This window comes from Paracoccus sp. (in: a-proteobacteria) (genome assembly GCF_035556475.1).
GTDB lineage: Bacteria > Pseudomonadota > Alphaproteobacteria > Rhodobacterales > Rhodobacteraceae > Paracoccus.
Window position 1 is genome coordinate 1 of the sequence record NZ_DATMFA010000122.1, and the last position, 55,577, is coordinate 55,577.

The 55,577-nt window shown below is 64.5% G+C and carries 55 protein-coding genes and 1 pseudogene (1 of these 56 running past the window's edge); 19 read left to right on the forward strand and 37 right to left on the reverse strand.

The window, feature by feature from the left end:
* Positions 1-27 precede the first annotated feature (27 nt).
* Positions 28-1,011: a D-erythronate dehydrogenase gene (gene denD, locus VNQ78_RS17655; RefSeq protein WP_325692232.1), complete on the reverse strand. Its 984-nt coding sequence runs from the start codon at positions 1,009-1,011 to the stop codon at positions 28-30.
* A gap of 139 nt (positions 1,012-1,150) precedes the next feature.
* On the opposite strand from denD, the gene VNQ78_RS17660 reads away from it, so the two are divergent.
* The 8 genes from VNQ78_RS17660 to VNQ78_RS17695 all read left to right on the forward strand — a co-directional run bounded on the left by VNQ78_RS17660 (position 1,151) and on the right by VNQ78_RS17695 (position 8,543).
* Positions 1,151-2,584, forward strand: coding sequence for an FAD-binding oxidoreductase (locus VNQ78_RS17660; protein WP_325692234.1), 1,434 nt, complete (start codon positions 1,151-1,153; stop codon positions 2,582-2,584).
* Positions 2,585-2,608: 24 nt separating this feature from the next.
* Positions 2,609-3,325 (forward strand): FadR/GntR family transcriptional regulator, encoded by a 717-nt coding sequence (locus VNQ78_RS17665; protein ID WP_325692236.1) that lies wholly within the window; start codon positions 2,609-2,611, stop codon positions 3,323-3,325.
* 148 nt (positions 3,326-3,473) lie between these two features.
* The gene (locus tag VNQ78_RS17670; protein WP_325692238.1) at positions 3,474-4,640 is read left to right on the forward strand and encodes a fumarylacetoacetate hydrolase family protein; all 1,167 of its coding nucleotides are present in this window, start codon (positions 3,474-3,476) and stop codon (positions 4,638-4,640) included.
* A gap of 1 nt (position 4,641) precedes the next feature.
* On the forward strand, positions 4,642-5,181 hold the full coding sequence (locus VNQ78_RS17675; RefSeq protein ID WP_325692240.1) for a TRAP transporter small permease: 540 nt from the start codon (positions 4,642-4,644) through the stop codon (positions 5,179-5,181).
* On the forward strand, positions 5,178-6,455 hold the full coding sequence (locus tag VNQ78_RS17680; protein ID WP_325692242.1) for a TRAP transporter large permease subunit: 1,278 nt from the start codon (positions 5,178-5,180) through the stop codon (positions 6,453-6,455). The genes VNQ78_RS17675 and VNQ78_RS17680 overlap by 4 nt, the downstream gene beginning before the upstream one ends.
* Before the next feature lie 40 nt (positions 6,456-6,495).
* Positions 6,496-7,509, forward strand: coding sequence for a TRAP transporter substrate-binding protein (locus tag VNQ78_RS17685; RefSeq protein WP_325692244.1), 1,014 nt, complete (start codon positions 6,496-6,498; stop codon positions 7,507-7,509).
* Positions 7,510-7,779: 270 nt separating this feature from the next.
* Positions 7,780-8,100: a helix-turn-helix domain-containing protein gene (locus VNQ78_RS17690; RefSeq protein ID WP_325692246.1), complete on the forward strand. Its 321-nt coding sequence runs from the start codon at positions 7,780-7,782 to the stop codon at positions 8,098-8,100.
* Positions 8,097-8,543: an SRPBCC family protein gene (locus VNQ78_RS17695; RefSeq protein ID WP_325692248.1), complete on the forward strand. Its 447-nt coding sequence runs from the start codon at positions 8,097-8,099 to the stop codon at positions 8,541-8,543. Before VNQ78_RS17690 ends, VNQ78_RS17695 begins: the two co-directional genes overlap by 4 nt.
* Positions 8,544-8,554: 11 nt before the next feature.
* Here VNQ78_RS17695 and VNQ78_RS17700 read toward each other — a convergent pair whose 3' ends face one another.
* The 11 genes from VNQ78_RS17700 to VNQ78_RS17750 all read right to left on the reverse strand — a co-directional run bounded on the left by VNQ78_RS17700 (position 8,555) and on the right by VNQ78_RS17750 (position 19,653).
* The gene (locus VNQ78_RS17700) at positions 8,555-8,734 is read right to left on the reverse strand and encodes a hypothetical protein (RefSeq protein ID WP_325692249.1); all 180 of its coding nucleotides are present in this window, start codon (positions 8,732-8,734) and stop codon (positions 8,555-8,557) included.
* A gap of 134 nt (positions 8,735-8,868) precedes the next feature.
* A complete protein-coding gene (nadC, locus tag VNQ78_RS17705; RefSeq protein WP_325692251.1) occupies positions 8,869-9,720 on the reverse strand; it encodes a carboxylating nicotinate-nucleotide diphosphorylase in 852 nt (283 codons plus the stop codon).
* Complete coding sequence (locus VNQ78_RS17710) at positions 9,717-11,270, reverse strand: L-aspartate oxidase (RefSeq protein WP_325692253.1); 1,554 nt, start codon at positions 11,268-11,270, stop codon at positions 9,717-9,719. Before VNQ78_RS17710 ends, nadC begins: the two co-directional genes overlap by 4 nt.
* A complete protein-coding gene (gene nadA / locus VNQ78_RS17715) occupies positions 11,267-12,319 on the reverse strand; it encodes a quinolinate synthase NadA (protein ID WP_325692255.1) in 1,053 nt (350 codons plus the stop codon). Before nadA ends, VNQ78_RS17710 begins: the two co-directional genes overlap by 4 nt.
* Positions 12,320-12,530: 211 nt before the next feature.
* Entirely contained in the window at positions 12,531-13,694 is a 1,164-nt protein-coding gene (gene repC / locus VNQ78_RS17720; RefSeq protein ID WP_325692257.1) for a plasmid replication protein RepC, read from the reverse strand.
* A 177-nt stretch (positions 13,695-13,871) separates the two neighbouring features.
* Positions 13,872-14,837: a plasmid partitioning protein RepB gene (gene repB, locus VNQ78_RS17725; RefSeq protein WP_325692259.1), complete on the reverse strand. Its 966-nt coding sequence runs from the start codon at positions 14,835-14,837 to the stop codon at positions 13,872-13,874.
* Complete coding sequence (repA, locus tag VNQ78_RS17730; RefSeq protein ID WP_325692261.1) at positions 14,834-16,021, reverse strand: plasmid partitioning protein RepA; 1,188 nt, start codon at positions 16,019-16,021, stop codon at positions 14,834-14,836. Before repA ends, repB begins: the two co-directional genes overlap by 4 nt.
* Before the next feature lie 330 nt (positions 16,022-16,351).
* Entirely contained in the window at positions 16,352-16,999 is a 648-nt protein-coding gene (locus VNQ78_RS17735; protein ID WP_325692263.1) for an aminotransferase class IV family protein, read from the reverse strand.
* On the reverse strand, positions 16,957-18,099 hold the full coding sequence (locus VNQ78_RS17740) for an aminodeoxychorismate synthase component I (RefSeq protein WP_325692265.1): 1,143 nt from the start codon (positions 18,097-18,099) through the stop codon (positions 16,957-16,959). Before VNQ78_RS17740 ends, VNQ78_RS17735 begins: the two co-directional genes overlap by 43 nt.
* A 111-nt stretch (positions 18,100-18,210) precedes the next feature.
* On the reverse strand, positions 18,211-19,233 hold the full coding sequence (locus VNQ78_RS17745; protein WP_325692267.1) for a zinc-dependent alcohol dehydrogenase family protein: 1,023 nt from the start codon (positions 19,231-19,233) through the stop codon (positions 18,211-18,213).
* A gap of 24 nt (positions 19,234-19,257) precedes the next feature.
* On the reverse strand, positions 19,258-19,653 hold the full coding sequence (locus tag VNQ78_RS17750) for a (R)-mandelonitrile lyase (protein WP_325692269.1): 396 nt from the start codon (positions 19,651-19,653) through the stop codon (positions 19,258-19,260).
* A gap of 227 nt (positions 19,654-19,880) precedes the next feature.
* On the opposite strand from VNQ78_RS17750, the gene VNQ78_RS17755 reads away from it, so the two are divergent.
* Complete coding sequence (locus tag VNQ78_RS17755; RefSeq protein WP_325692271.1) at positions 19,881-20,918, forward strand: zinc-dependent alcohol dehydrogenase family protein; 1,038 nt, start codon at positions 19,881-19,883, stop codon at positions 20,916-20,918.
* Positions 20,919-20,981: 63 nt separating this feature from the next.
* On the opposite strand, the gene VNQ78_RS17760 is transcribed toward VNQ78_RS17755, so the two are convergent.
* From VNQ78_RS17760 to VNQ78_RS17810, 11 genes are all read right to left on the reverse strand, one after another.
* Complete coding sequence (locus tag VNQ78_RS17760; RefSeq protein ID WP_325692273.1) at positions 20,982-21,752, reverse strand: ABC transporter ATP-binding protein; 771 nt, start codon at positions 21,750-21,752, stop codon at positions 20,982-20,984.
* Positions 21,749-22,588, reverse strand: coding sequence for an ABC transporter ATP-binding protein (locus tag VNQ78_RS17765; protein WP_325692275.1), 840 nt, complete (start codon positions 22,586-22,588; stop codon positions 21,749-21,751). Before VNQ78_RS17765 ends, VNQ78_RS17760 begins: the two co-directional genes overlap by 4 nt.
* 3 nt (positions 22,589-22,591) lie before the next feature.
* On the reverse strand, positions 22,592-23,449 hold the full coding sequence (locus VNQ78_RS17770; protein ID WP_414694104.1) for an ABC transporter permease: 858 nt from the start codon (positions 23,447-23,449) through the stop codon (positions 22,592-22,594).
* 38 nt (positions 23,450-23,487) lie between these two features.
* Positions 23,488-24,510 (reverse strand): ABC transporter permease, encoded by a 1,023-nt coding sequence (locus VNQ78_RS17775; RefSeq protein WP_325692277.1) that lies wholly within the window; start codon positions 24,508-24,510, stop codon positions 23,488-23,490.
* A gap of 90 nt (positions 24,511-24,600) precedes the next feature.
* The gene (locus VNQ78_RS17780; RefSeq protein WP_325692279.1) at positions 24,601-24,915 is read right to left on the reverse strand and encodes a cupin domain-containing protein; all 315 of its coding nucleotides are present in this window, start codon (positions 24,913-24,915) and stop codon (positions 24,601-24,603) included.
* Positions 24,916-24,974: 59 nt separating this feature from the next.
* A complete protein-coding gene (locus VNQ78_RS17785; RefSeq protein ID WP_325692281.1) occupies positions 24,975-25,715 on the reverse strand; it encodes a FadR/GntR family transcriptional regulator in 741 nt (246 codons plus the stop codon).
* Positions 25,716-25,744: 29 nt separating this feature from the next.
* Complete coding sequence (locus VNQ78_RS17790) at positions 25,745-26,845, reverse strand: dienelactone hydrolase family protein (protein WP_325692283.1); 1,101 nt, start codon at positions 26,843-26,845, stop codon at positions 25,745-25,747.
* An 8-nt stretch (positions 26,846-26,853) separates the two neighbouring features.
* The gene (locus VNQ78_RS17795; RefSeq protein ID WP_325692284.1) at positions 26,854-28,449 is read right to left on the reverse strand and encodes an ABC transporter substrate-binding protein; all 1,596 of its coding nucleotides are present in this window, start codon (positions 28,447-28,449) and stop codon (positions 26,854-26,856) included.
* A 74-nt stretch (positions 28,450-28,523) separates the two neighbouring features.
* On the reverse strand, positions 28,524-29,150 hold the full coding sequence (locus tag VNQ78_RS17800; protein WP_325692286.1) for an SGNH/GDSL hydrolase family protein: 627 nt from the start codon (positions 29,148-29,150) through the stop codon (positions 28,524-28,526).
* Between the two features lie 9 nt (positions 29,151-29,159).
* Complete coding sequence (locus tag VNQ78_RS17805; RefSeq protein WP_325692288.1) at positions 29,160-30,308, reverse strand: mandelate racemase family protein; 1,149 nt, start codon at positions 30,306-30,308, stop codon at positions 29,160-29,162.
* A gap of 136 nt (positions 30,309-30,444) precedes the next feature.
* Positions 30,445-31,377 (reverse strand): VOC family protein, encoded by a 933-nt coding sequence (locus VNQ78_RS17810; RefSeq protein WP_325692290.1) that lies wholly within the window; start codon positions 31,375-31,377, stop codon positions 30,445-30,447.
* Between the two features lie 114 nt (positions 31,378-31,491).
* Between VNQ78_RS17810 and VNQ78_RS17815 the strand changes: the two genes are divergently transcribed.
* The 3 genes from VNQ78_RS17815 to VNQ78_RS17825 all read left to right on the forward strand — a co-directional run bounded on the left by VNQ78_RS17815 (position 31,492) and on the right by VNQ78_RS17825 (position 34,700).
* The gene (locus VNQ78_RS17815; protein WP_325692292.1) at positions 31,492-32,391 is read left to right on the forward strand and encodes a LysR family transcriptional regulator; all 900 of its coding nucleotides are present in this window, start codon (positions 31,492-31,494) and stop codon (positions 32,389-32,391) included.
* A 254-nt stretch (positions 32,392-32,645) separates the two neighbouring features.
* Positions 32,646-33,395 carry an alpha/beta hydrolase gene (locus VNQ78_RS17820; protein ID WP_325692294.1) on the forward strand — a complete coding sequence of 250 codons (750 nt, stop codon included), beginning with the start codon at positions 32,646-32,648 and terminating at the stop codon, positions 33,393-33,395.
* The gene (locus VNQ78_RS17825) at positions 33,396-34,700 is read left to right on the forward strand and encodes a glycoside hydrolase family 15 protein (RefSeq protein ID WP_325692296.1); all 1,305 of its coding nucleotides are present in this window, start codon (positions 33,396-33,398) and stop codon (positions 34,698-34,700) included.
* 55 nt (positions 34,701-34,755) lie between these two features.
* Here the strand turns inward: VNQ78_RS17825 and VNQ78_RS17830 are convergent.
* From VNQ78_RS17830 to VNQ78_RS17840, 3 genes and pseudogenes are all read right to left on the reverse strand, one after another.
* Positions 34,756-35,997, reverse strand: a pseudogene (locus VNQ78_RS17830) (glucoamylase family protein); the annotation flags it as partial.
* A complete protein-coding gene (locus VNQ78_RS17835; protein ID WP_325692298.1) occupies positions 35,910-38,150 on the reverse strand; it encodes a glycoside hydrolase family 3 N-terminal domain-containing protein in 2,241 nt (746 codons plus the stop codon). The pseudogene VNQ78_RS17830 and the gene VNQ78_RS17835, both read right to left, overlap by 88 nt.
* Positions 38,151-38,174: 24 nt before the next feature.
* Positions 38,175-40,070, reverse strand: coding sequence for an ATP-binding cassette domain-containing protein (locus VNQ78_RS17840; protein ID WP_325692300.1), 1,896 nt, complete (start codon positions 40,068-40,070; stop codon positions 38,175-38,177).
* 625 nt (positions 40,071-40,695) lie between these two features.
* On the opposite strand from VNQ78_RS17840, the gene VNQ78_RS17845 reads away from it, so the two are divergent.
* Positions 40,696-41,802: a Fic family protein gene (locus tag VNQ78_RS17845; RefSeq protein ID WP_325692302.1), complete on the forward strand. Its 1,107-nt coding sequence runs from the start codon at positions 40,696-40,698 to the stop codon at positions 41,800-41,802.
* 13 nt (positions 41,803-41,815) lie between these two features.
* Here VNQ78_RS17845 and VNQ78_RS17850 read toward each other — a convergent pair whose 3' ends face one another.
* From VNQ78_RS17850 to VNQ78_RS17880, 7 genes are all read right to left on the reverse strand, one after another.
* On the reverse strand, positions 41,816-43,153 hold the full coding sequence (locus tag VNQ78_RS17850; protein ID WP_325692304.1) for an LLM class flavin-dependent oxidoreductase: 1,338 nt from the start codon (positions 43,151-43,153) through the stop codon (positions 41,816-41,818).
* Between the two features lie 8 nt (positions 43,154-43,161).
* Positions 43,162-43,887, reverse strand: a complete 726-nt coding sequence (locus VNQ78_RS17855) for an ABC transporter ATP-binding protein (RefSeq protein WP_325692307.1) — start codon at positions 43,885-43,887, stop codon at positions 43,162-43,164.
* Entirely contained in the window at positions 43,887-44,729 is an 843-nt protein-coding gene (locus tag VNQ78_RS17860; RefSeq protein WP_325692309.1) for an ABC transporter permease, read from the reverse strand. Before VNQ78_RS17860 ends, VNQ78_RS17855 begins: the two co-directional genes overlap by 1 nt.
* A gap of 16 nt (positions 44,730-44,745) precedes the next feature.
* The gene (locus tag VNQ78_RS17865) at positions 44,746-45,720 is read right to left on the reverse strand and encodes an ABC transporter substrate-binding protein (RefSeq protein ID WP_325692311.1); all 975 of its coding nucleotides are present in this window, start codon (positions 45,718-45,720) and stop codon (positions 44,746-44,748) included.
* 315 nt (positions 45,721-46,035) lie between these two features.
* A complete protein-coding gene (locus tag VNQ78_RS17870) occupies positions 46,036-46,644 on the reverse strand; it encodes an NAD(P)-dependent oxidoreductase (protein WP_325692313.1) in 609 nt (202 codons plus the stop codon).
* Positions 46,645-46,705: 61 nt separating this feature from the next.
* Entirely contained in the window at positions 46,706-46,876 is a 171-nt protein-coding gene (locus VNQ78_RS17875; RefSeq protein ID WP_325692315.1) for a hypothetical protein, read from the reverse strand.
* Positions 46,873-47,538 carry a DsbA family oxidoreductase gene (locus VNQ78_RS17880; protein WP_325692317.1) on the reverse strand — a complete coding sequence of 222 codons (666 nt, stop codon included), beginning with the start codon at positions 47,536-47,538 and terminating at the stop codon, positions 46,873-46,875. Before VNQ78_RS17880 ends, VNQ78_RS17875 begins: the two co-directional genes overlap by 4 nt.
* 172 nt (positions 47,539-47,710) lie before the next feature.
* Here VNQ78_RS17880 and VNQ78_RS17885 point away from each other — a divergent pair, with 172 nt between their 5' ends.
* Positions 47,711-48,088 (forward strand): helix-turn-helix domain-containing protein, encoded by a 378-nt coding sequence (locus tag VNQ78_RS17885; protein WP_325692319.1) that lies wholly within the window; start codon positions 47,711-47,713, stop codon positions 48,086-48,088.
* Positions 48,089-48,151: 63 nt separating this feature from the next.
* Here the strand turns inward: VNQ78_RS17885 and VNQ78_RS17890 are convergent, their stop codons facing one another.
* Together VNQ78_RS17890 and VNQ78_RS17895 are read right to left on the reverse strand one after the other, a co-directional pair.
* Positions 48,152-49,951, reverse strand: a complete 1,800-nt coding sequence (locus VNQ78_RS17890) for an NAD(P)/FAD-dependent oxidoreductase (protein WP_325692321.1) — start codon at positions 49,949-49,951, stop codon at positions 48,152-48,154.
* A 140-nt stretch (positions 49,952-50,091) separates the two neighbouring features.
* A complete protein-coding gene (locus tag VNQ78_RS17895) occupies positions 50,092-51,822 on the reverse strand; it encodes a sigma-54-dependent Fis family transcriptional regulator (protein ID WP_325692323.1) in 1,731 nt (576 codons plus the stop codon).
* Between the two features lie 143 nt (positions 51,823-51,965).
* On the opposite strand from VNQ78_RS17895, the gene VNQ78_RS17900 reads away from it, so the two are divergent.
* Positions 51,966-53,123 carry an HPP family protein gene (locus VNQ78_RS17900; RefSeq protein WP_325692325.1) on the forward strand — a complete coding sequence of 386 codons (1,158 nt, stop codon included), beginning with the start codon at positions 51,966-51,968 and terminating at the stop codon, positions 53,121-53,123.
* Here the strand turns inward: VNQ78_RS17900 and VNQ78_RS17905 are convergent.
* Entirely contained in the window at positions 53,120-53,416 is a 297-nt protein-coding gene (locus tag VNQ78_RS17905; RefSeq protein ID WP_325692327.1) for a DUF6522 family protein, read from the reverse strand. The genes VNQ78_RS17900 and VNQ78_RS17905 overlap by 4 nt on opposite strands.
* Positions 53,413-53,832 (reverse strand): Rrf2 family transcriptional regulator, encoded by a 420-nt coding sequence (locus tag VNQ78_RS17910; RefSeq protein WP_325692329.1) that lies wholly within the window; start codon positions 53,830-53,832, stop codon positions 53,413-53,415. Before VNQ78_RS17910 ends, VNQ78_RS17905 begins: the two co-directional genes overlap by 4 nt.
* Before the next feature lie 87 nt (positions 53,833-53,919).
* Here VNQ78_RS17910 and VNQ78_RS17915 point away from each other — a divergent pair, with 87 nt between their 5' ends.
* The 4 genes in view from VNQ78_RS17915 to VNQ78_RS17930 are tightly spaced (each overlapping or abutting the next) and all read left to right on the forward strand, a layout consistent with a single transcriptional unit that may run on beyond the window.
* The gene (locus VNQ78_RS17915) at positions 53,920-54,330 is read left to right on the forward strand and encodes a DUF488 domain-containing protein (protein ID WP_325692331.1); all 411 of its coding nucleotides are present in this window, start codon (positions 53,920-53,922) and stop codon (positions 54,328-54,330) included.
* Positions 54,327-55,070: a 5-formyltetrahydrofolate cyclo-ligase gene (locus VNQ78_RS17920; RefSeq protein ID WP_325692333.1), complete on the forward strand. Its 744-nt coding sequence runs from the start codon at positions 54,327-54,329 to the stop codon at positions 55,068-55,070. The genes VNQ78_RS17915 and VNQ78_RS17920 overlap by 4 nt, the downstream gene beginning before the upstream one ends.
* Positions 55,067-55,525: an NnrS family protein gene (locus VNQ78_RS17925; RefSeq protein ID WP_325692335.1), complete on the forward strand. Its 459-nt coding sequence runs from the start codon at positions 55,067-55,069 to the stop codon at positions 55,523-55,525. Before VNQ78_RS17920 ends, VNQ78_RS17925 begins: the two co-directional genes overlap by 4 nt.
* Positions 55,519-55,577: the 5' portion of an NnrS family protein gene (locus VNQ78_RS17930; protein WP_325692337.1), read on the forward strand. Its footprint extends 688 nt past the window's final position; only the first 59 of its 747 coding nucleotides appear in the window; it begins with the start codon at positions 55,519-55,521; the stop codon falls past the right edge of the window. The genes VNQ78_RS17925 and VNQ78_RS17930 overlap by 7 nt, the downstream gene beginning before the upstream one ends.

Sequence of the window (55,577 nt, forward strand, 5' to 3'; positions counted from 1 at the left end):
GGGCAGCATTCGCTGGTTCAGCGACCATCAGAGCTTGCCTCCAAGTTCGTCGTCGATGTGGACCTTGATGATCTCGTCGAAGGACTTCTCGGCGGTGAAACCGAGTTCGGTGGCGCGCTTGGCCTCGAAGCCCGGCGCCCAGCCGGCGCACATGCGCATGATCATCTCGTCGGGCTCGCGGCGAATGAGGGCCACGGCCTTTTCGCCAGCAACGCGGCGCAGCGCCTCGATCTGCTCGCCCACCGTGGCGCTGAGGCCCGGCATCGAGAGGTTGCGGCGCGGGCCGACCAGATCGACGTCGATGGTCGCGGCGTGCAGCATGAAGCCGACAGCCGAACGGGGCGAGGTGTGCCAGTGGCGGATGCTTTCGGGAACCGGCAGCACGGCCTCCTGCCCGACCAGCGGCTCGCGCAGGATGTTCGAGAAGAAGCCCGAAGCCGCCGCGTTCGGCTTGCCGGGACGAATGCAGATCGTGGGCAGGCGGATGCCGATGCCGTCGAAGAAGCCGCGGCGGGAATAGTCGGCCAGCAGCAGCTCGCTCATCGCCTTTTGCGTGCCATAGCTGGTCAGCGGCGTGGTGTGGAAATCGTCCGGGATCGGGAAGGGCAGCGGCGCGCCGACCACGGCGATGGAGGACGCGAAGACGACGCGCGGGCGATAGCCGTCCTCTTTCTGCGCCAGCCGGATCGCCTCGAAAAGCGCGCGGGTGCCGTCGAGGTTGATGCGGTAGCCCTTCTCAAAATCAAGCTCGGCCTCGCCCGACACGATGGCGGCGAGATGATAGATCACGTCGGGGCGCGTGGCGATCAGACGCTCGGCCGTGCCTGCGTCAGAGAGGTCGGCGGTCAGGCAGGTGACCTTGCCAGCGAATCCGGCGGGCTTCTCGGGCTCAACCACGTCAACCAAGGTCAGCGCGTCGATCTCGCGCCCGTCCAGCGCCCCGTCTGCGACCAGACGCTGCGTGAGCTTGCGCCCCACCATGCCTGCCGCGCCAATGATCAGGATATGCATCGGTTCTCCTCCCGAAAAATGGGTTCGCGCAGCGCTCTGCCGCGCGATCAGATTTATATGGTTGTCTGATAACCTGATCTTTGTATGATGCAAGACGTTTTCACGCCACAGGGGCGACGGGGGAGGGTCAGGCCAGATGATGCCAATGCTAGATGAGGTCGCCAACGACGATTTGGCCGCGGGGCTGCGCGACGCGCTGGGTTCCGATATCGTGCTGACCGGAAATGACGTCGCCCGCTATTGCACCGATTGGCACGGCGACGTGACGACCGGGGCCGTGGCGGTGCTGAGACCGCGCAGCACTGACGAGGTTGCAAGCTGCGTCCGCACGGCAGCGAGGCTGGGGCTGGCCCTTGTCCCGCAGGGCGGCAATACCGGCCTCGTCCTTGGCGCGACGCCAGACGCCCCCTCGCGTCAGGTGGTCCTGAGCCTTGAGCGGATGACCCGCATCCGCCGAATCGACCCCGAGGATTTTTCGGCAACCGTCGAAGCGGGCTGCGTTCTGGAGGCCTTCAAGGAGGAGATTTCCAAGGCCGGACTGTTCTTCCCACTGGCCCTCGGCTCGCAAGGGAGCTGCCAGATCGGCGGCAATGTCTCGACCAATGCGGGGGGCGTGAACGTCCTGCGCTATGGCATGACGCGCGAACTGGTTCTGGGGATTGAGGTCGTGCTGCCCGACGGCACGGTTTTCGACGGGCTGTCGCAGCTGCGCAAGGACAATCGCGGCATCGACCTGAAGCAATTGTTCATCGGAGCCGAGGGGACGCTGGGGATCATCACTGCCGTATCGGTAAAGCTGCTGCCGCGCCCCGAGAACGTTGCGACGGCGCTTCTGGCACTCGAATCGCTGGACGGGGTGATGGCGCTTTATCGGCGTGCGCGCACCCAATGCTGCGATCTGATGTCCGCCTTCGAATTCATGCCCCCGCTGGCGATGACACTGGCGCAGGAGGCGATTCCCGATCTGCAAATCCCGATCGCGGCGGATCATCCCGCCTATGTGCTGATGGAGATCTCGGGCTCGGGCCTCGTCGATATCGACGATCTCGTCTCGCGCTTTCTGGAAGGCGCGATGGAGGAAGGCCTTGTCGTCGATGGCGTGGTGGCGCAGTCGCAGACGCAGGCCCAGAACCTGTGGCTGATCCGCGAGGGTATGAACGAGGGGCAGGCCAAGCGCGGCAAGCATTTGCGCACCGATGTCTCGGTCCCGCTTTCGAAGCTAGCGGATTTCGTGGCCGATGCCGAGGCTGCGATTGCAGAGGCGATGCCGGGAAGCACCAGTGTGTCCTATGGCCATGTCGGCGATGGGAATGTGCATCTGAACGTGCTGCCAGATTTCAGCCAGAGCCCCGAGCAGATCGACGCCCAGATCCTTGCCGCGAAGAAGATCGTGAATGCGGTCCTCGACCGCTACGATGGCTCGATCAGCGCCGAGCATGGCATCGGCCGGCTGAAAAAGCCGGATTTCCACGCGCGGCTGCCGGAAACCCGGCGCAAGCTGCTGCTGGCGATCAAGACCGCGATCGACCCCGACTGGGTGATGAACCCCGGTTCACATTTCGACCGAACCTGATGAGCGGAAGAGGAGAGGTTTGAGATGGCCCAGGAATTCAAGCAGATCGCCCGAAACGAGCATCTTCCGGCGCGGATTGCATCGCAATTCGCCGAGCATATCCACAACGGAACGATCAAGCCCGGCGACAAGCTGCCCACGGAACATTCGATGGCGCAGACCTTTGGTGTCAGCCGGACGGTCATCCGCGAGGCGATTGCCCAACTCCGCAACGAAGGGCTGGTCGAAACCCGTCAGGGCGTCGGAGCATTCGTCGTCGAGCGCCCTGCCCGTCCGATCCGGCTGGGCGACGGCGGGCAGATGGACAAGCACGCCTTCTCGGATCTGTTCCAGTTGCGCGTTCCCCTTGAAATCGAGGCCGCGGGGCTTGCCGCGGTCCATCGCACCGACGAGCAGATGAGGGTTCTTGATGCCGCGCTGCATCGGATGGCCGTGTCGCAGGACTGGAACACCGAAGGGGTCGCCGCCGATCTGGAATTCCATCGGATCATCGCGGTGGCGACCGGCAATGAATATTTCGACCAGTTCATCGGCGCGATTGCCGACCGCGTGGGCCATGTGATCATCGCCGCGCGGGAACAGCTCCTGCCCGAACGCATCAAGGAAATCACCATCGCCGAGCATGGCGCCATCCGTGATGCAATCTTCGCGCGCGAGCCGTTGGCGGCACGCAGCGCCATGCGGCAGCACCTGACCGGATCCGCCAAGAGAGTCGGCCTGGAGTTGGAATTCTTCAATTGAGTCAATTGTCTGAATGAATCCACAGCGAGTGGGTTTTGACGGTGGACAGAATCTCCGGGTCGATATAATGATCAGGTCATAATGTTGTCTGACACCATTATGACAACATCGACGCGTGGAGGCGTCACAGAAAAATTGGGAGGTTGTGTTGAAATCAACTCAAGCGTTGAAGGCAGAGGGCATTCTGCCTGCGGATGCTGACCGCGCCATCCTCGTCGGCAGGGTCTGGTCCGATGCGGCAGGCGGACCCTGCCCCGTGGTCATCCGCAACTCGCGGGTTTTCGATCTTACCGGGATTTCGGCGACCGTATCGGGTCTGCTGGAACAGGATGACGTGGTTGCCCGCGTGGCGTCCGCTGAACTGCCCGATCTGGGGCATCTGGACGATTTCCTGAATGGCAGCGCCGGGCGGCTGCTGGCGCCGGTCGATCTGCAGGCCATCAAGGCCGCGGGCGTGACCTTCGCCGACAGCATGCTGGAACGGGTAATCGAAGAGCAGGCCCGTGGCGATGCCGGCCGGGCTCAGGACATTCGGGCGCGCCTTGCGCCGGTCATCGGCGAGAACCTGCGCGGCGTCGCTGCAGGTTCGAAAAAGGCCCGTCAGGTCAAGGAACTGCTGCAGGAGATGAACCTCTGGTCGCAGTATCTGGAGGTAGGTATCGGCCCCGATGCCGAGATCTTCACCAAGGCTCAGCCCATGTCCTCGGTCGGCTGCGGCGACAAGGTCGGGCTTCACCCGATCTCGGAATGGAACAACCCCGAGCCGGAGGTGGTTCTTGTCACCCGCTCGGACGGCAGGATCCTTGGCGCGACGCTGGGCAATGACGTGAACCTGCGCGATGTCGAGGGACGTTCGGCCCTGCTGCTGGGCAAGGCCAAGGACAACAACGCTTCCTGCTCGATCGGGCCGTTCGTCCGGCTTTTCGATGAGAGCTTCACCCTGGAAGTGCTGGAGCAGGTCGTCGTCTCGCTGCATGTCGAGGGCACCGATGGGTTCGACATGGCGGGCGAAAGCCCCATGCAGGCGATCAGCCGCAAGCCCGCCGACCTCGTCTCGCAGATGCGCAACCGCTCGCACCAGTATCCTGACGGCGCGGTGCTGTTCCTCGGCACCATGTTCGCCCCGGTCAAGGACCGCCGCGGCAAGGGTCAGGGCTTCACCCATGAAATCGGCGATCGCGTCGAAATCTCGACGCCGAGCCTTGGCAGGCTGACCAACTGGGTCGACCGCTCCGACCGCTGCCCCGAATGGGATTTCGGGACGCGGGAACTGCTGCGCAACCTGGTGCAGCGTGGATTGGGGGAAAGGATCTGAGATGATCAGAACTGCAATCAACCTGTTCTATCGCCTGCTCGACATCGTTCTTTGCCTGCTGATCGGTGGCATGGCGTTGATGGTCTTCGTCAACGTCGTCATGCGCTATTCGATGAACTCGGGCATTCCGGTCACCGAGGAGCTGTCGCGCTTCTTCTTCGTCTGGCTGACCTTTATCGGCGCGGTCGTGGCCCATCGCCACAACCTGCATATGGGGATGGAGACCTTCGTCGCCATGCTCGGCCGCAAGGGACGGGTTCTGATGATGGTGCTGTCCGATATCCTGATCATCGCCTGTTCGGGCGTCCTGCTGGTCGGAACCTGGAAACAGCTTCCGATCAACAACAGCATGCTCGCGCCGGTCTCGGGCATTCCGATGTCCTGGGTTTACGGCACGGGCATCTTCACCGCCACCTGCATCATCCTGATCACGCTTGAGCGCCTTCTGCGGCTGCTGACCGGCAGGATCACCGATGCCGAAATCTCGGCCTTCGCGGGCGAGCATCACAGTGTCGAAGAACTCTCGGAGCGGGCACTATGACCCTTATCGTCTTTATCGTCTCGCTCCTCGGCGCCATGGTCATCGGCGCGCCGGTCGCCTTCGCGCTGATCTTCTGCGGCGTCATGCTCATGACCTATATGGGCATGTTCAACACGCAGATCATCGCGCAGAACATGATGATCGGCGCCGATACGTTCACGCTGCTGGCCATTCCCTTCTTCGTCCTCGCGGGCGAGCTGATGAACGCGGGCGGCCTATCGAAGCGCATCATCGACTTCTCGATCGCCTGCGTCGGGCATATCCGGGGCGGCCTTGGGATCGTTGCGATCTTTGCCGCGATCATCATGGCCTCGATCTCGGGCTCGGCGGCCGCCGATACCGCGGCGCTGGCCGCAATCCTGATCCCGATGATGGCGAAGGCCGGCTATAACGTGCCGCGTTCGGCCGGCCTGATCGCCGCGGGCGGCGTCATCGCGCCGGTCATCCCGCCCTCGATGGCCTTCATCGTCTTTGGCGTCGCCGCCAACGTCTCGATCTCGAAACTGTTCATGGCGGGGATCGTTCCGGGCATACTGATGGGCCTGTCGCTTATCGTCACCTGGCTGCTCGTGGTGCGCAAGGACAAGATCGAGAGCCTGCCGAAGGCAAGCTGGTCCGAACGTGGCCGGCAGGCCGCGCGTGCGGTCTGGGCGCTTGGGATGCCGGTCATCATCCTCGGCGGCATCAAGATGGGCATCGTGACGCCAACCGAAGCCGCCGTCGTCGCCGCCTTCTACGCGCTTTTCGTCGGCATGTTCGTCTATGGCGAACTGAATCTTTCCGAACTGCCCAAGGTCCTGCTCTCGGCGGCCAAGACCACCTCGGCGATCATGTTCCTTGTCTGCGCGGCGCTGGTTTCGGCCTGGCTGATCACGGCGGCGAACATCCCGAACGAGATCACCGGCTTCATCGAACCGTTGATCGACCATCCGAAACTGCTGATGTTCGTGATCATGGTCCTGATCCTGATCGTGGGCACGGCACTCGACCTGACGCCGACCATCCTGATCCTGACGCCCGTGCTGCTGCCAATCGTCGTCAAGGCAGGGATCGACCCGATCTATTTCGGCGTAATGTTCATCATGAACTGCTGCATCGGCCTTCTGACCCCGCCCGTCGGTGTGGTGCTGAACGTGGTCAGCGGGGTCGGCAAGATCCCCCTCGGCCGCGTCATCACCGGGGTCTGGCCCTTCCTGATCGCCGAAACCATCGTCCTGTTCCTGTTGGTCCTGTTCCCGCAGATCGTGACCATCCCGGCGAACTGGCTCTACTGACACTCCTTCACCGCTTTTCCATCAATTGGGAGGAAACCAAATGAAAAGCCCCGCAATCAAGGCTGCCCTGCTTGTCTCGACGCTGCTTGGTGCCGCGACCCCGGCCATGGCCGAGTTCCAGGACCGCAACTTCCGCGTCTCGAACGGCATCAACGAAGACCACCCGGTCAACAACGGCATGAAGGCCATGCAGGTCTGCCTGGACGACAAGACCGGCGGCAAGATGAAGATGACCGGCTTCTGGGGCGGCGCGCTTGGCGGCGACCTGCAGGCCACGCAGGCCCTGCGTTCGGGCGTGCAGGAGGCGGTCGTGACCTCCTCCTCGCCGCTGGTCGGGATCGTTCCGGCGCTTGGCGTCTTCGACCTGCCGTTCCTGTTCCGCAGCAACGAGGAAGCCTATGCCGTCATGGATGGCGAGTTCGGCGACTTCCTGAACGAAAAGCTGGACGCGGCGGGCCTCGTCAACCTCGCCTATTGGGAGAACGGCTTCCGCAACGTCTCGAACTCGAAGCAGCCGATCACCAAATGGGAAGACTTCGAGGGGCTGAAGCTGCGCGTGATGCAGAACAACATCTTCCTCGACACCTTCTCGAACTTCGGCGCGAACGCGACCCCGATGGCCTTCGGCGAGGTGTTCTCGGCGCTGGAAACCAAGGCTATCGACGCGCAGGAAAACCCCTATGTCACGCTCGACACCTCGAAGTTCTACGAGGTGCAGTCCTATGTCAGCGAGACCAAGCACGCCTACACGCCGTTCCTGTTCCTCTTCTCGAAGGCGATCTTCAACACCTACTCGCCCGAAGAGCAGCAGGCTCTGCGCGATTGCGCGGCCGTCGGTCGTGACGAGGAGCGCAAGGTCATCCAGGAGCTGAACAAGGCTTCGCTGGCCAAGGTCGAGGAAGCCGGCCTCAAGTTCAACACGGTCGCCCCGGAAGAGGCGGAGCGGATGCTGGAGAAATCCCAGGTGGTCTATGAGAAGCACAAGGCGGATATCGGCGAAGACGTCGTCGATCGCGTCCAGAAGGTGCTTGCGGACCTGCGCGCCCAGAACTGACCTCCCTGCCCCGCGTCCCTGACGACGCGGGGTTTATCGCCGGCGCTCTCCTTCCCTGGCGCCGGCTTCCCCCGGTTGCGCCTCCTTGCAGAACCGCGCAACCGGGCCGGATATTCTCTCATCCATTCGATGATGCTATCGGATCGCGACGATCCGCACCTGATCGCCACTGGCGATTTCTCTGCATTTTAAACGCAGGTGATTGCCTGCTAATCTTGACATGCAGGTAATTACCTGCTTTATTTGATCCTGCCGCGAGCGGAGAGCCCGATGGACGACAACAGGGTCTTCAAGGCGCTTGCCGATCCGGGTCGCAGGAAGCTGCTGGATGCGCTTTGCGACAGGAACGGCCAGACGCTTGGCCAGCTCTGCGAAACGCTGGACATGAAACGCCAGTCCGTGACCCAGCATCTCGGGCTGCTGGAAGATGCGAACCTGATCAGCACCATCCGTCGCGGGCGGGAAAAGCTGCATTTCATCAACCCGGTCCCGCTCCACGACGTCTATGAGCGCTGGGTCCGCAAGTTCGAGAAAAGCCGCCTAAGTCTTCTCCACGACCTCAAGCACGAACTCGAAGGGAGACAGAAATGACCGACAGATCCGCAAGTTTCGTCTATGTCACCTATATCCTGACCACGCCCGAGAAAGTATTCGAGGCCATCACGAGGCCCGACGTGACCAGCCGCTACTGGGGCCACGAGAATGTCAGCACGGACTGGAAACCCGGCTCAGCCTGGCAGCACGTCAGGACCGACGCTGCAAGGTCTGTTGATCTGGTCGGCGAGGTTATCAGCAGCAACCCACCCAGGCAGCTCGTCATCAGCTGGGCCAATGAAAGCCAGAAGGACGACCTCGCAGAATACAGCCGCGTGACCTTCGATATCGAGCCTCAGGGCGGCATGGTGAAACTGACCGTCACCCATGAAGATCTTCAGCCCGATAGCGGCATGTTCAACGGCATCAGCAAGGGCTGGCCGCTGGTTTTGTCCAGTATGAAGTCCTTGCTTGAAACCGGTCACGGCTTCGATCTTTGACCCAGTCCCGGTCAATCTTCGGATGAGGCATAGTCGCCCGCAGGCTCTTGGGAAGGCCTGCGCCAGAACAGAAGAGGCCGGATGATCCTGAGATCGAAAAGCGTCGCCATCGTTGCCGCCAGCACGACCATGCAAAGCAGCGACTGCGACCGTGCGCCCATGGCACCCTCGATCTGGAGGGCATGGATCACGGTCGCCCCCTACCCGCCTATGGTTAACTCACAATGGATGGTTCCGAGGACAAGATCCTGTTCGATACACAGAACCCGCTGTTGTGGGAGATCAGCGGCGCATAGCTGAGGATCAGACGTCAGCCCGTTTGACCTCAGAAATCGAGGCCAAGGTCCAATGTGCGGGAAGAATGGGTCAGCGCCCCGACGGATATGTAGTCAACTCCGGTCGCCGCAACCTCCGCCACGCGGGAGAGCCGCATGTTGCCCGAAGCCTCGAGCACGAGCCGCCCGGCATTCATCGCCACCGCCTGCGTCAATGTGGGCGTGTCCATATTGTCGAGGAGGACGATATCGGCACCGCCTTCGTCCAGCACCTCGTCCAGTTGATCGAGGCGGTCGACCTCGATCTCGACCCGGATCATGTGCGAGGCGCGCGCCTTGACCGCCTGAAGCACTGCGCGGATGCCCCCCGCCGCCGCAATGTGGTTGTCTTTGATCAGGATGGCATCGGAGAGCGAGAAGCGGTGGTTGAAGCCGCCGCCGTGCAAGACCGCCTGCTTCTCGACAAGGCGCAGCCCCGGCGTCGTCTTGCGTGTGCAGGTGATGCGTGCGGGAGTCCCCCGCACCTCCTCGACGAAAGCCGCCGTCTGGGTCGCAATGCCCGAGAGCCGCCCGGCAAAATTCAGCGCCACACGCTCGGCCGAGAGGATCGAGGACGCCTCGCCCTCCACCTCGGCCAGCGCCTGTCCTTGTTCGAAACGGCCGCCATCTGCAACCAGAGCGCGAAATTTCAACCCTGGGTTGATAAGTCGAAAGGCGATCTCGGCAATCTGCATCCCTGATGCCACGCCCGCCTCGCGCGCGACGATCCGCGCGGAATAGCGCGTCTCTGCCGGGATCACGGTCCGCGTGGTCAGGTCGCCATAAGTGCCAAGATCCTCGATCAGCGCATTTCGGACCAGTGGCTCCAGAATCATGTCGGGAAAAGCGGGCTGTGCGTTCATGCGATTTCCTTCAGACTTGGCCGCAGGGCCAAGGCCTCGGCAAGGGTGATCCGTGTGCGCTGCCCCACGGGGCCGCTGCTTTCGGGATAGTCAATGCGCCAATGCGCACCCCGGCTTTCGCGGCGAGCCAAAGCGGCAGCGGCGATCAGCGTGGCGGCGGCGGTCATGTTCTGCAAAGTCGGGCAATCCGGCTCGGCTGCCTCAATCGCCGCAATCTCGGCAAGGCAAGCCCTCAGCCCCATGGCATCCCGCACGACGCCCGCCCCCTCGGTCATCGCGTGACGCAGCCGCCCGACCATAGCCGGATCAGGAAGTGGCGCCCCTGCAAGCGTGGGAAGCGTGATGGGGGGAGCATCCCCTTGCGGAACCTCATCAGCGATCGAGGCGGCGCAGCGGGCCGCAAAGACCAAAGCCTCGAGCAAACCATTCGAGGCCAGCCGGTTCGCGCCATGCAGCCCGGTTGACGCAACCTCTCCACAAGCCCAAAGCCCTGGAAGGCTGGTCCGGCCGTCGGTGTCGGTGGCCACGCCGCCCATATGATAATGCGCGGCTGCGGCAACAGGGATCGCGTTCTGCACCGGATCTATACCCGCGCGCGCGCAGGCCCCGGCGACCGCAGGGAACTCGGTCAGGATGCGCGCGCCAAGACAGTGGCGCGTATCGAGCGTCGGTCTGAGACCCGCACGCGCTTGCGAATGGATAGCGCGAGCGACAATATCGCGAGGTGCCAGTTCCGCATCGGGGTGGATGGCGAGCATGAACCGTTCGCCATGCATATTGATCAAATGGCCGCCTTCACCGCGCAACGCCTCGGTCGCAAGTGGCGTGGGATCTTCGCCCGCGTCTATTGCCGTGGGGTGGAACTGAACGAACTCTGGATCGGCGATCATCGCACCGGCCCGGGCCGCCATGCCGAGCCCCTGCCCCGATATCGCCGGTGGATTGGTCGTCACCCGATAGAGACCACCAACGCCGCCCGTCGCCAATAAAACTGCCGGCGCATCGAGGTCTACCGCCTCCGAACCCTCACGGCGCATCAGCCGCACGCCGGTCATACGCCCTGCCCGCGTCAGAAGCCGGATGGCGACCATGCCTTCCACCACCTGGATCGAGGGCGTTTCTCGGACCGCGGCGATCAATGCCGCCATGATGGCCGCACCGGCCTGATCCCCCTTGACCCGGACCACGCGTGCCGTCCCGTGCGCAGCCTCGCGTGAGAGGTGATATCCCCCCGCAGGCTTCCGATCGAAGGGCGCCCCCAACCCTGCGAGGTGCCGGATATGATCCGGGGCAGCCTGGGTCACAAGACGAGCGATCGCCGGGTCAACCAGCCCTGCCCCGGCGTTCAGCGTATCCGCGGCGTGCGCTGCCGGACTGTCGGCTGGATCCATCGCCGCAGCCACGCCACCCTGCGCCCAGGCAGAACTGGCACCATCGCCGAGCCTGTCGGGAGAAACGACGAGGACCCGACGTGGCGCAAGACGCAGCGCTGCTGACAGGGCCGCCAGTCCCGCGCCGAGGATGACGATACGTCCGGTCGCTATGCTCACGACGCGAGCCGCTGGGAAAGGTCGATCATGCGCTGAACCGCGCGACGTGCTGGCTCGGCCACCTCGGGATCGATCTCGACCGCGCCGGTCATCGAATGGAGCGACCAAAGCACCTTCTCCAGCGTGATCTTCTGCATATAGGGGCACATGTTGCATGGCCCGAGAAATTCGACATCGGGCAGCGAGTCAGAGATATTGGTCGCCATCGAGCACTCGGTGACCAGCATCACCTGCTTTGGCATCTCGCGCTCGACCCAAGACTGGATGCCGGAGGTGGAGCCGGAAAAATCGGCCTCTGCCACCACCGCGGGCGGACATTCTGGATGAGCAATGATTTTCAATCCGGGATTCCAGTCGCGAAAATCACGCAGATCCTGCGCAGTGAATTGCTCATGCACGATGCAGGCCCCGTCCCACCAGACGATACGCTTTTGCGGCACCTGTTTTGCCACATTCTGCGCAAGCCACTTATCCGGTGTCATGATCACCGTCTCGCTGTCCATCGCGGCTACGATCTGTGCGGCATTGGCCGACGTGCAGCAAATGTCTGAGGCCGCCTTAACCTCGGCCGTGGTGTTGACGTAGCTGACAACCGGCGCACCGGGGTAGAGGGCACGCATCTCGGCGATGCCTGCGGCGGTGATGCTTTCGGCAAGCGAGCACCCCGCCTCCATATCCGGCATCAACACGGTCTTTTCGGGGCTGAGGATCTTCGACGTCTCGGCCATGAAGTGAACGCCACATTGCACGATCACATCGGCATCCACTTCGGCCGCCTTGATGGCCAATTGAAGGCTATCGCCCACGACATCGGCAATCCCGTGATAGATCTGCGGCGTCATGTAATTATGCGCCAGGACGACGGCATTGCGCTGCTTCTTGAGAGCATTGATCGCGCGGACATAGGGTGCGTGTATCGCCCAGTCGACAAAAGGCATGACCCGGCCCATGCGCGCATGGATATTCGACATTTCGCCCGCAAGCTCCAAGGAGGGCTCAAGGTCGTAATGCGCGCGCAACTCGTCGCGAATGTTCGTCAGATCCAGCATGGCTGCCTCCCCGCTGTGCCAGAGCAAAACCACGCTGCGGTGCAGCGGGCTTTATTGCCGAGTTGGCGTGATAGAGGTGACGTGGCGTCATGGCAATATCTTTTAACGGCGGCGAGATGCGTTGGATTTGGGCCGTTCCCCATACTGGAGGCCATGCGTTCAGTTTTTGTTCCGAGAAGTGGGCTTGGGTGGCTAAGGTCAGGCGAAAGGTTCACAGCTGTGAACTCTCAAGGGGCCGTAGCAGCGCACGCACCATCGGTGCTGGAGTAAACTGCCCCGCGCTTGCCTTCTTGGCCAAGGCTTGCAGATAAGCAGCGGGTGATCGAATACTGCCGAGACGTTGTAGAATGGCGGCGAGCACCACGGCTGCCGTAGCGGTCCCCATCTGTTGCTGAGCTCTTTGCCAAGCGCCTGCGGATATCCCGATCATCGGGCGCACTTTTTCCGCCAAAAGAAGGAAATCGGGCCAATGCCGAACAGGGTCTTCCGAGTAACTTGTGATCTCAGAGCAAACTGACAGAACCTCTGGCAGTGCAATGTCGCCTCCCTCAACGGTGTGGGCCTGGGTCTCAGCCTCTATTTCAGATTCATAGGAATATTTAGTTTGATTCTGATAGTGCTGCTCATTCTCGGCAGGACTGGTGCTCATTTCTTCGGTAACGCTGGCTGCGATTGGCTGGGCAGCGAGTAGGTCGGTCAGTTCGGAAAGCGACTGCTTCAAGGCATGAGCAATCTCGGCGAGCGCCTCCAGATCGAGTTTACGGCGGAGCTGTCGGCTCACGCCGTCAAGCAAGGCTTGGTAATGCTGATGCGAGATTGTCGAAAGGTCAGGAAACTCCAGAAGCCCACGCAGATCGCGGCGCATCAGGCTGATCGAATGGCGAAGATCGTTCAGACGTTGTTCATCTTCTCTGACCTGCTGCGCCAATTCCGCGAAATCATCAAAACGATGGGCGAGCGGGGAGAGGTCAAATCCATAGGCCATCGGCCCAGAGGCCGAGCGGCGGACGTAGCGCTTGCCATTTGGGCTGTCCCGACGTGCGATCACCCCGACAGAGACCAGCTTCGCCAGGTGCCGCCGCATGGTCGAGCAGGGCATCCCGTTCAAACGGTCGCAGATGGACTCGTTTGAAGGATACACGATCAGTTTCTCGGGTTGATCGAGATTGGTGCCGGGATAAAAGCTCAGAAGCGCCTGCAGAACCGTCAGGTCGCGATCCGTGAGGCCAAAACTGGCGCGAGCCGTTGCGAGTTCGCGCAGCGCGTCCCATTTGCTGATCGCCCGGGCGGGCAGGGGATGCGAGATCAGGTGATGTTGCTGCAATTGGACAGCATCCACCATTCGCCGAAACGACGTGATGGGAATGTAACCCATGAATTTCATCACGAAGACAAAGAAATTGCCACGCTCCGAATCACTTCGGGCTTGCAGTCTGTTCCGACGCGGACTACCTTAGATTTGCTACGATCGAAGGGGTCTCGTGAAGGTTATGCTTTGCGGGACCTTTTCCTTGGCCTTTTCGTGCCTCCTTGCTTGTTGCTCCTGCCTTCCTCAGCCGCGCTTTTTCCAACGGGCGTGAAGCTCCTCCAACGCGGGCGTGGCCTGCTCGTGCAGCCAGTCCGCGAAATCCTTGTCGTCGATCCTCAGGTCGAGCCGTAGGCCGTCCGTGGTGCGAACCACCCGACCGACGCGCTGACCGCCGAGGACCAGCGGGCGCGAACTGCCGCGTGTCGATGCGCTGGCCGGTGTTGCCGCTTTCCTTAATCGCTTGCCGACGGCTTCGAATGCGGCGACCGAACTGTCGCCGGTCTCAGATGCGTTTTCACGCGCACGCTCGGCAATCTCCACCAATTCGGCCGAATCCATCCGCGCCGATTGCAGATCCTTGACCAGCGCTTCCCATCGCGGCCGGCCGATACCATGGGCCGGCCCAATTGCTCGGGCGAGGTCTTGGCCGACAACCCGGACGACTGAAAGCGCCATCGATATCGCCGATTTCGTGACGTTCAGAACTTCCGCCACCTCCGCCTGCGTACCAAAGCCGCTTTCGGTCAATTCATGCGCGAAAAGGGCGCGCTCGATAAAACTCAGATCGCGTCTTGCCGTGTTTTCCGAGGCTTGCGCGCGAACCGCCGCCTTGTCATCCATCGCGGCGATCATCGCCCGGACCTTGCCGACCCGGTCCGAGGCGCGAACCGCCTCGAGACGCCTGCGACCATAGACCAGAAGGTAGCGATCAGGGCTTGCCGGATCACGGCGCACCAGGATGGGAACGGTTTGACCCACCGCCTCGATGGAGATGCGCAGATCGTCGACATCCTTTGGATCCAGACGATCGGCGGTGCGGTCGTCCACGATCTGCTCGGGATCCAGCTCCCAGATGCGATGGCTGTCGACGGCATCCCGCGCCGAGCGCAGGGCGCTGTTCGTCACCATCATGGACGCTGCCCCCGGCCCCGCGCCAGCCTGCGCCAGGTCATCCAGAAGCGACATGCGACGTTTCTTGCTGTCGGTCATGTGCGCCCCCAGGTTCTCTGAATCAACTGCGCAATCTCGTCATTCACGGCGTTCAGGCTTTCGATCGCCCGGTCATATGTGGACCGCGTGAAGGCCGAGCGGTCGACCTCATAGAGCGTCTGCTTGGTCAGGCCCGCATCGGAGATCGCGGTGGATTTCAGCATGGGAGCATTCAGGACCGTGTCGCCATACATCGTGCGCAGGAACGCGACGATACGGTTCTGCGGTGCATCGGTCGGCTCGTAGCGGGTCAGGAGGTAGCGCATCCAGTCATGGGACATGTCGGCACCGCTTTCCGCGATCACATCCATGAGGTCCGCGGTCATGCGGAGAAACTGGCTCATGGACATCACGTCCAGCATTTCCGGGTGGATCGTGACCAGCACGCCGGTCGCAGCCGAGAGCGCGGACATCGTCAGAAAGCCGAGTTGCGGAGGGCAATCGATCACCACGACGTCGTAGTCGTCGTCAACCTGTGCCAAAGCCTCGCGGACCCGGAAGAAGAACAGCCCGGCATTCCCCTTGGCCAGCGCACGCGGGGTTTCGTGCTCAAATTCCATCAATTCGAGGTTGCCGGGAATCAGGTCCAGATTCGGGATGTAGGTCTTGCGGATCACTTGCCGGATCGGGGCAGGGTCCTGATAGCGAATGGCGTCGTAAAGCGTCCCGCCGTCGCGCAGATCGAATTCCGGCTGCACGCCGTGCAGCGCGGTCATCGAGGCTTGCGGGTCAAGGTCGATCGCCAGCACCCGATAGCCTTTCAGGGCCAGCCTCTGCGCCAGATGCGCCGAGGTCGTGGTCTTGCCGGACCCGCCCTTGAAGTTCATCACGCCAATGATCTGCAGGTGATCGCCCGCGCGGCGACCGGGCAGGTAATCCCCTGGCTTCCTTGCAGTTTTCTCGAGAAGCTGGCGCAGTTCCTGGATGTCTTGCGCGGAATAAAGCCGCCGGTTTCCTGCCGTCAGCTCGGGGGAGGGGCCTTTGCCATCCAGATTGAGCTTGCGCAGATAGCTGTCATTGATCCCCAAAAGCCCCGCCGCCTCACCCGAGGTGAACTTGCGCATCGCCTTCTGGGCGTCCGGGGGAAACAAGCTCTCCCGCTGGGCATGCAACTGACTCGCCAGCCATTCTGAATGCTGACGGATGACCGAGTTAAGCTCGTTCTCTACACTGTCTCTGCTCATGGCTCTCTGCCTTCGGCGTGTTCACGGTTTCTGCCGTTTAGCCGCGCTTTTTCGTGACTATCTGTCGATTCTCATATTGTTGCAACAGTTTTTCTCGACAGAACGTGCACTTGGACCGGAAAGCTAGGAAGAGAGGAGTGAATCTCGGGCTTTTCCGCAACCCCCCGAAGAGCGGAAGCCGTTGCCGAGACCCGAATCGCCGATAGACGGGCCTATTGCCGCATCTCGGATGAGCCACGGCAAGCATGTCGATCTGGGTGCCGTGGATAGGTGATCCGCAAATAAATCTGCAAATGCGGATAATGGTGATCTCATCTCGCCGATGCTGGACTATGAAATCTCCCCGTCCTTCACGATAAATGCCGGAATCAGCCCGCGAAGCGAATTGCCTACCCACAGCCGCGCGCGGTCAACATCCTCGCGCAGCAAGAGCGCCTGCCGACATTCGCCGCTCTCCAGCAGTTCCTCGCGGAGGATTCCGGGCAGCAGGCCGGAGAGGAGGGGAGGGGTGCAGAGGCCCTCTCCCAGATCGAAGAAGATATTGGTGATGGTGCCTTCGCTGACCTCGTTCCGCTCGTTGAGCAGGATGACCTCGTCCAGGGCCACCGGAATCGCGGCGCGCGCCGAATCGTGTTGCGGCCGCCGCGTCGACTTGATCCGAAGCCAAGGGTCGTCCGAGGCAAGTCGCGGTTTGGCGAGGCCAAGACGCCAGAATGTGGGCGCGGCCGTCAGCGGCGCTGTCGTCACCTCCAGCCGCCCGGTCGCGTCAAGCGTCAGGCGCATTCGCGCAGCGGCGGGCGGCGCGGCGGCAAGCAGCGCCTTGCGGGCCGCGTCCTGATCGCAGGACCAGCCGAGTTGCATGGCCGAGCGTTCCAGCCGCGCGAGGTGACGGGGCAGGCGGGGCATACGGCCTCCGTCCCATTGCAACGTCTCGATCAGCCGCAGATCCGGCTCGGATCCGCAAAGCGCGCCTTCCATAGTGCCTCCTCCCATTCGCCTTCGGCGGTGGAATCGTGAACCACACCGCCGCCGACATTCATCAACAGATCGCCGCCCTCGAGCAGCCGCAGCGTGCGGATCGCGACGATGAAGGCGGCGCTGCCGTCCGGTGCCATCCAGCCGATCGACCCGCAATAGACCCCGCGTGGATGAGGCTCCAGTTCGGCGATGATCTCCATCGCGCGGATCTTGGGGGCGCCGGTGACCGATCCGCAGGGAAAGAGTGCCGGTATCAGGCCGGCAAGACCCAGCCTTTCCGCGAGTTCTCCGACGATGCGGGACGTCATCTGATGCAAGGTTTCGAGCGGTTCGACCTTGAACAACTCGGTGACGCGGACCGAGCCGATCCGGGCGATCCGCCCGATATCGTTGCGCAGCAGGTCGACGATCATCAGGTTCTCGGCCCGGGTTTTCTCGTCCTCGCGAAGGGCGTCGGCAAGGGCGCGGTCACGCGCGGGGTCGGGGTGGCGCGGCGCGGTGCCCTTCATGGGCCGCGTCTCGATCCGCCCGTCGCAATCGAGGCTGAAGAAAAGCTCGGGCGAGCGCGAGAGGATAGCCGGCCCCACGCCCAGATCGACAAAGGCGCCATGTTCCACCGGCTGCACGCGTGCGAGCGCGCCGTAAAGTCCGGCAGCCGTTCCCTCGAGAAGCCTGCCGCGCAGCGGAAAGGTCAGGTTCACCTGATAGCAGTCGCCCCGCCGGATATAGTCCGCGAGTTGCCGGAAGCTGGCTTCGTAATCCTCGCGCGACACAAGGGGCGTGAAGGGGGCGATCCTGACCTCTTCCGCCATGTTCCGGGTTTCGGCAAGAAAGTCCTCCGCTGGCAAGGGCGAGGCATAGACCCCGAATGCCAACAGCGGCTCCCCCGGGGACCGGCGCATCAGGGGGCGCAATCGCGGCTCCAGCGCCATGCCGGCCTCGTATCCGATCCACCCGGCAAGCCATGCGCCCTGACGCTGGGCCCGGTCGAGTTCCTCCAGCGCGGGCAGGACCTCATCGGCGGCATGCGCCACCACGATGCGCCGGGGTTCCCGAAAGACCGCGGGGCTACCCGCCGGCCCGTTTTCCACAAGAATCATCTTCGCTCGCTACCTGCCACCCTGCGGAATATGTCGGAAGCGCCTCAAAGGTCGAGTCGGCATCATCGTCCATGCAGCGGTGCAGCCGCGGTTCTCGTCCTATTTCCGGCCTCAGGTATCGACCCGCAACATGGTCTTGATCGCCCGGCGCTCGTCCATGGCCTTGTAGCCCTCGGCAACCTGCGCGAGCGGTAGGACGAGGTCGAAAACCTTTCCGGGCTGGATCCTTCCGGCCAGCACCCGCTCCATCAGGTCGGGCAGGAAGCGCCGGACCGGGGCCGGACCGCCGAGCATCCGCTTTTGCGCAAAGAACATCCTCTGCCCGTCAAACGTGATACCATGCGGGACGCCGACATAGCCGATGGTTCCACCGGGCCGGCAGACACCGACGGCCTGCTGCATGGACTGCTCCATTCCGACGCATTCCAGCACCGACTCCGCGCCGACCCCGTTGGTCATCTCCATGATCGCGGCAATGCCTTCCTCGCCACGACCCTCGACGATGTCGGTTGCGCCAAACTCGCGGGCCAGCTTCTGGCGCTCGGCATGGCGGCTCATGGCGATGATGCGACCTGCGCCCAGTTGGCTGGCGGCCAGAACGCCCATCAGCCCGACTGCGCCGTCGCCGACCACCACTGCGGTCCCGCCTTCGCGGACCTGCGCCGCGACGGCGGCATACCATCCGGTGCCGAGCACGTCCGAAGTGGCCAGCATATGCGGCACCATCTCGGCCCCCGGCATCTCGGAAGTGGCGACCAAGGTGCCATCAGCCAAGGGAACGCGGGCATAGGGCGCCTGCGCGCCGGACATGAACTCGCGCTGGACGCAGGAGGACTGGAACCCGAACTGGCAATGCGGGCAGGTATTGTCGGAAAGACAGAAGCTGCCGACCACGAACTGGCCGGGCTTGATGGTCCGCACATCCGCACCGACCTCGACCACCACGCCGCAATATTCGTGTCCCATATGCGCGGGGCCTTTTTGTGGCTGCAGCCCGCGATAGGGCCAGAGGTCCGAGCCGCAGATGCAGGTCGCCGACAGCTTGATGATCGCATCCGTGGGCTTCAGGATCTTCGGGTCTTCGACCTGTTCATAGCGGACATCTCCGGGGCCGTGCATCACCGTGGCAAGCATGGGAAAACTCCTTTTGCGCGAAGATCAGGCGCCGTATTCGGCATCCGAGACATGTTCGAGCCAGGTCACGACCTGACCGTCCAGAACCTCCTGAATGGCGATATGGCTCATTCCGGTATCGGGCGAGGCTCCGTGCCAGTGCCGCTCATCGGGGGCGAACCAGACCACATCTCCGGGATGGATCTCCTCGATCGGGCCGCCCTCGCGTTGGACGAGGCCGCGACCGAAGGTGACGATCAGGGTCTGGCCCAGTGGATGGGTGTGCCAGGCCGTGCGCGCGCCGGGATCAAAGGTCACATGGGCGCCCTGAACCCGATCCGGGGCGGCGGGGTTGAACAGCGGATCGACCCGGACCTTGCCGGTGAACCACTCGGCCGGACCCTGAGCCGAGGGCTTGCTCCCTGCGCGAAAGATCTCCATCGAGGCTCTCCTGTACGAAATTTCGACGCCGACTGGCGCCGGTCGGATCTCAACCGCAGTCGCGGCCAGCTCGTTCCGTGCCGACTAAATTTGACCTCGGCTGTCTGCTTTCGTCAACGCTGCCCATCTTGGCGATCCGGGCGTCCCTACACGGCGCTTCTCAGAAGTGTTGGGAAAGGGTATCAATTCTCCTGCGAAAGATCCCATTTGCGCAGGAGTGCTCTGCTATGAAAGCTCTGGTTTACCAAGGGCCGGGTCGGAAGGACTGGGTCGAAAAGCAAAAGCCCGGCATCGAAAAGCCCTCGGACGTGATCGTTCGGGTGACGAAAACCACGATCTGCGGCACCGATCTTCATATCCTCAAGGGCGATGTGCCCGCAGTGACCGAAGGGCGCACGCTGGGGCATGAGGGCGTCGGCATCGTCGAGGAGGTCGGCGGCGCCGTCACCAACTTCAAGCCCGGCGACGCGGTGTTGATCTCCTGCGTGACCTCTTGCGGGCGCTGCCCGAACTGCAAGCGCCAGCTTTATGCGCATTGCGCGGACGGGGGCTGGATCCTTGGCCACATGATCGACGGCACCCAGGCGGAATATGTCCGCATCCCCCATGGCGACAATTCGCTTTACCCGATCCCGCCCGGCGCGGACGAGGAGGCGCTGGTGATGCTCTCCGACATCATGCCGACCGGGCTTGAGATCGGGGTGCAGGCGGGCCGGGTGAAGCCGGGCGACACCATCGCGATCATCGGGGCCGGTCCGGTCGGCATGTCGGTGCTGCTGACCGCGCAATTCTATTCGCCCGGCCGGATCATCATGCTCGACACCGACCCGGCGCGGCTGGAGCTGGCGCGGCAATTCGGCGCGACCGACACGATCGTGGTCGGGACCGAGGATGCCGTGGCGAGGGTGATGGCAATGACCAATGGCGAGGGCGTCGATGTCGCGGTCGAGGCGGTCGGGATTCCGGCAACCTTCGACATCTGCCAGAAGATCGTCTCGGCGGGCGGCAACATCGCGAATGTCGGCGTTCACGGCAAGCCGGTCGAGCTGCATATCGAGGAATTGTGGATCAAGAACATCAATATCGCGATGGGACTGGTCTGCACCAATACGACGCCCATGCTGATCAAGACGCTGCAATCCGGCAAGGTCGATCCGGGCAAGCTGATCTCGCACCGCTTCAAGCTGGGCGAGATCATGCAAGCCTATGAGGTGTTCTCGAATGCGGCCCGCGAAAAGGCCATGAAGGTGATCCTCGAGGCGTGACCCGCCCCTCGCGGACTTCCGCCGGCCGGCCAGGGGAGGAAGAGCCGGCCAGCGGAAGTCCGTTCATCCCGCTTCGAGCGCGCCTTCATATTCCAGCGAAGTCTGGATCAGGTTCCGCGCATAGGGATGGGTTGCCCCGTTGCCAAGGATGGCCGAGCGGGGCAGCACCTCGGTCACTTCGCCATGCAGCATGACGGCAAAGCGATCGCACATGTGATCGACGACCGCGAGGTCATGCGTGACCATGATATAGGTCAGGCCGCGCTCGTCCCGCAGGCGAACCAGCAGGTTCAGGATCTCGGCCTGCACCGACACGTCGAGGGCCGAGGTCGGCTCATCCAGCAGCAGCAGCGCGGGTTCGAGGATCAGCGCCCTTGCAATGGCGACGCGCTGGCGCTGTCCGCCTGACATCTGATGCGGGAAGCGGTCCAGAAAATCCGCCGACAGACCCACATCGCGAATGGCGCGACGCATCCGTCCCTCATGGTCGTCCAGCCCGTGAATGCGCAGCGGCTCGGCCAGCGCGGTGCGGACGGACTGGCGCGGATGCAGGCTGCCATAGGGATCCTGAAAGACCATCTGCAGCAGCCGGCAGCGCTCCAGCCTTGGCAGCTTGCGCACGTCGCGCCCGCCGATCAGGATCTTGCCCTGCCAGAAATCGGTCAGCATCGCGATGCATCTGAGCACCGTGGACTTGCCCGATCCGCTTTCCCCCACGAGGCCGAAGCATTCGCCCGCATCGACCGAGAAACTGACCGAAGGCAGCACCTTGACCGCTGCTGGGCCTTCTCCGAACGAGATGGAAAGGTCGTTGATTTCGACGGGGCTGGTCATCCTTGAAGCTCCTCGCTCCATTCCGGGCGCCGGTCCAGCACGGACAGCATGTGGCGCCGGTCGCCGATGCGCGGCTGTGCGGCCAGAAGGCCGCGGGTATAGGGATGCTGCGCCTTGTCCATGTCCTTGGCGGCAAGCGTCTCGACCACCCGGCCATCGAACATGATCAGCACCCTGTCGCAGAAGTTCCGCACGAGGTTCAGGTCGTGGCTGATCATGATCAGCCCGATGCCCCGGTCGCGCACCAAACCGTTCAGCACGCCCAACACCTGCAACCGGACACTGACGTCGAGGGCCGAGGTCGGCTCGTCCGCGATCACGAGGTCCGGCTCGGCAAGCAGCATCATGGCGATCATGATGCGCTGGCCCATCCCGCCCGAGATCTCGTGCGGGTAAAGGTCATGCACCCGCTCGGGGTCGCGGATCTGGACGGCTGCCAGCATGGCGAGGGTCTTTTCCCGCGCCTCTGCCCGGTTGGCGGGAAAGTGGCGCATATAGGTCTCGGCGACCTGACGTCCGACCCGCTGGATCGGGTTCAGCGAGAATTTGGGATCCTGCAGGATCATCGACATGCGCCGGCCGCGGATCTTCAGCATCTCGCGCTCGGTCGTCTTGAGGAGGTCCACATCCTCGAACCGCATCCGGTCCGCGGTGATCTTGGCCGAGGGCAGCAGCTTCAGGATGGCCCTACCCACGGTGGACTTGCCCGATCCGCTTTCCCCCACGATCCCGAGCCTTTCGCGGCCGAGCGTGAAGGAGACGCCGCGAACGGCCTCGCGCGGGGCGCCGCCATAGCGGATCGCCAGGTTCTGGACTTCAAGAACGGGGTTTTCCATGCGTCACCTCCGGTTCATCTGCTTGGGATCCAGCGCGTCGCGCAGGCCGTCACCCAGAAGGTTGAAGGCAAGGCTGACCGTCAGGATCGCGAGGCCCGGGAACGTCACCAGCCACCAGCTGTCGATCATGTAACGCCGCCCGGTCGCGATCATCGCGCCCCATTCGGGCAGCGGAGGCTGCGCGCCAAGGCCGAGGAAACCCAGGCCGGCGGCGGTCAGGATCACCGTTGCCATGTTCAGCGTCAGGCGGATCAGTACCGAAGGCAGGCACATCGGCGCGATCGACTTCACGATGATGCGCAGGCTGGAGGCGCCCTGAAGCCGGGCCGCCGCGATATAATCGGCCTGGCGAAGCGTCATGGTCTCGGCCCTGGCAAGACGTGCGATCGGTGGCCAGGCGGTCAGGGCAATGGCGATGATCGCGTTATTGAGGCTCGGCCCCAACGCCGCGACGAAGGCCAGCGACAGAATCAGCGACGGGAAGGAGAGGAAAATGTCGGTGACCCGCATCATCACCGTGTCGAGCCGCCCTCCCATATAACCGGCCGTGGTGCCGACGATCATGCCGAGCGGGCCGACGATGATCGAGACGAGGAAGATGATCGTCAGCGAGATCCGCGACCCCCAGACCAGCCGGCTGAAGATGTCGCGCCCCAATTCGTCCGTGCCGAAGAAATGCGCGGCACTGGGCGGCTGCAAGGTGTTCACCAGATCCTGCGCATAGGGGTCATGCGTCGCGATCAGGGGCGCGAAGGCCGCGATCAGGATCAGCAGGCCCAGCGCGATCACCCCGAAGGCCGAGGTGGGCGAGCGCATCAGATAGGCAAGGATATTGCGCATGGCGATCAGCGAGGTCGGCATTCCAGAGGAGACGCGCGGCATGTCTGTATCTTTCACGGTCATTTCGTCCTCGGATCGAAGGTGCGGTAAAGCAGGTCCGAAAGCAGGTTCAACGCGATGAAGATGACGCCGACGATCAGCACGCAGGTCATGACCGCATTCATGTCGCCCGTGATCAGGTTGTTGGTCAGATATTGGCCAAAGCCGGGCCAGGCAAAGACCGTCTCAATCAGCACGGCCCCCTCCAGCAGCGAGCCATAGGCGAGCGCGATAATGGTGACGAGCTGGACACGGATATTGCCAAAGGCATGCAGCCAGATCGTCTGTCCGCGGGACAGGCCCTTCACCCGTGCCGTGGTCATGTATTCCTGGCCAAGCTGGTCCAGCATGAAGCTGCGCGTCATCCGGGTGATATAGGCCGAGGACGAATAGCCGAGCAGCGCGGCTGGCAGGATCAGGTGGTTGATTGCCGACCAGAAGACATCCGGCTCTCCCGCCAGCAGGCTGTCGATCAGCAGGAAGCCCGTCCGCTCGTCAACCATGCCGATATAGAACTGCTCCATCCGGCCCGAGCCGCCGACCCAGCCCAGATGCGCGTAAAAGACGATCAGGGCGATCATGCCGGTCCAGAAGATCGGCATCGAATGGCCGAACAGGCTGAAGACGCGGATGATGTGATCGGGCCAGCGATCCTTGTTGACCGCCGCGGTGACGCCGAGGGGAATGCCAAGCCCGGCGCCGATCAGGATTGCGAAGGTCGCAAGCTCGATCGTGGCGGGCAAAGCGTGCAGGATATCCTGCATCACCGGCTGGCCCGTGCGGATCGAGGTGCCGAAATCTCCGGTCACGACGTCGCCCAGATAGCGCAGGAATTGCTCCCAGATCGGCCGGTCGAGGCCCAGCTGGTGATAGACCATTTCATAGGTCTCGCGCGTCGCGTCCTCGCCGACCATGGCGCGGACCGGATCGGCGGGCATCATGCGTCCGATCACGAAGGTCAGGACGAGCAGCCCAAGCAGGGTAACCAGAATGGTGGTGACCTGCGAGGCAGCGCTTTTCATGCGCAGGTTCGCGTTCTGCATAAATCCTCCCCGGACGGCGCGCCGGTCCCTCCGCGCGACGTCTGATCAAGCCTGTCTGACAAGCGGCGACCGCAGGGTCGCCAGCTCAGGTCACAAGAAGTCTTCACGACGCGGCGTGAAGCAGTCGATCAACTCGCCCGCATCAAGGCATTCGCATCCATGTGTCACGCCCGACGGGATGACTATGCTGTCGCCGACCACCAGATCCAAGGTCTCCTCGCCACGGAAAAAGCGGAAGCGGCCCTTGGAAACATAGGTGGATTGGGTGTGCGGGTGGCTGTGAAGGCTGCCCACACTGCCTTTCTCGAAGCGAAAGGAAACAACCATAAGGTCAGGATTCTCTGCCAGAACCTGGCGCGACACGCCTTCGGACGGATGAACGACGGGATGCTGTGGCGCTGACATTGGAATCTCCCTCTCAAGGATGTCTTATATAATAGGCCAGCCTGTAGGACAACTTGATTCTAGTCCTCTACGTGACCTGCGCGCAAAAGTTCCTGATAGCGGTCGAGGCTACCGTGGAGATGTTCCTTCATCCGCTGCGCCGCCGCCGTGGCATTGCCGTCAAGGATGGCATCGACGATGCGGCTATGCTCTTCCTGCAGATGCTGATTGTAGTCGCGCGGCCGCGCGCCGGGCGGGCCGCCCTGAAGCTCGCTGCGCGGGATGATGCCGGACCGGATCAGCTGCAGGAACTCGGGGAAACGCCGGTTCTGGGTGGCCTGCGCGATGGCGAGGTGAAACTCGAAATCCGGGTCGCGCGTCGGTAGGTTGTCGCGCAGGCAGCGTTCGACCTTGCGATGGGCGTCGAGGATCGTCTCCAGTTGCGAGGGCGAGCGGCGGGCGGCAGCAAGTGCTGCGGATTCGATCTCGCAGGCGGTTCGCAGCTCAAGCAGCTCGATTACCGAGGAGATGCGCGCCGTGGTCAGATCGTCGAAGGGCCGCACCTCGCGCAGGGCAGGGTCGAGGGCAAAGACACCGGCGCCCTTGCGCGCCTCGACCAGTCCATCGGCGCGCAAAGCGGCGATCGCCTCACGCACGACGGCGCGGCTGACCGAATGCAGGCGGGTCAGCTCGTGTTCGCTGGGCAACCGCTGGCCGGGCTGGAACATGCCGGCCTGAAGATCGCGGCGCAGGCTGTCGCTGATGCGGTTCACCAGCGATTCACGCACTGGTGCTGCGGGAACGGTCGCGTCCTGTTTCATGCGGTCTCTCCGGCTGACATTCAACTTGTCTAGCATATTTGCGAGGTTGTTGAAGGGCGATCAGGCAACCCCAACACAGCGCGCAGCCAATCCAGTGCTGGGCCGTGACGCGCCGGGCCGAAAGCATGGCCACCTTCGGGACGTTCCAGCCGGAGGCGGTCATCAGACCCCGCCGCCTGCCAGATCCCGCCAAGCGTCTGGTAGGCGCTGGAAACCGCTGCGTCGGGGAACAGATGATCCTGCCGGCCAACCTCGACATAAAGCGGCTTCGGCGCGGCCAACCCGGCCAGATCCGGCAGGTCGAGGTGACGATGGAGGCCGGGATGCGTCATCCAGAATGCGGATTGCCCGCGAAGATGGTTGTTTCCCGGCTGCGCCAGCCCCTCGAGGCTGGCCATCCAGCCGGCCGAGACGGCGGCCGCGACATGCGGGGACAGCGCGGCGACCTGCCAGGCGCGAAACCCGCCGAGCGAAAAGCCGATCGCGCAAACCCGGCTTGCGTCGACCTCGGGCAGGTGCGCCAGAAACTCCGCCGCGGCCATGTCCTCGGCGGCCATGACGGCGGCGGGGCTGGTCCCGATCTGCATGAGGTTGCAGGCCAGCGCCTGCTGCGCCTCATAGCCATTGCCCTGCCGCTCGCCCCAGCCAAGCGCGTCGACCGAGAGCACTACGAAGCCCAGCTCTGCGAGACGATCGCCCAACCAGATGCCGTCGAAAAACTGGCCGACCCAGCCCTGGGCAATGCCCTCCCCATCCTTGAAGGGGCGGATGCATTTCTCCTTGCCGATGCGGAATTCCGAACCGTGATCGTGCAGCAGCAGGGCGGCGGGGTGCGGCCCCGCGCCCTTCGGTCGTAAAAGCAGCGCGGGCCAATGGCCCCGACCTTTCAGCAGGATGGATCCGCGCGCGGCCATATGGGTGCCGCGATCCTCGACCTCTTCCTCGCGCCACCCGCAGGGGCGCTCGCGCAAAGCGGGGTCGGGCAGGGCCAATGCTTCGGCAATGCCACGTGCGGTGGCCTGCCAATGGGCAAAATCACCCTTCCTTTGCGCCCAGCCCGAGGGAAACCCGCGGGCCAGGGCCAGTTCGCGAAGCCGAGGTACCAGATTGTCAGGCGTGATCCCGGCCATGATCCCGCTCAGCGGCTTTTGGTCACGGTTTCGAAGCGGGTCAGCCAGGGATTGACCGTCAAACCCTGAATGTCCGAACGGAAGGCCGCGCTGTCCACCACTTCCGAGAAGGGGATGATCGAGGTCGGGATCTGATCCATATAGGTCTGGATCTCCTCATAGGCGGCCTTCTGCTTGGCGGCATCGCGCTCAAGTAGCGCGGCTTCGATCATCTGGTTCAGCTTCTCGTCGAAATAGCTTGTCCGCCAGCCCTGATAGTTGGTCAGCTTGGCCTCGTCCGAGTTGTCGGGATTGTAGACCAGAGCGCGCAGGTTGCTGTCCGGGTGGGGCTGCTGCCCGCCACCGCCGCGTCCGACCAGCAGCTCGAACTTGCGCTCGCGCATGGCGCCATAGATCTGGTCGCCCGAACCGGTGATGATCTCGGCCTGAATCCCGGCCTGCGCCAGAGTGTTCTGGATCGCGGTCGCGGCCTTGATGAACGGATCTTCCGACAGGACGCGCAGCGTGGTCTTGAATCCGTCGGGATAGCCCGCCTCGGCCAGCAGGGCCTTGGCCTTTGCGACATCCAGCGTATAGCCCGGATCGGGCAGTTGACCCAGCACGCCCGAGGTCAGCGGGCGCTGATGCAGCTTGCCGTAATAGGGCATCACCGCCTTGTCGAGGCCCTGATAGTCGATCAGATAGCGCAGCGCCTCGCGGACTTTCGGGTTTGCGAAACGCTCGTCCTTCATCGACACGGCGAGGTAGTAGAAGCCCGCGCCGGGGGTCGAGGCGATCTTGATCTGCTCGTCCTTCTCAAGCGCGGTCAGGTCAGGCGCTTGCAGCGAATAGCCGACGTCGATGTCGCCCTGTTCCAGCATCAGGCGTTGGGATTGGGATTCCGGCAGGTGGCGGATCAGCACGCGGTCCATTGCCGAGGCCGGGCCCCAGTAATCCTTGGTCTTGGTCAGGATGATATATTCGTTCGACGCCCATTTGGTCAGCGTGTAGGGCCCGGAACCGGCCGAGTTCAGCGTAAGCCAGCCCTGCCCGAGATCGCCGTCCTTCTCGTTTTCGAGGACCGTCTTGCTGTCGAGGATCGAGCCCGGCCCGTTCTGCGCAAGGATCATCAGGATCATCGCGGGGTCATCCGGCTCGGCGAGCTTGAAGGTGAAGGTGTGGGGATCCTCGACGACGAAATGCGCGGCCGCGTTCTCGGCGGTGAAGCCGCGCGACTTCATGAAGCTGGCCTGCGCGAGGTTCAGCGTCATCAGGCGCTTCAGGCTCCACGCCACGTCGTCTGCCGTGACCGGATTGCCCGAGGCGAATTTCGCGTCCTTGTTCAGATGGAAGCGGATCGACATGCGGTCCTCGGCCACCTCCCAGCTCTCGGCCAGACGCGGCTGGATCGAGCGGTCCTCGGGCGAGAGCGTGACCAGCGTGTCATAGATATTGTTCAGCACCTGAACCGTCTCGCGGCCGGTGATCGCGGCCGGATCAAGGGTCAGGATATTGCTCATCGTCGTGGCGACGATAAGCTGGTTGTCGGGCGTTTCCGCCCAGGCCTGCGGCGCCGCGCCAAGCATGAGCGCGCCAAGCGCCACGGATGCCAGAAATTTCCTCATCATTTCCTCCCGTAGATGCCGCGTCGGTGGCGTGCGGCTCGCCATTGGGTCGCCCTCGCGGGCGACCGAAGCTGTCAGGTCAGAAGTCGCGCGACCGGCTGGACCAGAGCCTTGCCGATCGCAATGGTATTCTCGGCGTCAAGATGGACCCCGTCCGCCGTCGAGGCGCGCGCCACCGTTCCGGCGTCGAAGAAGGCGCAGCCCAGCTCCCGCGCGAGGCTTGCGTAGAGCGGCGCAAAAAGTTCGGATTCCTCGATCAGCCTGCCGCCGGCTGGACCGCCCGTTTCCGATGGTCCGCAGGGCGGCGGCGCGACGATCAGCAGCGAAGGCACCGCCGAACGGGGTTTATAGGGAAAGGTCGCCACGATCTCGGCCAACCGACGCATCCCGGCCTGAGCCGAGATCGCCTGACTGCCATGCACGGGCTTGATGTCATTCGTGCCCAGCATGATGATGACCAGATCCAGCGGCATATGCACGGCCAGCGCAAGCTGCAGAGCGAAAGCGCCATTGCGGCTGCCGGGGCCTGCGTGGTCGTCGCGGCAGGTCGTGCGCCCGCCAAGGCCGTCGCCGATCACGCGCGCGCCGCTCAGCCCGGATTCCAGCACAACCGGCCATTGCGCGCGATGAGGGTGACGCAACCCGGTGACGGGATCGGCGCCCCAGGTCAGGCTGTCTCCGAAAGCCAGGATCTGCTTCATCGGCAACCCCTACCTGACCCGGTTGTTTTCGATGAAGTCGAAATTGATGTCCTCGCCCAGACCGGGACGGTCCGGCACATGGACATAGCCATCCGCGTCCATCGGATCGGAGAGCGCGTTCAGGTAGTCGTGCCCGTCGTCATATTCGAGGAAGGGATGCAGCAACCCGCGCTCATACCAGCGGCAGTTCTTCGCGGCGGCGACGACATGCAGGTTCATCGCGGTATTGCCATGGACCTCGCATTCCATGCCGAAAGCCTCGGCCATGTGCATGGTCTTCAGGGCAGGGGTGATGCCGCCCACGTCGTTCACACCGGTGCGCAGGATGTCGCAGGCCCCGGATTTGACCCATTCCGCCCGGTGCCAATGCTTGCCGGCGGCGCTTTCGGGGCCGATGACGGGGATGTCGAGGTTCTCGGCCAGCCATTTGTAGGAGGACATGGATTGCTCATCCATCGGCTCCTCGATCCAGTCGAAGCCGAGCTTCTCCAGCCCCTTGCCAAGCGCCAGCGCGTCCGAGCGCGAATACCAGTGGAAGGCGTCGATCATCAGGCTGATATCCGGGCCAACCGCCTCGCGCACGGCGGCGCAGGCTTTCAGGTCCATGCGGACATCGGGTGCCCAGCTGACCGGAGGCATCCAGGTATGCAGCTTGATGCCCTTGTAGCCGCGCGCGACCAGCTTCTCGGCAAAGCGGCCGTAATCCTGGGGCGTGGCGAGGCCACCCTCCAGCTCGTCGCCGCACATGATCGAGCCATAGGCCGGCACCTTGTCGCGATAGCTGCCGATCAGTTTGTGGACCGGTTGGTTCAGCGCGCGACCGGCCAGATCCCACAAAGCGCAATCGACCACGGCGAGGGTCCGGTCGGTCAATTGCGCCGCCGAACCGCGCTGCCAATGCGCCAGATCTTGCCACAGCCGTTCGCGGTCGCGGGCATCCTGTCCGACAAGCACCTTGCGCACGAATTTCTCGAGGACATGCTCGCGCACGATTTCGGGCGCGGTGAAGGAATGGCCTTCATGCCCGTCTTCGGTGCGGATGGTCAGTATCGCCTGTGGAACCTGATGTGCGGGGCCGGGATGAGCGTGGCCCGCGCTATCCGAATGACGGCGCGTGGTGGTCAGAAAGACGCGCGCCTCCACATGCGTAATGATCATGTCTGTTCCTCGCAGGACTCGATTTCCTGCGCAGGATTAACAAATCTGCCAGCTATGCGTCAATACATGTCCGACAAGTATTAAAATATGTCAGGGAAGGTGGCGCCGCCGATCAGGTGGCGCCGTCGATTGATGTTCAGTCGACGATCTCGGGCAGCGTGCGCTCGATCTGGCTGCGCAGATGCTCGTGCTGATGCGGAATGCGCAGGGCCTCTCCCAGATGGGCGGTATCCTCGTCCCGGTCGAAGCCGGGTTCGTTGGTCGCGACCTCGAACAGGACGCCGCCGGGCGTACGGAAATAGATCGCCCAGAAATAGTCGCGGTCGATCACCGGCGTGACGTGATAGCCCGTGTCCATCAGCGCCTTGCGCACCTCAAGCTGGGCCGCGCGATTTTCGACCGCGAAGGCGACGTGATGGACCGATCCCGCCCCCTGCCTTGCGCGGTCGGCGTCGGGCAATGTCTCGATATCGACGAAATCGGCGCCATTGCCGTTCCGAACCGCGAAGCGGGTGACGTTGCCCTGCTGGTCGATGGGTTCGTAGTTCATGAACTTCAGCAATTCGGCCGTGGCACCCTTGTCGCGCAGGCGCATGCTGACGCCGTGAAAGCCCTGGATGCCCTCATCCCTGGGAACGGGACCGCCGCCATAGGCTGCCCGGCTGTCGCCATCCTTCTCGACCAGCGCAAAGCCATCGCCATCCGGCCCGGCAAAACGCAGGCGCTTTTCGCCAAACTGCTCTTCCTTCCGAAGGCCCTGGACGCCCTGTTCCGCCAGATGCGCCTTCCAATAGCCCAGCGTGTCCTTTGGCACGGTGAAAAGCGTATCGCCGACCTCGCCCGCGCCGGGGCGGCCACGAACGATATGCGGGAAGGGGAAATAGGTCATGACCGATCCCGGCGTTCCCACCTCATCCCCGTAATAGAGGTGATAGACGTCCGGCGCGTCGAAATTGACCGTTTTCTTGACCCGGCGCAGCCCCAGCTTGTGGGTGAAGAAGTCGTTGTTTTCCTGGGCATTTGCCGCCATCGAGGTGACGTGGTGAAGGCCCTTGATCTGATGCAGCATGGCTCGCTTCTCCTTGGGCCGGCTCGTCCGTGCCCTTCGACAAGCAAGATGGCAGTGTTTGCAATTGCCGAGAATGGGTTCAATATCGCATTATTTATTTCAGTTCTGGCAATAATGGGCGAACTCGAATCCATCCGCATCTTTCTGGCCGTGGCGCGTCAGCGCAGCTTTTCGGGGGCAGCGCGAGCGCTGGGGCTGACCCCTGCCGCCGTCACCCGCGCTGTCGCCGCGCTGGAGGAGGGGCTTGGCGCGCAACTGCTGCTACGCACGACCCGCGCCGTCTCGCTGACCGCGGCAGGCGCGCTTTACGCTGCCCGCGTCGCGCCGCTGGTCGAGGGGCTGGGAGTCGCCGCCGAAGAAATGCGCGAGCGTCAGGGCGAGTTGAGCGGGCTTTTACGGATCAGCGCCCCTCTCTCGCTGGGCACGCAGGCCTTGCCGACGGTTCTTTCGCAATTCGCCGCGATCCATCCGCGCACCAGCGTCGTGGTCAGCCTGACGGACCGGCTGATCGACATTGTCGGCGAAGGCTACGACCTCGCGATCCGCATCTCGGGATCGCCCTCGGACAAGTCGACGATCTGGCGCAAAATCTGTCCTGTTCCGCGGCTGCTGGCCGCCGCGCCGTCCTATCTTGCCCGGCAGGGCGTTCCCCGGGTGCCAGAGGATCTGGCCGGGCATGATTGCCTCGGTCATGCCTCCGACGCTTTGGGCGAGACCTGGCTCCTCGGCAAGGGCGACCGGCACGAAAGCATCCGCGCCGAGGGGCGCTTCCAGTCGAACAATGGCGAGTTTCTGACCCAGCTTGCGATCAATGGTGAAGGCATCGTGATGCTGCCCCGCTTCATGCTGCGCGAGGCTTTGGCGCGGGGCGAACTGGTCCCCGTGCTGCCCGATTGGCCGCCTTCCGAGATCTGGCTGACGCTCTATTTCCCGCCCTATGAACGCCTGCCCCTGCGGGTCGCGACCTTCTCGGATTTCTTCGAGGCGCATGTGCGGGAGAGTTGGGCCAACTGACACGCCCGGATCACGACGAAGCGCTTGCAAGAGGTGGAGGCCGCCGTCGGGAAAGACTGCCCAATCTGGCGAGTATGTATTTCCTCCCGAAGCGATGTCGGCTCTGGACGAGGTCGGGAAATTCCGGGATTTCGGAGAGCTTGCACAGGGTATTCGGAGTTTTCGCGCGCCCTGAAATCGGGGACGGGCCGGGAACGATCGCGCGGGCGTAAACGGCTATTGGAGCGGCGCACGGCGCGCGCTAGGATCCCCTTATGACAGACCCGCAAGACATCTGGACCTCCCGCGCAAACCGCATCGACCTGCCGACGGCCCTCGGCATCGTCCCGCTGGTCGTGGCCCTGCCTTCAGAAACCCCGCAGGGGACAGTGCTGCTGGTCCACGGCAGGAACGGCGCCCCCGGGCAGGCGCAGATCGCCGAGATCGCCGAGGCCTATCTGGCGCGCGGATGGCGGGTCGTCGCGCCGGAATTGCCCCATTCGGCGGCCTCACCCGGTTCCGGGCCGCCCGACGGCGTGACCTTTTCCGGCCATACCGCGGCGGCGGCGGCTGTATGGGACCGGGTCGCGCAGGAATGGCCGGAGGGGCCGAGGGCATTGGCGGGCCACAGCCTTGGCGGCTATGCCGTGGCGCATCTGGCGGCGGGATCGCCCGACACGCATCACGTCCTTGCCGTTTCCCCGGTCCTGTCCGGCCCGGCGCTCATCTCCGCGCGCGAGGCGATGGGGCCTGCCGCAATTGACGAGGTCCGGCGCGAGGCGCCCGCCTATTTCACCGAAATGCAGAGGGCCGATGCCGGGCCCGAGCTGAACCGGATGACGGCGCCTCTGGCTGTCGTGACCGGCGCGTCGGACGGGTTGATCCCGGTGAAGGTTGCCCGCGCCTATTTCGCGGCGGCGCAGGACGGGCGTTTCTTCGCTGCCCTGCCGGACGAGCATCATTGCCCGGCCGGTCCTGCTTGCGGTCGGATGCTGGCCACCGCGCTTTCGACGCTAGGGGCTTAGGTGGCGGGCCCCGATCCCGACTGGATCGCGGCGCAGCGGCTTGCCTCGGCCCAAGCGATGCGCAATGCCTGCTCGGCCACCCATCTGAGCCGCCCTCGGCAGGGGTTCGGCTGGACGGTACGGCCTGCCGCGGGCTCGGTCCTTGCCTCACCGCGTATCGCGAGCTGGGATCCGGAGCCGGACTATTTCCATCACTGGATCCGCGATTCAGCCATCGTCCTGCGTGCGGTGCCGCTTGCCATCGCCGCGGATCCCGCCTCGCGGCTGTTCTGGCTGCGTTTTGTTGCCGATTTCATCCAGTTCTCGCTGACGATCTCGGACCCGGATCGCATAGGCCCCCGGACTAACCCGCTTCGCGCCACGACGCTGCCCAGCCATAAAAAATTCCTGCGCCCGGATGCGGAACTGGCCGCTCTGAAAGGGGATGGCTGGCTGGAGGAGCCGCGTTTTGCCGCGGATGGCGGTCCCGACCTTGAAGAATGGGGCAGGCCGCAGGATGACGGTCCCGCCTTGCGGGCCTCGGCGATGATGGGCGTCCTCGACGCCTTGCCCGAGCTGGCCAGCCCGAAGGCCGAGGAGCTGATCGCCCGCGACCTGGCCCATGTCCTGCAGACCGCCGCGCGGCCCAGCATCGGTCCTTGGGAGGAAGCGCCGCTGCGCCGCACGACCTTCACGCTGATCGTGCAATGGGACGCGCTCGATCGTGGCCGGCGGCGGTATTCCGACGATGCCATGCAGCGGGCGGCGGACCGGGTTCAAAGCGTCATGGATCAGGCAAAGGACGGGCCAAGCGGCGGCTGGCGGGAAAGCGTCGAGGCCTCTGAAGGCCGGCTGGACAGCGCCACCTGCCTTGCGTTCCTGCATGCCGGCCGTCTGGAGGGGCCGTTTGCGATTACTGCTGCGCGGACCCGCGCGACCGCCGCGGCTCTGGAGCAGGAATTTGCCCGCGTCTATCCGATGAACCGGGATCGCGACGTGCCCGCCATTGGCCGCTGGGTCGGCGACAACTATTTCGACGGGAACCCGTGGTATCCGACGACGCTGGGCTTTGCCGAATTGCATTATCGGATCGCCGCCGAATCGCTGGATCGGCTGGCCTTCGCCAAGGCCGAAGGCTGGATGCGCCTGATCCAGCAGGTCGCGCCACAGCCGGCGGGGCCGCTGCCCGAACAGTTCGACCGCGTCACGGGTGCTCCGCGATCATCCCTGAATCTGACATGGTCGGCGGCGGCATTTCTGGAGGCAGCGGCTGCGCGGCAGACGGCCATTCAGGCGATGGCAGGCGCGGCAGATAGGGGGCGCTGAAGCCAAGGGCGCCAAGCCCCCGCCGGACCTCGCCCCGGCCCGAGACCAGCCGCCACAAAAGGCCCGAGCGGTGGTTTTCAAGGGCAATGACAATCGGCGCCTGATCGACAGCGAGATGGCTTTTCGCCGCCCAGTCATGGGCCGGGCTGAAGGCGTCGATGAACCCGGCCTCGCCCCAGATCCAGTCGCCAAGCTCGTCATGCATATGGCGCAGCACGGGCATCGCCTCGTCCGGGGCGAAGGGAAATGATCCGATGGCCGCGGTCGGGGTGATGACGCCGGTATCCTCGGTCGGGGAATGCGCGACATAGGCGGCGGGGTCGTCGCTTGCGGTCAGGCCCCAGAGGTTTGCGCCATAGCCTTTCCAGCCATGCGGGTTTTTCAGGCAGTGATAGCGGTTGACCAGCGCATGGGCGCGGGCCTGCACGCCGTAATCGGCATAGGCATCGCGCAGCCCGCGCGGGTCGATGCCGAGGAACGGATATTGCGACAGAAACAGCGGTCCTCCCCAATCCAGCCCCAGCGGCAGGACCGTATCGCCATAGGTTCGCCCGTTCAGGAAAGCGGGGGCCTTCGCCCAGCTTTGGTGATAGGACGTTGCCGGCAGCGGGTGGGTGCGCGATCCCGTGCCAAGGACAAAGACCGGAAAGGCCTCGTTCCAGCCGCGGATCGGCAGGGCGTTGTCGGGCCACGGTCGGTCGGGATGGCGATGCCACATCACGGCCCCATCCTCGCGCAGATGCGCGGCCCAGTTCACCGCGTCGAACAGCGCCTGAATGCGCGCGACCAGCGAGGGTTCGCGGTGGAAATAGCTGGCAGCCCCCAGAAGGCCAGTCATCAGGAAGGCGGTCTCGACCAGATCGCCGCCATCGTCCCCCAGCATGAAGGACAGCACCCTGCCGGTCGAGCCGTCCAGAAAATGCGGATAGACCCCGTCGAAGCGATCGGCGGTTTCCAGAAAGCTCACGATGCGCTCCAGCCGGTCCAGAACTTCGCGCCGGGGCCGCCAGCCGCGCTCGAGGGCAACGATCTGGGCCAAGAGGCCAAAGCCCGTGCCGCCGGTGCAGACGGTTTCCGCGACATCATAGCCAAAATTGCCCGCGCTGCGCTCACGGGCCATGCCGCTGACCGGATGGCTCCAGTCGAGGAAATAGGAGGCGCTGGCCTGCGCGATCCGGTCGCGCAGGGCGGCATCGTCAAGTCCGCGTGTCACGTGAGCCATGTCAGTTCCACCATCTGAGTGTCGCGGCTGTTCGGGCCGACATGCAACCGGATCACCCCCGGCTCGCGAACCCATTCGGCGCTTTCGAGAGATGGGGCTATCGGATAGCTGAACTGATCCGCGTCGATGCGAAAGGAAACCGTGCGGCGCTGGCCGGGGTCAAGGGCGACCTGCCTGAAATCGACCAGCTTGCGACCGGGTCGCGTCACGCGGGCGACCGGATCGCTGGCGTAAAGCTGGACGGTCTCGACGGTGGGGCGGCTTCCGGTATTTTCAAGCCTCACTCGCAACTCGACGGTCTGGCCCGCCTCTGCCACGCTGCGCGAGAGGCGGGGCGCGGCATAGCGGATCTCGGTATAGCCAAGGCCGAAGCCGAACGGGAATGTTGGCGCGTCGTCGGGCTGATCCAGCCAACCGGTCAGGAACTTGGTGAAGCCCGTATTCCCCGGCCGCCCGGTCGTGTCGCAGGCATAGGTCAGCGGCACCTCGCCCGGATGCCGCGGCAATGAGACTGCGAGCCGCCCCATTGGTTCGGCCGCGCCGAAGATCAGGTCCCCCACGCCTTCCGGTCCAGCCACGCCGCCATGCCAAGCATAGAGCAGGGCATCGGCCTCGGCCGCAATCTCTCCGATGGCCAAGGGCCTCCCGGCGAAGACCACCACCAGCAGCGGCTTTCCCGTCCGTGCCAGTGCCGAAATCAGGCGACGCTGTGACAGCGGCAGCGCGGGCGAGAGCCGCGACGAGGATTCGCCGGCATGTTCCTTGGCCTCGCCCACGGCGGCGATGATCACATCCGAGGCGCGGGCCAGCGCCACCGCTTCGGCCAGTTGTTTTGCCGTGCTGCGGCGGTCACGGGTCACGGTGGTCCCATGGACGTTCAGGCGCTGTTCAAGCCATGGTTCGTCCACGACATTCGCCCCCCATGCGACGGCAGGCGCCCGACCTGTCAACGCGGCGATGGCCTCGTTCAGCGGCACGACATCCTCGGCCCGGCCAGAGACGGCCCAGGTGCCCAGCATGTTTGCGCGGTCGTTTGCGAAGGGGCCGATCAGGGCGATCCTGGTATCCGTCGCAAGGGGCAGCACCCCCTCATTCTTCAGCAGCACCGCCGAGCGCGAGGCGGCCTGCCGCGCCAGCCTGCGTCCCTTGGCGCGGGAGGGCCTGCGCCCGCCCTTCAGCCCCCGGAAGGGATCGTCGAGCAGCCCGAGCCGGGCCTTGAAGGTCAGAACCCGCCGACAGGCACGATCGACCAGCCCCGCAAGGCAATCGGCAGAGAGGGACAGCCCGGCCTCGGGCGCGTTTATCCCGCCCGCGACCAGCGCCGGCAATTCGCGCAGGTAATCCTCGCCCACCATGTCCATGTCGACGCCGGCATGAAGCGCGCGCGCCACCGAGACGGCGGCCCCGCCCATGCCATGCGCCACCAGTTCCTTGACGCCGGTATAATCGGAGACGACCAGACCGTCGAAGCCGCGCCCGCCCCGCAGCCAGCCCTCGATCAGCGGGCCATTCGCGTGCATCGGCAGCTTGTTCACCGCGTTGAAGGCCACCATGACGCTTGCTGCCCCGGCGTCCACCCCGGCGGCAAAGGGCGGCAGATAGGTCTCGAGCAGATCCTCCCACGAAAGGCTGGCATTGTCATAGTCCCGGCCGCTCTGGGGCAGGCCGTAGGCCACAAAATGCTTGAGGCAGGCCGCGACCGAGCCGGGCGTGCCGAGTCCGCGGCCCTGAAACCCGCGGGTCGCCGCGGCTGCGATGCGCGAGGCAAGCAGCGCATCCTCTCCCGGTCCTTCGGCGACGCGGCCCCAACGGGGATCGCGGCTGATGTCGATCATCGGGCCATAGACCTGATGCAGCCCCTCGGCCGCGGCCTCGGATGCGGCAAAGGCGGCAGTCCGCTCGATCAGGCGCATGTCCCAGCTGCAGGCCATGGCGATGTTCAGCGGAAAGACGGTGCGGTGACCGTGGATCACATCCTCGGCAAAGAACAGCGGAATGCCCAGTCGCGAACCGGCCAATGCGCGTTCCTGCATGGCGCGGGCCGAGGCAAGGGATTTGGTGCCGAAGACCGCGCCAACCTCGCCCGCGTCGAGACGCCTTGCCAGAGAGCTTGGCTGCTCTGCGCCGGTCATCAACCCTTCGCCCGCAGGCAGCAGGTTCAATTGTGCGATCCTTTCCCCGACCGACATCTCCGAGAGCAGATGCTCGACGGCGGGATGGATCTCCATGTCGCCTCTCATGCCGCGGCTCCCTTACTCGGCTGCGTGGTGGATGACGCCGTATTCATCGGCAAGAATTGGGCGCAGCGTCCCGGTGCCATCGCGAAACTCCAGCAAGGCCGAGTAGAACGGCTCGCCATCCGGGTCGCAAGGCACGACCTCGCCATGCCGCACGGCGAGGATGGCCGTATCGGGAAGGTATTCACCTAGCGTCAGGTGAAAATCGACGACCGCGTCCACATCCAGCGCCGAGGTCGCCTCGTCCAGCAGCAGGATATCGGGCTTTGCCAGCAGGATCCGGGCAAGGACGAGGCGCTGCTTCTGCCCGCCCGAGAGGACGTTGCGCCAGTTCCGCCCGCGATGGAGGCACTCGCCCAGGCAATGCACGAACTCACCCAGCCCGACGCGCGAGAGGGCCGAGGCGACGGCAATGTCGGAATGCTCGCCGGCGGTATCGGGATAGGTGGTCAATGCCTTCAGGGACATGCGGTCCGGGATGTCCGGCTCCTGTCCGGCCAGAAACAGCCGCGCGCCCCGGTGGAACGCGACCTCGCCCTTGCCATAGGGCCAGATCCCGGCCACCGCCTTCAGCAAGCTGCTTTTCCCGCAACCGTTCGGACCGGTCAGATAGACCCGGTCGCCGGCGTAGAGGCGAAGCCGCGGCACTTGCAGAAAGGCAGGTGTGTCATGGCCGCGATGGTGCAGCTGCAGGTTCTCAAGATCCAGAACCGGGCCTCTCGGGCGCTGGACATGGCTGATGAGGCTGATGCCGGTCTCGGCATAGAAGTCCTGCCGCGCGCGCACCCGCTCGATAGCGGCGGCCAGCTCGTTCAGGCGGATCGCGTTGGCCTTGAGGGTGGCGATTGCCGGCATCACGTTGATGAACCATGAGAGTTCGCTGATCAGTTCCGCCGTCAACTCGCTGCTGGCGACGAAATTCCGAAAGCTTAGATTGCCCGCCATATAGGAGGGCAGCGCCGGCAGATAGGCGAGCAGGCGCGAGGAAAGGAAGCCGTAGAGCCCGTTGAACAGCATCAGGCCCGCCTCCAGCCAGTTCTGCCTGCCCCAGGTCCGGTCGAGGTCGGAATATAGATGCTGGTTGATCCGGCCCTGCACCCGCTCGCCCCGGCTGGCGGCCATCTGATCGACGCGATTGAGCATTGCGCCCCATTCGCCCCGCCATGCGCCGTCGCGGCGTTGCCGCTGGATGGTCAGGCGCTGAAGAATGCGGCCCAGCTTCCATGCGATGAAGGTGATGGCCGGAACATAGACCGCGACCAGCAGCAGGCACAGCAGGGCCGAGCCATAATGCCCCGGAACCAGATCAACGCGCGCGGCGGCCTCTGGACCCAGCCAGTTTTTCAGCGCGTCATTCCCCATGGCGCCCCAGCGATCAAGGAAGGGAACCGGCTGGCTGCGTTCCAGCAGAGCGTGCGAGACGAACCAGATCGCGGCAAGCGCCCCCCAAAGGCCCATCGCCAGCCCGATGAGGCCGCCATAAAGATTGGCCGAGCAGACATCGACGCGCTGGTCGATGGCATCCGGCAGTCGCGTCGCGTCACCCGAGGTGGAGCGGTCGCTCATCAGGTCGAGGGCAACGCGTCCGTCTGCCAGAATCGCGTCATTGAACTGTCCGACCAGCCAGCCGCGCGCGCGACGATGCAAAGTGGACGAGGTCAGGTGCCTGAGCGCGACCCCGGCAATCCGGCCGAGGAAGATCGCCAGGTAGGCCACGCCCGCCAGAAGGATTGTCTGCGCCGGGTTGATCCCTTCCTCGGGAGAGTGAAAATTCGCCAGCGACGCCAGAAAATCGGCGCTGGCCAGCGCGACCCAGACACTTGCCTTGCTGAGCAGCGTGGTCAGGACGAAAATGATCAGGGTAAGCAGCCATGCCTCACGCCAGCGTTCGGACAGCCAATACGCAAACAATAAACCCCAGAACCGACTTAAACGTTTCACCCGCTTTGCCTTTCGGGTGCCGGGACACGGCCACACTTCCCCACAGCAACAGGGTTGCCCATGGGCCGAGATCGGCACATTGTTTGAAATGTCTCGGCCGTCCTCCCGACTCTGCGGGAATGCGACCGCTCTATGAGAAAAGCGTAACAACGAAACTGTCGGCGGCAAATCGCCGATAGAGATGCGGCAGCTATATTCTTAGTCAGGTTTTAGACGATTTTCGGTCGAATGAGTGGCGCTGCAATGAATGCGCTTGGCTTATGCGGGCTGTGCGGCCAACCGCCTCGGCCTCCGCCCGGGGGCTGAATCGATGGCGGCGGGTCTGGCAACTGGTTAAACTGCATCGGAAAATGTGTAGCAAACTGGGCAAGCCCCTTCCTTGCAGGGGCGGCTGATGCGGCGGATTTCATCGCATGGCCCCGATTCCGGCGGACCCGGACCCGCGATCCGTTCTGTTGCCTTTGCGCCCCAGTGCGTCGTGAAAATCCCGCTTCTGGTCCATTTAATGCAATTCCCGCCGGGTTGAGCGATAGAAACGCCTTCCATAACTCACATTCAATCATATGATGAGGTATAGAAAGAGGATCTATCGCTCATGCGCTGGAACTGGACGCTGCCCGGCTGGCCGCATTTCGACTATGACGCTGCCGCGCTGGAGCCGCTGGAGCGGAGCTTCCTGCTGTCCTCGGGCGAAATTCTGGGTGCGGTTCGCCATGTCGGCGGCGAGGAGCGCGACCGGCTCCGCATCGAACTTCTGAGCGAGGAAGCCATGCGCACCAGCGCGATCGAGGGGGAGACGCTGGACCGGTTCAGCGTCCAATCCTCGCTGCGCCGCCATTTCGGCCTTGCGACCGACAACTATCCCCTCAAACCGCGCGAGCAGGGGATCGCCGAGATGATGGTGGATGTCTATTCTGGCTTCTCGGCCCCCCTCGATCACGAAACGCTCTGGCGTTGGCACGCCATGCTTCTGTCGCATGACCGGGACCTTGAGACGGTCGGCGCCTATCGGCGCCATGACGAGGCGATGCAGATCGTCTCTGGCGGCGCCCAGCGGCCGAAGGTCCATTTCGAGGCGCCGCCCTCGGCCAGCGTGCCGACGGAGATGGAGGGCTTCATCGACTGGTTCAACCGGACCGGGCCGGAGGGCGAGACACCGCTTCCGGCGCTGACTCGCGCAGGGCTGGGCCATCTCTATTTCGAGAGCATCCATCCCTTCGAGGACGGCAATGGGCGGATTGGCCGCGCCCTGGCCGAGAGGTCGCTGGCGCAAAGCATCGGCCAGCCGAGCCTGATCGCCTTGGCCTATACGATCGAGCGCGACCGGAAATCCTATTATGACCAGCTTGAAGCGCATCAACGCAGCCTTCACGCGACCGGCTGGCTGGTCTGGTTCGCGAAAACCGTCCTGCACGCGCAGCAGGTGACGCTGGAGCGCGTCGGCTTCTTCATCGCCAAAGCGCAGTTCTATGACCTACATCGCGATCGGATGAACCCCCGGCAGAGCAAGGCCATCGAGCGGATGTTCCGCGAAGGCCCGGCGGGGTTCAAGGGCGGTCTCAGCGCCGAGAACTATATCGCGATCACCGGCACCTCGCGCGCCACGGCGACCCGCGACCTGCAGGGCCTCGTCGAACAAGGCGCCCTGACCCGGACAGGTGAGCGCCGGCATACGCGCTACTGGCTGAACCTGCCGGGGTAAGGGCCGTCGCTTCTCAGGCGGGAACCGCGATCCGCTCCTCGGCCCCGACGGGCGCCAGACCGAAATGCTCGCGGAGCGTGCGGCCGCGATATTCGCGCCGGAACAGCCCGCGCTTTTGCAGCACCGGCACCACCTCGGAGGCAAAAAGCTCAAGCTGCTGGTAGATCACCGGCGGCATGACGTTGAACCCGTCCGCCGCGCCCGAGGTGAACCAGTCCTCGATCACATCGGCCACGCGCTCGGGGGTGCCGGCCACGGTCAGGTGGCCGCGGGCCCCGGCAAGCTTTTGCAGCAATTGGCGCATGGTCAGCCCTTCGGAAAGCGCGGTCCGGGCATAGCCCATGGCGCGGCTTTTAGACGCCTCGACCGAATTCGGGTCCGGGAAGTCGCTGGCGCGAAGCGGCCGGTCCAGCGGCACCTCGCTGAAGTCGTGGCCGCTGAAGCGCGCGGAAAGCCGGGTCAGCCCGATTTCGGGCGCGGTCAGGGCGTCCAGTTCCTCGAACACCCGGTCGGCCTCGGCCTGGGTCGATCCGATGGCGGCGCTGATGCCGGGCAGGACCACCACATCCTCGGGCCGCCGGCCAAGCCCGCCGGCCCGTGCCTTGACGTCGGCATAGAACTCCTGCGCGGTGTCCTTGGCCAGATGCGCGGTAAAGATGACCTCGGCCCATTCCGCGGCGAAGGAGCGTCCGTCCTCGGACTGGCCCGCCTGCACATAGACCGGCCGGGCCTGCGGGCTTGCGGGCACGTTCAGCGGTCCCCGCGTGCTGTGGAACGGGCCGCGATGATTTACCGGCAGGATGCGCGAGCCGTCGGAATAGACGCCCGAGGCGCGGTCGTCGACCAGCGCATCGGCGGGCCAACTGCGCCACAGCGCGTCGACGGCCTGCATGAAATCCTCGGCCATGCGATAGCGCGCGGCGTGGCTCGGCTCGGCATCATGGCCGTAGTTCAGCGCGGCCTGCGGCGCCCATGAGGTGACGATGTTCCAGCCCGCCCGGCCATTCGACAGGTGATCGAGCGTCGCGAACTGGCGCGCCAGCGTATAGGGATAGCTGTAGGTGGTCGATGCCGTGCCGATCAGGCCGATCCGCTCGGTCACGGCGGCCAGAGCCGAAAGCAGGGTGATCGGCTCCAGCGCGCCCGAGGCGATCAGCGCCCCCGAGGCGGGCGCGACCAGCGCATCGGCAAGAAAGACCGCATCGAGCTTTGCCGCTTCGGCGATGCGCGCGGCCTTGGCGTAAAGCGCAAGGTCGGTCAGCGATTCCGGGGCGGAATCGGGATGACGCCATGCGCTTTCATGGTGGCCGCGCGGCATCAGGAACAGGTTCAGGTGAAGTTCTCGGGTCATGTGACGTCTCAGATCAGATCGGTTTCCACGCCCAGACTGGCAAGCAGCCGCAGGCGCAGGCGTTCGAAATCGGGATGGCTGGTGCGGCGGGGATGGGGCAGGGGCACGGCATGATCCTCGGCTATGGTGCCACCCCGCAGGACGAGGATGCGGTCGGCCAGCAGCAGCGCCTCGTCCACGTCATGGGTGACGAGGATCACGGTGGGGCGCTGCCGCTCGACCAGTCGAAACAGCAGGGCGTGCATCTTGAGCCGGGTCAGCGCATCCAGCGCGCCAAAGGGTTCGTCCGCCAGCAGAAGGTCGGGACCACGCAGCAAGGACCGGGCAAGGGCGGCGCGCTGCTTCTGCCCGCCCGACAGGGTGCCCGGCCATGCCGCGGCCTTGTCGCCGATGCCAACGGCCTCGAGCATGGCCTGCGCCTCGGGAACCGCCTGAGCGTGCCGCAGGCCCAGCGTCAGGTTGTCGATCACGCTGAGCCAAGGCAGCAGGCGGGCGTCCTGAAACAGGACCGAGACGCTCTGCGGCACCGCATAGCTGCCGCTGCTCTCCGCATCGTCATCGAGCCCCGCTAGCGCCCTCAGCAAGGTCGTCTTGCCCGAACCGGATTCGCCCAGCAGCGCGACGAACTGCCCGCGCGGGATGTCCAGCGTCACATCGCGAAGGACCGTGCGACCCTTGAAGGAGCGGGTCAGGCCCCGGGTCGAGACCGTTCCCCTGAAATCGTGGATTGTCATTATCCGATAGACCTCCGCCAGGACAGCGCGCGGGCTTCGAGGATGCGGACGACCGCGTCGGAAATCAGCCCCAGCGCGGCATAGATGAAGATGCCGACGACGATGATGTCGGTCTGGCCCCAATCCCGCGCGCGGTTCATCAGATAGCCGATGCCGGTCTGCGTATTGATCAGCTCAAGCACGACCAGCGAGGTCCAGCACAGTGTCACGGCGAGGCGCAGCGAGACGAAGAACCCCGGCAACGCGCCGGGAAGGGCGACCTTGCGGATGAACTCGGACCGGGTCAGGCCCAGCGTTCGGGCAAGCTCGACGTGGCCGATATCAATGCCGCGCAGCGCGGCATGGGTGTTGATATAGACCGGCACCAGCACGGCGGTGAAGATCAGGAAGATCTTCATCACCTCGCCGATGCCCAGCCACAGGATGACCAGCGGGATCAGCGCCAATGTGGGGATGGCGCGCTTGACCTGGACGAGCCCGTCGATCAGCACCTCGCCCGTTCGGGTCAGGCCCGAGGTCAGCGCTAGGACCAGCCCCGCCGCCACGCCCAGGAACAGTCCTGCATAGGCCCGCCCGGCCGATGCGGCCAGATGCGGAAGCAGGCTGCCATCGGCGATCATCGCCATGCCCGTCGCCACGGCGGTCGAAGGCGCCGCGAGGGTATAGGGAGAGAGCAGCCCCAGACGCGAGGCAGCCTCCCACAGGACCACGACCAGCAACGGGCCGATCAGGCGCATGCCGCGAGGCAGCTTGCCCGGCGTCAGGGCGACCGGGCGCGGGGGCGCCGGACGGTCGCCGCCAAGCGGGGCCAATATCGTGCGGTCAGGGGACATGTCGTTCATGGCGTTCCTTTCCGGGTCAGCGTTCGGCTTCGATCACCGCGTCGAAATCGGACGAGAACGAACCCTTGGCGTCGAAGGCCTCGGGCAGCTCGCCCGCCTGAGCAAGCGTGTCGATGAGCCGCTGGTGATGCGGGATCGCTTCGGCCGAAGTCTGGAATTCCATCAGCGATTGCGAGGCGAGGATGGCGGCGGTGTCCTCGGCCGGGATGCGCTGGAAGTCGGTGTAATATTCCTTGCCCCATTCCTCACGGTGTTCGTTGCTCCAGCCCGCGGCGCGGGTGGCGGCGGCGAGGAACTCGCCGATGGCCGCGTGTTTCGCGGGATCGGCCAGCGCCTCTGGGCGGGCATAGATATACCAGGTGCCGGGCAGCAGCTCGCGCTCGCGCGGGTCCGACACGGCGGCCGCGCCGATCTGCTTGGTCAGCCGCGTCACATGAGGCTCTTGCAGGACGGCGACATCGACCGATCCGGTGCGGATGGCATCGGGCAGGTCGGCCACGCGCAGCGGCACTGGGGTCACGTCGTCCAGTGTCAGCCCGGCCCGGTTCAGCGCCTCGATCAGAAAGACCTGGCGGCCCGATCCCTCGATATAGCTGACGCGCTTGCCGCGCAGGTCAGCCAGATCGTCGATCTTGAGGCCCGGACGGCTCGTCAGGATGTATTCGGATTTCTCGCGCGAAACCGAGACGACGATCGGCAACAGCGTGCCCGAGGCGCGGGCCTGAATGGGCGGCGTGTCCCCGACATAGGCGAGGTCCAGCGCGCCGGCCCGCATCGCCTCGAGGATGGCCGGCCCACCGGCGAAATTCGGGAGTTCCAGTTCCGAGGTGATCTTTTCGTCCTCGCCGCTGGCGGCAAGCAGGTTGCGGATCAACTCGCTTTGATCCCCCACGACAAGTCGGGTGCCTTCGGGGACGGTCTGGGCCATCGCCCCGCCCGCAAGCAGCAACGATGCGGCAAGGGTTCTGAGAGTGGTGGTCATCGACGGCATGGGTTCATCCAACTGGCTGTATCTGGAGAAGATAATTCTCTGCCAGTCGAATTACTTCAATATCTACTGATGCAATCGTGTATTTTTGAAAGAGACGCTCTGTCTGGTCGGGTCAGGAGAGACGAGACTTCCTTTTGAGCTGGTCTGGGGAGCAAAATTTTCCGCAACGAAAAGGCCGCGCACGGATTCGGCGCGTCATGGACCTGATTGTTCGCGCAGAGGTTCAGAAAAGCAAATGGGGCCGCGTCGTGACGCGACCCCAATGAACCGGGGTTTCGCAGGATCAGGCACGCCCGAGCGTGCCGCTCCATGCGGTCAGTAGGCGACGGTGAACCGCGCGCGGGAATGCTTGGGTGTTTCCAGCTCATCCACCATGGCAATGGCGAAATCCGAATAGCCGATCCGGCTGACACCCTCGGCATCCGTCAAAAGCTGGTCCTTGCCCGAACGATAGGTGCCGCGCCGGGGAGCAGCCTCGATCAGCGCGGCGGGCGACAGGAAGGTCCAGTCAACCCGGGTCTCGCCGCGCAGGGCATCGAGGAAGTCGATGCCGCTCTGGCCGAAGGGCCGCCATGCCTCGGGGAATTCCGGGGTGTCGAACAGCCGGACGCCCGGCGCGACCTCAAGGCTCGCCGCGCCGCCCGTGACGAGGAAACGGGGCACCCCCGCCTTGTGGAGCGCCGCGAGGAGGGTCGCCGCCGGAACGTCGTGGTGAAGCGCGCTGATCACCGCGTCCGATCCCTTGATCAGCGCCGTAAGCGCATCGGGGTCGGACGCATCACCGGCTTTCGCCGTGATGCCAGCGATGGCCGGGATCCGGTCGGGATTGCGGGCGATGGCCGTGACCTCATGCCCGCGCGAGGCGAGTTCCCGCACGATCTCCGAGCCGATGTTCCCGCTTGCGCCGAGGACTGCAACTTTCATGGGATTTTCCTTTGATCTTGTTCGTGTTGAGCGCCGTCGCCCGGACCCGGGGGCCGCGCGATCAGGCCCGTTTTTCCGGGGCGGGTGCAGGCGCGGGCGGATCTTCCGCATCCTGCGGGGTGGCGGGCAGGGCGCAGAACCCATCCACGCACTGGCCCGTTTCCATGGCGCCCCCCGAAAGGAGGACAAGCCCCCCGATCGCCGGCGCTTCGGATGTCTTGCGGTCCGTCATGCCGTTTCCTTCTCGGCCGCGACCTTGCGGATAGCCTCCAGAAAGGTCTGCGGTTCCTGCGCGCCCGACAGGCCGTATTTTCCGTCGAGGACGAAGAAGGGGACGCCGCTGACCCCGATCCGGCGCGCCGTCTCGATATCGGCGTCAACCGCCGGGGCAAATTCCCCGGTATCGAGTGCGCGGGTCACATCCCCCCGGTCCAGGCCGACTTCGGCCGCGAGATCGGCGAGGTCGTCATCATGCCCGATATGGACGCCGTCGCTGAAATGCGCCCGCAAGAGCCGATCCTTCATCTCGGGCTGCTTGCCCTGCTGCTTGGCGAGGTGAAGAAGCTCATGCGCCTTGCGGGTATTGGCGATGCGGTTGGTCGCGAAGTCGAAAGTGATGCCCAACGGTTCGCCGACCTGCTGCAACTGCCGGTTCGAAGCCGCGACCTGATCGGCAGACCAGCCATAGCGGCCCGACAGATAGTCGTCATGGCTGCCGGGAAAATCCTCCGGCATGTCCGGCGCAAGCTGGAAGCTGTGATATTCCACCACGACCTCCGGCGCGTCCTCCTGCTGTGCCAGTGCCTCCAGCGCCGCTTCAAGCCGGCGCTTTCCGACATAGCACCACGGGCAGGCGATGTCCGACCAGATGTCGATTCTGACGGTTTGCTTCACGATGGTCGCCCTTTCTTCGGAGGTGCAGCGGCAGTCCTCGCTGCTCTGCGTTTCGGATCAGGTCTGCAATCTGGACCTTTTCGAGAGAGCTATGGTATCGATATCCGGCCTGCAAGAAGTCAAACCGATCTGATCAGGTCATCGCCGCGTGACCACGGGAAGGGCCGAAGCCATGAAGATGCTTGAAGCTTATCGCGATGCGCTGAGTTCCGGTGCGCGTCCGCGATGCCCGATCCGCGATGTTCTGGACCGGATCGGCGATCAATGGAGCCTGCTGATCCTTGTCGCCTTGGGCGAAGGGGAGATGCGCTTTAACGAGTTGGGGCGCGCCATTCCCGACGTCTCAAAGCAGATGCTGTCCCAGACGCTGAAGCGGCTTGAGCAGGATGGCCTGATCGACCGCCGCGTTTTCGCCGAGGTTCCCGTCCGGGTCGAATATGCCCTGACCGAGCTGGGCCATTCGCTGCTGGTGCCGGTGGGGGCGCTGGTGGAATGGGCGAATGAGAATTACCCGCGCCTGCTGCAATCCCGCGAAGCCCGTCGCGCGTAACACTTAATCGCCGTGGTCAGAGGCGCACGCCCGGTCGGGGAGAGCCGGGCGTGCGCGGGTGCATCACGACAGGTGATGCACCTCCTGCAGGCCGTAGACCGGCGTGTCGAGACCCTCCAGACGGGCCTTGAGCTGCAGGGCAAGATAAAGCGAATAGTGCCGCGACTGATGCAGGTTGCCGCCGTGGAACCACAGGTTCTCCTGCTGGGTCGGCTTCCACATGTTGCGCTGCTCGCCCTCCCACGGGCCGGGATCCTTGGTCGTGGCAGAGCCGAGACCCCAGACCTTGCCGACCTTGTCCGCCACTTCCTGACTGATCAGGTCGGCGGCCCAGCCATTCATCGACCCGAAGCCGGTGGCCAGCACGACCAGATCGGCCTCGAGGCGGGTGCCGTCGGTCAGGACCACGGCATCCTCCTCGAAGTGATCGACCTGACCCTTCTTCAGCTTCACCTCGCCGTCGATGATCAGCTGGCTTGCGCCCACGTCGATGTAATAGCCCGAGCCGCGGCGCAGGTATTTCATGAAAAGTCCCGATCCGTCGTCGCCCCAGTCCAGATCGAAGCCGGCCTTCTCGAGCCCGGCATAGAATTCCGCGTCACGCTCGCGCATCTGGTCGTAAAGCGGGATCTGGAACTCATGCATGATCCGATAGGGCAGCGAGGCGAAGATCATGTCGGCCTTTTCGGTCGTGACCCCGTTCGCCACCGCCTCCTCGGAATAGAGCGCGCCCAGCCCGATATCCATGAGGGTGTCCGAGCGCACGATATGGGTCGATGACCGCTGGACCATGGTGACGTCTGCATCCGCCTCCCAAAGCGCGGCGCAGATGTCATGGGCCGAGTTGTTCGAGCCGATGACCACCACCTTCTTGCCTGCCCAGGCATCGGGGCCGTCATGCTGCGAGGAATGCTGGATCTGTCCCTTGAAGCGGTCCATCCCCGGAAAGGACGGCATGTTCCGCTTGCCCGACATGCCAGTGGCAAGGACCAGTTGGGTGGGGTGCAGCGTGATCTTTTCGCCGTCGCGGTTCGCCTCGACCGTCCAGGTTCCCGAGGCCTCGTCGAAGCTCGCTTTCTCGACCGTCGAGCGGGTCCAGTAGTTGAGCTCCATGACCCTCGTATACATCTCCAGCCAGTCGCCGACCTTGTCCTTGGGGGTGAAGACCGGCCAGTTGTCGGGAAACTTGATATAGGGCAGGTGGTCGTACCAGATCGGGTCATGCAGGCAGAGCGACTTGTAACGGCGACGCCACTGGTCGCCGGGCCGGTCGTGCTTGTCCAGAACGATGGTCGGCACGCCAAGCTGGCGCAACCGGGCGCCAAGCGCGATCCCGCCCTGACCGCCACCGACGATCACCGTATAAGGCTGGGTGTCATAGCCAAGCGAGGCCTCCTCGCTCTCGCGGCGTTCCTTCCAGCTTGACCGGCTTTTGCGCGCGCCATGCTCGGCCCCCATCGGGCGGCGCTTGCCGCGGTTCTCTTCGAAGCCCTTCAGCTCCTGCAAGGCCGTGAGCAGGGTCCAGATGCGGTCGTCCTTGAGGCGCATGAGGCCCCAGCCCCGGCCTGCGGCGGTCTCGAAGGTGATCCATGCGGTGATGACGCCGTTCTCTTCGGTCGGAACCTCTCCCTCCTGGAGGCGGAAATTGCCGGGTCGGGTCAGGGGCAATTGCTGCGCGAGCATGTCGGCGACCGCCTCCGCCCCCTCCACCGTCTTCAGGTTCCAGGTCACGGCCACCAGATCGCGCCAATAGCTGTCGGTGGCGAAAAGCGCCTTGGCACGCGCGACATCGCCCTCCTCCAGCGCGGTGTTGAGCGTATCCAGCACGGCCTGTATGCGGCCGGTCACGGTCGAATCGAGCATCGCGTCTCCTCCTCTGAGCGTTTTGCCTGAGGGGAGTATCGCGGGCCTCCGGTCCGTCGATCCATCACGAGATGACCTCGACGCCCGGAAAAACGACCGCTGCATCGCGGCATGTTGCACGCGCAACGCCGCGCAACGGATCAGGCCGGCGGCTGCAGCCCTGCCCGGCGCAGGCGGCGCAGGATGGTCGAGCGGTTGACGCCCAAACGCCGCGCGGCGCGGGACATGTTCCAGCCGCAGGCCTCCATGACCTGTTCCAGCGGTTCCTCGGCCTCGGGCATCTGCATCACGGCCCCGATCGGGGCTGGCAAGTCCGGCAGATCGACCACGCGCCCCTCGCAAAGCGCGATGGCGACGTCCAGCACCTGTTCGAGTTCGCGGATATTGCCATGCCACTGGCGGCCCAGCAGGTCGGCGCGGGCCGAGGGCGACAGGCGAATGTCCTCGGGCGCCCGCCGCCGCAGCAACCTGTCGATGAGCCAGCCAAGATCGCGCCGTTGCCGCAGCGGTGGCATCCTCAGCGAGGCTCCGACAAGGCGGTGAAACAGCGGCCGGGGCAGGTCCAGCATGGCGGGCGCAAGGCAGGTGGTCGTGATCGGTCGCAGGCCGTCGCAGCCATCCAGCATGGCGGCGAGTGCGGCGCCCGCGTCCTCCGGCAAATCCTCGATCCGGCGCAGCATCAGCGTGGTCGGTCCGGTGAGGTCGCGGCAGGCATTGCGCAGCGCCTCGGCCGACAGGCCGGCGCAGTCGAGGGCGAGGAAGCCGCGCGCCGTCCCGGCCATGTGGATCGCGCGGACCAGCTTGGTCTTGCCGGTCCCGGTCTCTCCGCTGATCAGCAGCGGCACGCCGGTCCGGGCGAGCTTCCCGGCCTGTGCGAGAAGCTGGATCATGGCCGGATCATCTCCCGAGAGCCCGGCGAGCGGCCCGGAAATCCGTGGGCTGCGGGCCGTGCTGCGCGGCGCCTGCGGGGCGATCGCATGCCCGAACAACCCACCGCCGTCGCGCATGGTGATGACCCGATCCTCGGTCGGCCGGTCGCGCATCAGGTCGGGAAGGTCGTCGACCGTCAGCCCCAGCACCTCGTCGATCCGGCGACCAAGGATCGTGCCCCCATCCTGAAACAGCCGCCGCGCCCCGCGCGTATAGCCGAGGATCCGTCCCGATCCGTCCAGCCGCACCGCCGTCTCGGGATCGACGTCGAGGAATTCGGGGCTGTCCGACAGCCGCAGCACCCAGTCGCGCCGGCTTTCGGCCATGAGGTTCGCCATCTCGACCCGCCGCGCGGCATTGGTGACGAGGCTCATGGCGAGGTTCTGGCTGCGCTTCGGTGTCGGCGACCGGAGAAGCGAGATGTCGAGGACCGCGGCCAGCCCGCCGAGGCTGTCGAAGATCGGGGCGGAGGTGCAGCTGAGCGCCGTATGCGCATTGCCGAAATGGTCGTCCTGATGCACGGTCACTGGCTCCTGCGTGACGATGCAGGCGCCGACCCCGCAGGTGCCCGCCAGATCCTCGGACCAGTTCGAGCCCAGATGCAGCCCGGCCCGGCGCAGGTCGTCAAGAAACAGCTCGTCGCCGAAGAAATCGACGCAGATCCCCTTCGCATCGGTTAGCAGCAGGACATAATTCTGCCCGGCGACCTGTCGAAACAGGCTTTGCAGGCTCGAGCGCGCCGCCCCGATCATCCATTCCGCCTGCTTGCGGTGGTCGCGCAGTTCGGTCTCGGTCACGATATGGGCGGGATCCTTGCGGGTCGGATCCATGCCATATAGCTCGACGCAGCGCCGCCATGAGGCCGAGACGAAGCTGTCGCGTCCGGTCGCGGTGCCGCCCAGCACCTGCGCGATCTCCTCGACATGGTGGCGATCCGTCATGGCCTGCTCTCCCCCCGGCGCAAGACTAGCACAGGGACGAAGGACCGATAGCGTAGACTTTCGTCGCCGTCCGTTTCCCTCCCGGTTGAAACTTCTGCAATCTGCTGAAATTTTGCGCGAAACTGAATCGTGAGTCGCGCAGCGTGCATATTTTAAGGTCACTGGGGCCGGCGGTCGCCCATGTATCGCCCGTCGAAGCCGTTCGTGCGGGTCTGGGGGCGCTTGCCGGTCTTGGCGTGACGGGGCTGTTCCTGCTGTCGCCCAGCGTCGACCTCGATCTTGGCCTTTATCTGGTTGCGCCCTTCGGGGCGAGCTCGGTGCTGCTGTTTGCCGTTCCGAACAGTCCGCTGGCGCAACCCTGGTCGGCCATCGTCGGGAACATGGTTGCCGCCCTGATCGGCGTCGCGGTCTGCATGATCATCGCCGATCCCGCCATGCGGGTCGCTCTGGCGGTCGGGCTGACCATTACCGCGACGATCCTCTGCCGCGCGGTTCATCCTCCGGCGGGCGCCGTCGCCATGACCGCGGCGTTGAGCCCCGATGCCATCGACCAGCTGGGCTTCTGGTTCGCCCTTGCGCCCATCGGGGTCGGGACGGGCATCCTCGTTCTGCTTGCGACGGTCTATGCGCGCCTTACCGGGCGGCGCTATCCGTTCCGGCAATTCGATGATCCCAGCAAGCACCAGACCGCCGATCGCAACCCGTCCGAGCGGCTGGGCCTGTCCGAGGAGGAGCTGACCGGCCTTCTCGAACGCTACCGGCAATCCTTCAACCTCGGGGTCGAGGATCTTGCCCGCCTGATCGGCGCGGCGGAATTGCAGGCGGCATCCCATGCGGCCGGGCCCCTGACGGCCGAGGACATCATGTCCCGCAACCTGATCACGGTCGGCCCCGACACGGCGCTTGGCAAGGTTGCGGAACTGTTCAAGAAGCACCGCTTCACCTCGCTTCCGGTGGTCGGGGAGGACGCGCGTTTTCTGGGCGTGATCTTCCAGATGCACCTGATCACGCAGGCGCGCGAGGATGCGCGGCGGCTCCATCGCGGCTATCTCTCGGCGCTGGGGCGGCTTCTGGATCGAGAGCGGGCGAAGCCGGCCCGGGCCAGCGACATTATGGATGTTGCGGGCCCTCGCGTGACGCCCGATGCCCCGGTCGGGGTCTTGCTGCCGATGATGGCCGATGGAGATGTCGATGCCGTGCCGGTTCTGGAGGGCGAACGGATCGTCGGCATCGTCACCCGCACGGACCTGATTGCCGCGCTGGCGCGCAGCGCCGTGCGAGGCGAGGCGCTTCCGGCCTAGGCTGACTGCACCCTGGGCTTGCGCTGCACCGGAAAGCTGCCTCGCGAGAGCAGGTTGCCCGCCTCGTCGATGGTCAGGCGCAGTGCACGGTCGCCATACCAGAACGTCACCCGGTATTTTCCGGCATCCTCGCCCTCGCCGCGTTCGCATTTCGAGGTGATCTTTCCATCCCGCATCAGGCCCGGCACCGTGGCCGGGTCCAATGCGAAAGCATCCGCAATCATCGCGGCATCGAACTGGATGCCGCCGCCCGAAATTTCGATCTGCCCCTGCCGGGGTCGCTGGGCGTTCATATCGCAAGCCCCATCCTCGGAAGCGCCACATCGGCGAGGGTCGCGCCATTCAGCTCGGCCATGAAGGCGCGCTCGGCGGATCGCAGGCGCGCCTTGAGGCGGCAGCAGCCGTTGATCGTGCAATCTCCGCCATCGGCGCTGAAGCATTCGACAAGGGGTTGTCCCTCCTCGAGCAGCGCGATGACCTCGCCCAGGCGGACCTGATCCGCAGGCCGGGCCAGGATCGCGCCGCCGCCACCGCCGCGCCGGGTTTCGACCAGACCGGCCCGCGCCAGATGCTGCACGATCTTGGCGAGGTGGTTTCGCGACAGACCGTATTCTTCGGCCAGTTCTGCGGTGGAAAACGGCCGCTCCGGCTCGCTCGCCATGCGCATCAGCATCCGCAGTCCATAATCGGTGAAAGTGGTCAGGCGCATGTCTCGCCGGTCTCTTGATGAATTGGTATTTACAATACTTATTAAGCCGCCTAGAAAATATTGCAACCAGAGATGGGGGTGACTCGCATGTCTGAGGCAGAATTGTCCGGCCTTCCCGGTGATCCGGCCGCGAGAATCCGCGTGAAGCGGGTCTATCTTGCCGCGCAGGCATCGGACGGGCGGCGCGTCCTTGTCGACAGGCTGTGGCCCCGCGGCATCTCGAAGGAGCGTGCGGACCTTTTCGCCTGGGAGAAGGAGATTGCCCCCAGTGACGCCCTGCGCCGCTGGTTTCACGCCGACCTGCATCGCTGGGAAGAGTTCGAGGTGAGGTATCGCCAGGAACTCGACGCGATGCCGGAAGTGGTCGCGAAGGTCGCGGGCTGGGCCAGGGACGGCGTGGTCACGCTGATCTATGCCGCGAAGGACGAGCATCAGAACCATGCGCTTGTGCTGCAGGATTACCTCTGTCGGTCGCTGCAGACGGGGAGGGGCGCGTGACGGTCTCGGGAGGTGACGGGGGGGAAAACCCGACGGGCGATGATTTCGACAGCTTCCGCTGCCGCAGCGGCTTCTCCTCGCCACCCTGTCTGGCCGCCGAGATCGCGCCCGATTACTTCGATCCTCTGGCGATCGATCCCGCACAGGCCCGCGATGTCGCGCGCTGGCGCAAGGCCGAACGCGAACGCCTGTGCGCCCTGCGCATGGGTTTGAGCGCGAGCGAGCGCGAGGCTTGTGGCGCGGCCTTGGCACGCCACCTGAAGCAGACCCTGCGGGATCGGTTCGACGGCGCGCGGGGGCTGGTCCTCTCGGCCTATTGGCCGATCAAGGGAGAGCCCGACCTGCGCCCGCTGATGGCCGAATTGCATGGGGCAGGGGTGCAACTGGCCCTGCCCGTGGTCGAGACGAAATCGGCCCCCCTGAAGTTTCGCCACTGGACGCCCGAGACGCATATGGTGCGGGGCGACTGGAACATTCCCGTCCCGCCTGCGGATGCGGAAGCCGTGCGGCCGGATATTACTCTTGCCCCGTTGGTCGGCTGGACGGGCGACGGCTATCGCCTTGGCTATGGCGGGGGATATTTCGACCGGACGCTCGCGGCACTCCGGCCCCGCCCCGTGGTCATCGGGCTGGGCTTCGAGGCGGCAAGGCTCGCCACCATCTATCCGCAACCCCATGATATCCGCATGGACATGATCCTGACCGAGGCCGGGATCCGAGCCGAGCGAGATCCGAGATGACGACCACCGCCGCCCGGATGCGGGCCTGGACCGGTCCGGCCCTCCTTACCTACGGGTTTCGCCCGTTCTTCCTCGGCGCATCGCTCTGGGCGGCGGGCGCGATGGTGCTGTGGATCCTCATGCTGTCCGGTGCGGTCGAACTGCCGACCCGCTTCGACCCGGTCACATGGCACGCGCATGAGTTTCTTTTCGGCTATCTGGGCGCGGTCGTCGCCGGGTTCCTGCTGACGGCGGTGCCGAACTGGACCGGACGACTGCCGGTCGTGGGATGGCCGCTGGCCTGCCTTTGCCTCCTGTGGCTGATCGGGAGGGCGGCCGTCGCCGTCTCGATGCACCTGCCGGTCTGGCTGGTGGCGCTTGCCGACCTGTCCCTTTCCCTTGCGCTGATCGGGTTCCTGACGCGTGAGATCGTCAGCGGCAGGAATTGGCGCAACCTGATCGTTCAGGAATGTTGATCGCCTTCACCCTCGCGAATGGAATCTTCCATTGGCAGGCCGCGGCGGGCGG

What these genes read in the sequence shown, in the direction of transcription:
- VNQ78_RS17760 (WP_325692273.1), bottom strand. Translation starts at nt 21,752, where the DNA reads ATGACCAGCCCCGTCGAAATCAACGACCTTTCCATCTCGTTCGGAGAA.
- VNQ78_RS17750 (WP_325692269.1), bottom strand. Translation starts at nt 19,653, where the DNA reads ATGGAGATCTTTCGCGCAGGGAGCAAGCCCTCGGCTCAGGGTCCGGCC.
- VNQ78_RS17755 (WP_325692271.1), top strand. Translation starts at nt 19,881, where the DNA reads ATGAAAGCTCTGGTTTACCAAGGGCCGGGTCGGAAGGACTGGGTCGAA.
- VNQ78_RS17845 (WP_325692302.1), top strand. Translation starts at nt 40,696, where the DNA reads ATGCGCTGGAACTGGACGCTGCCCGGCTGGCCGCATTTCGACTATGAC.
- VNQ78_RS17695 (WP_325692248.1), top strand. Translation starts at nt 8,097, where the DNA reads ATGACCGACAGATCCGCAAGTTTCGTCTATGTCACCTATATCCTGACC.
- VNQ78_RS17925 (WP_325692335.1), top strand. Translation starts at nt 55,067, where the DNA reads ATGACGACCACCGCCGCCCGGATGCGGGCCTGGACCGGTCCGGCCCTC.
- VNQ78_RS17665 (WP_325692236.1), top strand. Translation starts at nt 2,609, where the DNA reads ATGGCCCAGGAATTCAAGCAGATCGCCCGAAACGAGCATCTTCCGGCG.
- VNQ78_RS17685 (WP_325692244.1), top strand. Translation starts at nt 6,496, where the DNA reads ATGAAAAGCCCCGCAATCAAGGCTGCCCTGCTTGTCTCGACGCTGCTT.
- VNQ78_RS17895 (WP_325692323.1), bottom strand. Translation starts at nt 51,822, where the DNA reads ATGACGGATCGCCACCATGTCGAGGAGATCGCGCAGGTGCTGGGCGGC.
- VNQ78_RS17855 (WP_325692307.1), bottom strand. Translation starts at nt 43,887, where the DNA reads ATGACAATCCACGATTTCAGGGGAACGGTCTCGACCCGGGGCCTGACC.
- VNQ78_RS17860 (WP_325692309.1), bottom strand. Translation starts at nt 44,729, where the DNA reads ATGAACGACATGTCCCCTGACCGCACGATATTGGCCCCGCTTGGCGGC.
- VNQ78_RS17735 (WP_325692263.1), bottom strand. Translation starts at nt 16,999, where the DNA reads ATGGAAGGCGCGCTTTGCGGATCCGAGCCGGATCTGCGGCTGATCGAG.
- VNQ78_RS17790 (WP_325692283.1), bottom strand. Translation starts at nt 26,845, where the DNA reads ATGGCCGGGATCACGCCTGACAATCTGGTACCTCGGCTTCGCGAACTG.
- VNQ78_RS17775 (WP_325692277.1), bottom strand. Translation starts at nt 24,510, where the DNA reads ATGCAGAACGCGAACCTGCGCATGAAAAGCGCTGCCTCGCAGGTCACC.
- nadC (WP_325692251.1), bottom strand. Translation starts at nt 9,720, where the DNA reads ATGAACGCACAGCCCGCTTTTCCCGACATGATTCTGGAGCCACTGGTC.
- nadA (WP_325692255.1), bottom strand. Translation starts at nt 12,319, where the DNA reads ATGCTGGATCTGACGAACATTCGCGACGAGTTGCGCGCGCATTACGAC.
- VNQ78_RS17780 (WP_325692279.1), bottom strand. Translation starts at nt 24,915, where the DNA reads ATGTCAGCGCCACAGCATCCCGTCGTTCATCCGTCCGAAGGCGTGTCG.
- VNQ78_RS17810 (WP_325692290.1), bottom strand. Translation starts at nt 31,377, where the DNA reads ATGCTGCATCAGATCAAGGGCCTTCACCACGTCACCTCGATGGCGGCA.
- VNQ78_RS17770 (WP_414694104.1), bottom strand. Translation starts at nt 23,449, where the DNA reads ATGCCGACCTCGCTGATCGCCATGCGCAATATCCTTGCCTATCTGATG.
- VNQ78_RS17890 (WP_325692321.1), bottom strand. Translation starts at nt 49,951, where the DNA reads ATGCTCGATTCGACCGTGACCGGCCGCATACAGGCCGTGCTGGATACG.
- repB (WP_325692259.1), bottom strand. Translation starts at nt 14,837, where the DNA reads ATGACCGACAGCAAGAAACGTCGCATGTCGCTTCTGGATGACCTGGCG.
- repA (WP_325692261.1), bottom strand. Translation starts at nt 16,021, where the DNA reads ATGAGCAGAGACAGTGTAGAGAACGAGCTTAACTCGGTCATCCGTCAG.
- VNQ78_RS17820 (WP_325692294.1), top strand. Translation starts at nt 32,646, where the DNA reads ATGACAGACCCGCAAGACATCTGGACCTCCCGCGCAAACCGCATCGAC.
- VNQ78_RS17740 (WP_325692265.1), bottom strand. Translation starts at nt 18,099, where the DNA reads ATGATTCTTGTGGAAAACGGGCCGGCGGGTAGCCCCGCGGTCTTTCGG.
- denD (WP_325692232.1), bottom strand. Translation starts at nt 1,011, where the DNA reads ATGCATATCCTGATCATTGGCGCGGCAGGCATGGTGGGGCGCAAGCTC.
- VNQ78_RS17675 (WP_325692240.1), top strand. Translation starts at nt 4,642, where the DNA reads ATGATCAGAACTGCAATCAACCTGTTCTATCGCCTGCTCGACATCGTT.
- VNQ78_RS17865 (WP_325692311.1), bottom strand. Translation starts at nt 45,720, where the DNA reads ATGCCGTCGATGACCACCACTCTCAGAACCCTTGCCGCATCGTTGCTG.
- VNQ78_RS17745 (WP_325692267.1), bottom strand. Translation starts at nt 19,233, where the DNA reads ATGCTTGCCACGGTGATGCACGGCCCCGGAGATGTCCGCTATGAACAG.
- VNQ78_RS17915 (WP_325692331.1), top strand. Translation starts at nt 53,920, where the DNA reads ATGTCTGAGGCAGAATTGTCCGGCCTTCCCGGTGATCCGGCCGCGAGA.
- VNQ78_RS17875 (WP_325692315.1), bottom strand. Translation starts at nt 46,876, where the DNA reads ATGACGGACCGCAAGACATCCGAAGCGCCGGCGATCGGGGGGCTTGTC.
- VNQ78_RS17765 (WP_325692275.1), bottom strand. Translation starts at nt 22,588, where the DNA reads ATGGAAAACCCCGTTCTTGAAGTCCAGAACCTGGCGATCCGCTATGGC.
- VNQ78_RS17870 (WP_325692313.1), bottom strand. Translation starts at nt 46,644, where the DNA reads ATGAAAGTTGCAGTCCTCGGCGCAAGCGGGAACATCGGCTCGGAGATC.
- VNQ78_RS17795 (WP_325692284.1), bottom strand. Translation starts at nt 28,449, where the DNA reads ATGAGGAAATTTCTGGCATCCGTGGCGCTTGGCGCGCTCATGCTTGGC.
- VNQ78_RS17660 (WP_325692234.1), top strand. Translation starts at nt 1,151, where the DNA reads ATGCCAATGCTAGATGAGGTCGCCAACGACGATTTGGCCGCGGGGCTG.
- VNQ78_RS17850 (WP_325692304.1), bottom strand. Translation starts at nt 43,153, where the DNA reads ATGACCCGAGAACTTCACCTGAACCTGTTCCTGATGCCGCGCGGCCAC.
- repC (WP_325692257.1), bottom strand. Translation starts at nt 13,694, where the DNA reads ATGGGTTACATTCCCATCACGTCGTTTCGGCGAATGGTGGATGCTGTC.
- VNQ78_RS17885 (WP_325692319.1), top strand. Translation starts at nt 47,711, where the DNA reads ATGAAGATGCTTGAAGCTTATCGCGATGCGCTGAGTTCCGGTGCGCGT.
- VNQ78_RS17800 (WP_325692286.1), bottom strand. Translation starts at nt 29,150, where the DNA reads ATGAAGCAGATCCTGGCTTTCGGAGACAGCCTGACCTGGGGCGCCGAT.
- VNQ78_RS17690 (WP_325692246.1), top strand. Translation starts at nt 7,780, where the DNA reads ATGGACGACAACAGGGTCTTCAAGGCGCTTGCCGATCCGGGTCGCAGG.
- VNQ78_RS17805 (WP_325692288.1), bottom strand. Translation starts at nt 30,308, where the DNA reads ATGATCATTACGCATGTGGAGGCGCGCGTCTTTCTGACCACCACGCGC.
- VNQ78_RS17785 (WP_325692281.1), bottom strand. Translation starts at nt 25,715, where the DNA reads ATGAAACAGGACGCGACCGTTCCCGCAGCACCAGTGCGTGAATCGCTG.
- VNQ78_RS17835 (WP_325692298.1), bottom strand. Translation starts at nt 38,150, where the DNA reads ATGGAGATCCATCCCGCCGTCGAGCATCTGCTCTCGGAGATGTCGGTC.
- VNQ78_RS17905 (WP_325692327.1), bottom strand. Translation starts at nt 53,416, where the DNA reads ATGAACGCCCAGCGACCCCGGCAGGGGCAGATCGAAATTTCGGGCGGC.
- VNQ78_RS17910 (WP_325692329.1), bottom strand. Translation starts at nt 53,832, where the DNA reads ATGCGCCTGACCACTTTCACCGATTATGGACTGCGGATGCTGATGCGC.
- VNQ78_RS17680 (WP_325692242.1), top strand. Translation starts at nt 5,178, where the DNA reads ATGACCCTTATCGTCTTTATCGTCTCGCTCCTCGGCGCCATGGTCATC.
- VNQ78_RS17815 (WP_325692292.1), top strand. Translation starts at nt 31,492, where the DNA reads ATGGGCGAACTCGAATCCATCCGCATCTTTCTGGCCGTGGCGCGTCAG.